At 59.6% G+C, this 53,852-nt stretch carries 49 protein-coding genes; 34 read left to right on the forward strand and 15 right to left on the reverse strand.

Annotation, left to right across the window (positions count from 1 at the left end):
* Nucleotides 1-120 precede the first annotated feature (120 nt).
* Complete coding sequence (locus ACTJKL_RS23955) at nt 121-723, forward strand: hypothetical protein (protein WP_440853985.1); 603 nt, start codon at nt 121-123, stop codon at nt 721-723.
* 147 nt (nt 724-870) lie between these two features.
* Here ACTJKL_RS23955 and ACTJKL_RS23960 read toward each other — a convergent pair whose 3' ends face one another.
* A complete protein-coding gene (locus ACTJKL_RS23960; RefSeq protein ID WP_437412512.1) occupies nt 871-1,722 on the reverse strand; it encodes a sugar phosphate isomerase/epimerase family protein in 852 nt (283 codons plus the stop codon).
* Nucleotides 1,723-2,034: 312 nt separating this feature from the next.
* On the opposite strand from ACTJKL_RS23960, the gene ACTJKL_RS23965 reads away from it, so the two are divergent.
* The 4 genes from ACTJKL_RS23965 to ACTJKL_RS23980 are packed head-to-tail and all read left to right on the forward strand — an operon-like array spanning nt 2,035 to nt 5,842.
* A complete protein-coding gene (locus ACTJKL_RS23965; protein WP_440853986.1) occupies nt 2,035-2,922 on the forward strand; it encodes a sugar phosphate isomerase/epimerase family protein in 888 nt (295 codons plus the stop codon).
* 55 nt (nt 2,923-2,977) lie between these two features.
* The gene (locus ACTJKL_RS23970; RefSeq protein ID WP_440853987.1) at nt 2,978-4,147 is read left to right on the forward strand and encodes a mandelate racemase/muconate lactonizing enzyme family protein; all 1,170 of its coding nucleotides are present in this window, start codon (nt 2,978-2,980) and stop codon (nt 4,145-4,147) included.
* 2 nt (nt 4,148-4,149) lie between these two features.
* Complete coding sequence (locus ACTJKL_RS23975) at nt 4,150-4,842, forward strand: FadR/GntR family transcriptional regulator (RefSeq protein WP_440853988.1); 693 nt, start codon at nt 4,150-4,152, stop codon at nt 4,840-4,842.
* A 25-nt stretch (nt 4,843-4,867) separates the two neighbouring features.
* The gene (locus ACTJKL_RS23980; protein WP_440853989.1) at nt 4,868-5,842 is read left to right on the forward strand and encodes an NAD(P)-dependent oxidoreductase; all 975 of its coding nucleotides are present in this window, start codon (nt 4,868-4,870) and stop codon (nt 5,840-5,842) included.
* 65 nt (nt 5,843-5,907) lie between these two features.
* Here ACTJKL_RS23980 and ACTJKL_RS23985 read toward each other — a convergent pair whose 3' ends face one another.
* The 7 genes from ACTJKL_RS23985 to ACTJKL_RS24015 form a co-directional block, all read right to left on the reverse strand.
* Nucleotides 5,908-7,026: an ABC transporter ATP-binding protein gene (locus tag ACTJKL_RS23985; protein WP_440853990.1), complete on the reverse strand. Its 1,119-nt coding sequence runs from the start codon at nt 7,024-7,026 to the stop codon at nt 5,908-5,910.
* On the reverse strand, nt 7,026-8,135 hold the full coding sequence (locus ACTJKL_RS23990) for an ABC transporter ATP-binding protein (RefSeq protein ID WP_440853991.1): 1,110 nt from the start codon (nt 8,133-8,135) through the stop codon (nt 7,026-7,028). Before ACTJKL_RS23990 ends, ACTJKL_RS23985 begins: the two co-directional genes overlap by 1 nt.
* Complete coding sequence (locus tag ACTJKL_RS23995; RefSeq protein ID WP_018098160.1) at nt 8,132-8,332, reverse strand: hypothetical protein; 201 nt, start codon at nt 8,330-8,332, stop codon at nt 8,132-8,134. Before ACTJKL_RS23995 ends, ACTJKL_RS23990 begins: the two co-directional genes overlap by 4 nt.
* Nucleotides 8,329-9,288, reverse strand: coding sequence for a carbohydrate ABC transporter permease (locus ACTJKL_RS24000; protein WP_440853992.1), 960 nt, complete (start codon nt 9,286-9,288; stop codon nt 8,329-8,331). Before ACTJKL_RS24000 ends, ACTJKL_RS23995 begins: the two co-directional genes overlap by 4 nt.
* A 1-nt stretch (nt 9,289) precedes the next feature.
* A complete protein-coding gene (locus ACTJKL_RS24005) occupies nt 9,290-10,195 on the reverse strand; it encodes a carbohydrate ABC transporter permease (RefSeq protein WP_440853993.1) in 906 nt (301 codons plus the stop codon).
* 145 nt (nt 10,196-10,340) lie between these two features.
* Entirely contained in the window at nt 10,341-11,648 is a 1,308-nt protein-coding gene (locus ACTJKL_RS24010) for an ABC transporter substrate-binding protein (protein ID WP_440853994.1), read from the reverse strand.
* Nucleotides 11,649-12,001: 353 nt separating this feature from the next.
* Nucleotides 12,002-12,643, reverse strand: a complete 642-nt coding sequence (locus ACTJKL_RS24015; protein WP_440853995.1) for a TetR/AcrR family transcriptional regulator — start codon at nt 12,641-12,643, stop codon at nt 12,002-12,004.
* Between the two features lie 104 nt (nt 12,644-12,747).
* Here ACTJKL_RS24015 and ACTJKL_RS24020 point away from each other — a divergent pair, with 104 nt between their 5' ends.
* From ACTJKL_RS24020 to ACTJKL_RS24035, 4 genes are read left to right on the forward strand one after another with little or no spacing between them, the layout of a single operon-like run.
* Nucleotides 12,748-13,986 carry a Tm-1-like ATP-binding domain-containing protein gene (locus ACTJKL_RS24020; protein ID WP_411934248.1) on the forward strand — a complete coding sequence of 413 codons (1,239 nt, stop codon included), beginning with the start codon at nt 12,748-12,750 and terminating at the stop codon, nt 13,984-13,986.
* Entirely contained in the window at nt 13,955-14,797 is an 843-nt protein-coding gene (locus tag ACTJKL_RS24025; RefSeq protein ID WP_440853996.1) for a phosphoenolpyruvate hydrolase family protein, read from the forward strand. Before ACTJKL_RS24020 ends, ACTJKL_RS24025 begins: the two co-directional genes overlap by 32 nt.
* Nucleotides 14,798-14,826: 29 nt before the next feature.
* Nucleotides 14,827-15,240, forward strand: coding sequence for a cupin domain-containing protein (locus tag ACTJKL_RS24030; RefSeq protein WP_440853997.1), 414 nt, complete (start codon nt 14,827-14,829; stop codon nt 15,238-15,240).
* Between the two features lie 34 nt (nt 15,241-15,274).
* Nucleotides 15,275-16,462 carry a M24 family metallopeptidase gene (locus ACTJKL_RS24035; RefSeq protein WP_324765078.1) on the forward strand — a complete coding sequence of 396 codons (1,188 nt, stop codon included), beginning with the start codon at nt 15,275-15,277 and terminating at the stop codon, nt 16,460-16,462.
* A gap of 576 nt (nt 16,463-17,038) precedes the next feature.
* Here the strand turns inward: ACTJKL_RS24035 and ACTJKL_RS24040 are convergent.
* From ACTJKL_RS24040 to ACTJKL_RS24055, 4 genes are all read right to left on the reverse strand, one after another.
* Nucleotides 17,039-18,247 (reverse strand): aspartate aminotransferase family protein, encoded by a 1,209-nt coding sequence (locus ACTJKL_RS24040; RefSeq protein ID WP_440853998.1) that lies wholly within the window; start codon nt 18,245-18,247, stop codon nt 17,039-17,041.
* 173 nt (nt 18,248-18,420) lie between these two features.
* Nucleotides 18,421-19,551 (reverse strand): phosphotransferase enzyme family protein, encoded by a 1,131-nt coding sequence (locus tag ACTJKL_RS24045; protein ID WP_440853999.1) that lies wholly within the window; start codon nt 19,549-19,551, stop codon nt 18,421-18,423.
* Nucleotides 19,552-19,699: 148 nt separating this feature from the next.
* Complete coding sequence (locus tag ACTJKL_RS24050; protein WP_324765410.1) at nt 19,700-20,368, reverse strand: haloacid dehalogenase type II; 669 nt, start codon at nt 20,366-20,368, stop codon at nt 19,700-19,702.
* A 444-nt stretch (nt 20,369-20,812) separates the two neighbouring features.
* Nucleotides 20,813-21,688: a GNAT family N-acetyltransferase gene (locus ACTJKL_RS24055; RefSeq protein ID WP_440854000.1), complete on the reverse strand. Its 876-nt coding sequence runs from the start codon at nt 21,686-21,688 to the stop codon at nt 20,813-20,815.
* Nucleotides 21,689-22,477: 789 nt separating this feature from the next.
* On the opposite strand from ACTJKL_RS24055, the gene ACTJKL_RS24060 reads away from it, so the two are divergent.
* The 13 genes from ACTJKL_RS24060 to ACTJKL_RS24120 all read left to right on the forward strand — a co-directional run bounded on the left by ACTJKL_RS24060 (nt 22,478) and on the right by ACTJKL_RS24120 (nt 38,367).
* A complete protein-coding gene (locus tag ACTJKL_RS24060; protein ID WP_440854001.1) occupies nt 22,478-24,142 on the forward strand; it encodes an ABC transporter ATP-binding protein in 1,665 nt (554 codons plus the stop codon).
* Nucleotides 24,143-24,179: 37 nt separating this feature from the next.
* Nucleotides 24,180-25,850, forward strand: coding sequence for a peptide ABC transporter substrate-binding protein (locus ACTJKL_RS24065; protein WP_338280522.1), 1,671 nt, complete (start codon nt 24,180-24,182; stop codon nt 25,848-25,850).
* A 67-nt stretch (nt 25,851-25,917) separates the two neighbouring features.
* Complete coding sequence (locus tag ACTJKL_RS24070) at nt 25,918-26,868, forward strand: ABC transporter permease (RefSeq protein WP_102762988.1); 951 nt, start codon at nt 25,918-25,920, stop codon at nt 26,866-26,868.
* 30 nt (nt 26,869-26,898) lie between these two features.
* Entirely contained in the window at nt 26,899-27,777 is an 879-nt protein-coding gene (locus ACTJKL_RS24075; protein ID WP_275598427.1) for an ABC transporter permease, read from the forward strand.
* Nucleotides 27,778-27,826: 49 nt separating this feature from the next.
* The gene (locus ACTJKL_RS24080) at nt 27,827-29,137 is read left to right on the forward strand and encodes an NAD(P)/FAD-dependent oxidoreductase (protein ID WP_102763057.1); all 1,311 of its coding nucleotides are present in this window, start codon (nt 27,827-27,829) and stop codon (nt 29,135-29,137) included.
* 294 nt (nt 29,138-29,431) lie between these two features.
* A complete protein-coding gene (locus ACTJKL_RS24085; RefSeq protein WP_440854002.1) occupies nt 29,432-30,889 on the forward strand; it encodes an NAD-dependent succinate-semialdehyde dehydrogenase in 1,458 nt (485 codons plus the stop codon).
* 54 nt (nt 30,890-30,943) lie between these two features.
* Nucleotides 30,944-31,939, forward strand: a complete 996-nt coding sequence (locus tag ACTJKL_RS24090) for an ornithine cyclodeaminase family protein (RefSeq protein ID WP_324765087.1) — start codon at nt 30,944-30,946, stop codon at nt 31,937-31,939.
* Nucleotides 31,940-32,086: 147 nt separating this feature from the next.
* Entirely contained in the window at nt 32,087-33,061 is a 975-nt protein-coding gene (locus ACTJKL_RS24095) for a threonine/serine dehydratase family protein (RefSeq protein WP_324765088.1), read from the forward strand.
* Nucleotides 33,062-33,315: 254 nt separating this feature from the next.
* A complete protein-coding gene (gene argE / locus ACTJKL_RS24100; protein WP_324765089.1) occupies nt 33,316-34,440 on the forward strand; it encodes an acetylornithine deacetylase in 1,125 nt (374 codons plus the stop codon).
* A 9-nt stretch (nt 34,441-34,449) separates the two neighbouring features.
* A complete protein-coding gene (locus tag ACTJKL_RS24105; protein ID WP_338280532.1) occupies nt 34,450-35,373 on the forward strand; it encodes a 2-hydroxyacid dehydrogenase in 924 nt (307 codons plus the stop codon).
* Between the two features lie 27 nt (nt 35,374-35,400).
* Entirely contained in the window at nt 35,401-35,754 is a 354-nt protein-coding gene (locus ACTJKL_RS24110) for a cupin domain-containing protein (protein ID WP_102764728.1), read from the forward strand.
* Between the two features lie 97 nt (nt 35,755-35,851).
* On the forward strand, nt 35,852-37,327 hold the full coding sequence (locus ACTJKL_RS24115; RefSeq protein ID WP_338280534.1) for an aldehyde dehydrogenase family protein: 1,476 nt from the start codon (nt 35,852-35,854) through the stop codon (nt 37,325-37,327).
* Complete coding sequence (locus ACTJKL_RS24120) at nt 37,324-38,367, forward strand: tartrate dehydrogenase (RefSeq protein WP_338280536.1); 1,044 nt, start codon at nt 37,324-37,326, stop codon at nt 38,365-38,367. Before ACTJKL_RS24115 ends, ACTJKL_RS24120 begins: the two co-directional genes overlap by 4 nt.
* Before the next feature lie 144 nt (nt 38,368-38,511).
* Here the strand turns inward: ACTJKL_RS24120 and ACTJKL_RS24125 are convergent, their stop codons facing one another.
* Entirely contained in the window at nt 38,512-39,789 is a 1,278-nt protein-coding gene (locus tag ACTJKL_RS24125) for an NAD(P)/FAD-dependent oxidoreductase (protein ID WP_338280538.1), read from the reverse strand.
* A 482-nt stretch (nt 39,790-40,271) separates the two neighbouring features.
* On the opposite strand from ACTJKL_RS24125, the gene ACTJKL_RS24130 reads away from it, so the two are divergent.
* Together ACTJKL_RS24130 and ACTJKL_RS24135 are read left to right on the forward strand one after the other, a co-directional pair.
* On the forward strand, nt 40,272-41,102 hold the full coding sequence (locus ACTJKL_RS24130) for a GNAT family N-acetyltransferase (RefSeq protein WP_440854003.1): 831 nt from the start codon (nt 40,272-40,274) through the stop codon (nt 41,100-41,102).
* 13 nt (nt 41,103-41,115) lie between these two features.
* A complete protein-coding gene (locus tag ACTJKL_RS24135; protein ID WP_440854004.1) occupies nt 41,116-42,489 on the forward strand; it encodes an aspartate aminotransferase family protein in 1,374 nt (457 codons plus the stop codon).
* 84 nt (nt 42,490-42,573) lie between these two features.
* On the opposite strand, the gene ACTJKL_RS24140 is transcribed toward ACTJKL_RS24135, so the two are convergent.
* The gene (locus tag ACTJKL_RS24140; RefSeq protein ID WP_102762975.1) at nt 42,574-43,050 is read right to left on the reverse strand and encodes an Lrp/AsnC family transcriptional regulator; all 477 of its coding nucleotides are present in this window, start codon (nt 43,048-43,050) and stop codon (nt 42,574-42,576) included.
* 220 nt (nt 43,051-43,270) lie between these two features.
* On the opposite strand from ACTJKL_RS24140, the gene ACTJKL_RS24145 reads away from it, so the two are divergent.
* Entirely contained in the window at nt 43,271-44,593 is a 1,323-nt protein-coding gene (locus tag ACTJKL_RS24145; protein WP_324765097.1) for an NAD(P)/FAD-dependent oxidoreductase, read from the forward strand.
* 218 nt (nt 44,594-44,811) lie between these two features.
* On the opposite strand, the gene ACTJKL_RS24150 is transcribed toward ACTJKL_RS24145, so the two are convergent.
* On the reverse strand, nt 44,812-45,450 hold the full coding sequence (locus ACTJKL_RS24150; RefSeq protein WP_324765098.1) for a GDSL-type esterase/lipase family protein: 639 nt from the start codon (nt 45,448-45,450) through the stop codon (nt 44,812-44,814).
* A gap of 489 nt (nt 45,451-45,939) precedes the next feature.
* Between ACTJKL_RS24150 and ACTJKL_RS24155 the strand changes: the two genes are divergently transcribed.
* From ACTJKL_RS24155 to trbL, 9 genes are all read left to right on the forward strand, one after another.
* Complete coding sequence (locus ACTJKL_RS24155) at nt 45,940-47,268, forward strand: MFS transporter (RefSeq protein ID WP_379939715.1); 1,329 nt, start codon at nt 45,940-45,942, stop codon at nt 47,266-47,268.
* Nucleotides 47,269-47,475: 207 nt separating this feature from the next.
* Nucleotides 47,476-48,099 (forward strand): acyl-homoserine-lactone synthase, encoded by a 624-nt coding sequence (traI, locus tag ACTJKL_RS24160; RefSeq protein ID WP_440854005.1) that lies wholly within the window; start codon nt 47,476-47,478, stop codon nt 48,097-48,099.
* 10 nt (nt 48,100-48,109) lie between these two features.
* Nucleotides 48,110-49,087 carry a P-type conjugative transfer ATPase TrbB gene (gene trbB / locus ACTJKL_RS24165; RefSeq protein WP_440854006.1) on the forward strand — a complete coding sequence of 326 codons (978 nt, stop codon included), beginning with the start codon at nt 48,110-48,112 and terminating at the stop codon, nt 49,085-49,087.
* On the forward strand, nt 49,077-49,460 hold the full coding sequence (locus ACTJKL_RS24170; protein WP_324765102.1) for a TrbC/VirB2 family protein: 384 nt from the start codon (nt 49,077-49,079) through the stop codon (nt 49,458-49,460). The genes trbB and ACTJKL_RS24170 overlap by 11 nt, the downstream gene beginning before the upstream one ends.
* On the forward strand, nt 49,453-49,752 hold the full coding sequence (locus ACTJKL_RS24175) for a conjugal transfer protein TrbD (protein WP_324765103.1): 300 nt from the start codon (nt 49,453-49,455) through the stop codon (nt 49,750-49,752). Before ACTJKL_RS24170 ends, ACTJKL_RS24175 begins: the two co-directional genes overlap by 8 nt.
* Nucleotides 49,753-49,762: 10 nt before the next feature.
* Nucleotides 49,763-52,219: a conjugal transfer protein TrbE gene (locus tag ACTJKL_RS24180; RefSeq protein WP_440854007.1), complete on the forward strand. Its 2,457-nt coding sequence runs from the start codon at nt 49,763-49,765 to the stop codon at nt 52,217-52,219.
* Entirely contained in the window at nt 52,191-52,994 is an 804-nt protein-coding gene (trbJ, locus tag ACTJKL_RS24185; RefSeq protein WP_440854008.1) for a P-type conjugative transfer protein TrbJ, read from the forward strand. The genes ACTJKL_RS24180 and trbJ overlap by 29 nt, the downstream gene beginning before the upstream one ends.
* Nucleotides 52,991-53,191, forward strand: a complete 201-nt coding sequence (gene trbK / locus ACTJKL_RS24190; RefSeq protein ID WP_440854009.1) for an entry exclusion protein TrbK — start codon at nt 52,991-52,993, stop codon at nt 53,189-53,191. Before trbJ ends, trbK begins: the two co-directional genes overlap by 4 nt.
* The coding region (gene trbL / locus ACTJKL_RS24195) for a P-type conjugative transfer protein TrbL (protein ID WP_440854010.1) at nt 53,185-53,852 on the forward strand (668 nt) is incomplete at its 3' end. The genes trbK and trbL, both read left to right, overlap by 7 nt.

Below are 53,852 nucleotides of genomic sequence, written 5' to 3' on the forward strand. Positions count from 1 at the left end.
CGCGGCGCCCGCTTCGGGTGCCGGGCAGTTGAAGTGTGCCGGGAGGAGCTGTATTTGTCCGCCAACAGTAGCGCCGATCGGCGTTGTTCTTTTTAAGGCACTCAGGGATCGAGAGAGTATATGAAAACGCCACAGCGGAGTTTCGTTGTCGAATTCAAATCGGGGCGGCGACAGTCAAAAACTCGGACGAATTCCATCTGGGGGGACACTGACCTTAAGGCAGTGGCCCGCGAAGTAGAAGACAAGGTGCCGCATCTTTTCAAGTCAGATGAAGCACCGGAAACTCCTGAAGCAGATGACGCGGCTCCAACTGCTCCCGTGACTGGAAATTTCGCGAACGAACCCGCAGGCGATGACATTTCTGACCAAGCAGCGCCAGGGTCGGCCGACGGTACGGAAATTGAATTCGCGAAGCAGCATGAGTCCGATTGCCCGGCTACCGAAGCTGTTGCGCAAGTGCAGGACAGCCAGCAGACATCGCAGCCGACAACAACATCAAAACGCACACCTCGAAAGCGCGTCGGCCGGCGCCCTACCCACGCGACTACGCATAGCTCAATGGCGGCACTCGAGGATTCCAAGACTGCCGCGGATCCGATCTCGTTCGACGAAGTGGCCGCCCTTGATGCTGAAAACAAGCGGCTTAAGCGGCTGTTGGCCGAACAACTTCAGAGACAGAACCTGCAGCTCAAGAAAATGCTTGAGCGGTTCGAGGTCACCTGAAGACACCATGGCATGGTTGCGAAGGGGTTGGGGGCTTAGATGCCGGTAGCTCCGGCTCAAGCTTAGCAAAACCAGGCGTTGGTGAGCGGCGCCACACAGGCTATTTCAACTGGAGCTTCTAGGATGTAGTCCGGAAGGCCGGGTCTGTCAGGCCGCTGCCTCCCATCCGTCCCGGATGTGACGGTATCCATCCCGGTAGACCTCTTCGGGGGTCTCGGAGAAATCGCGCCAGACCTTGGTTGCGGCCGCGAGGTCTTTCAATGCGCGGCCGAAGGCCTCGATTGTCAGCCAGCCGTCATAGCCGCTCGCACGGATTTCCTTGAAGGTCTCCGGCCATGGAATGTTGCCACGGCCCGGCACCCCGCGGTCGTTCTCCGAGATGTGGACATGAACAATGCGGTCCGCATTGCGGGTGAAGGCCCCTACGGGGTCGGCTTCTTCGATATTGCTGTGGAAGGTGTCGTACATGGCCCGAATATTCGGATGCCCGATCGCATCAATATGGGCAGCAAGGTCGTCCATTGTGTTGACGAGATAACACTCGAAGCGGTTCAGCGCCTCAAGCGCAACGGTGACACCGCGCTGAGCGGCATGATCGCCGATCGTGCGCTGCGAGGAGATGGACCGCCTCAGTTCTGCGGCGGTGGGCCCGGTACCGGAGAACTGGCCGAGCGTAGAATGCAGTGGACCGCTTAACGTGTGCGCGCCGAGGGCGGCCGCGCAGTCGATAGCCCATTGCATGTAAGCGATGCCGCGCTTGCGTGTCGCATTGTCAGGCGAAATCAGGTTCATGGAAGGGTCGCTCATGGCAGACACTGCGGTGCGCTCCAGACCTATGCGATCGAGCAATGCGCCGAGGCGGCGGTACTCGTCCGGAGCGCCCTCGAAGATCGGTATCTCTACCCCGTCGAAGCCGGTCGCCCTGATGTCCCGGAGTAGCCTTTCATGTTTCCGGCCGACGCTCGTCGTCCACAGAAACATGCACATACCGATCTTCATGGTTCCATCCTCCCGTTTCTCACTGCCGCGGTAACGCCGCCCACGCCGATCGCAATCTGGTAATACCAAAAGCGGCGATCCGGTCAAGTTAGCAACGTCAATGATTTCGGACAGAAGCGCTACGATACGCCGCGCACTTGTATGAAAGCCCAGAAATGTGAGGTTACGCAAGCGGCTTGCCGGCAGAGGTAATTTGGGATAGATCTTCTACGAAGCATAATTGGCCAAACCAGAATAGGCTCGGTCGGGGTGGAGGAGATGCCCCGGCACCCTCGAGTGCCGCGGCAGTAACGATGGTTTTGGGAGGAGTTTATGCACCTTTCGACGCACAACTGGATGCGGGCGGAGCCTCTCGCCGTCACGCTGAAACGCATCAAGAAGTACGGCTACGAGAGCATCGAGATTTCAGGCGAGCCGGCCCAGTATGACATCAAGGACACGCGCGCACTGCTCAAAGAACACGGCATTCGCTGCTGGGGCGCGGTGACGCTAACGCTCGGCGAGCGCAACCTCGCAGCCAAGGATGAGGGCCAGCGAGCAAAGTCGGTGGATTACGTGAAGAGTGTTATAACGATGGTGAGTGAGCTCGAAGGCGAGATCGTCACCCTTGTACCTGCGACCGTGGGCAAGGTTGTTCCGGATGGCACCGAGGAGGAAGAATGGCAGTGGGTCGTGGATGCGACGAAGGAGTGCTTCGCCCACGCCCGGGGAAAGGGCATCCGGCTGGCGATTGAACCGCTCAACCGGTTCGAGACTTATCTCTTCAACCGCGCTGCCCAAGCGCTCGCGCTAGCCGACGCAGTTGATCCCGATTGCGGCGTTTGCCTCGATGCTTTTCACCTCAACATCGAGGAGGAGGACATATACGACGCGATCAGGCTTGCCGGAAACCGGCTTTTCGATTTCCATGTGGCGGACAACAACCGCTTTGCGGCGGGCCTCGGTCATCTCGACTGGCCGAAGATCGTCGCCACTTTGAAAGAGATCGGATACGACGGCGCGCTCACCAATGAGTTCGTGGCTCCGGTAGACCGCACGCCAGCGGCGAAATACCGCGATATGGTCGAGCGCAATCCGGTCGATATCCCCCCGGAGCAGCTCAAATTCATTCAGGACCACGGATCGAGCTTGCTGACCGAGAAGTTCTACGATGACCAGATGCGGATCACCGCAGAGACCATCCTGCCGCTGATCAAGTGAGGGAGGGGTCCCGAGTATGCCCTGCGGCCGGCGTGCTGCGGGGTTGGGAGGCGAAATGCGTATCAAGACCGTCCAAGCCTGGTGGGTTCGCATACCTATCGAAGCCAATCGGCAGCATCGCAGCGATTTTGGTCGCCTGACAACCTTCGACGCGGCGATCCTGCGCATAGAAACAGATGACGGAATCGTGGGGTGGGGCGAGGGCAAGAATGCTGCGGGCAGCGCGGGTACTTACGGCACCCTCGTGCACATGCTCAACTATGAGGTGGGTCCGAGGCTCGTCGGTCGCGACGCCGCCGATATCTCCGCCATCTGGGAGATGCTCTACAATGGCGTGCGCCACGAGACGGCGGCCGTGTCAGGTCATGCTATGCCGGAGCTCTCACGCCGGGGCCTCTCGGTTGCCGCGATCAGTGCCGTCGACATCGCATTGTGGGACATCCTTGGCAAATCGCTGGGCGTGCCGGTATGGAAGCTGCTCGGCGGACGTAAAGCGGATCGGCTGCCTGCATATGCTTCCGGCGGGTGGGAAAGTGCCGAAAAGATCGGCGCCCAACTGGAGTCCTACCTTGCCAGTGGCGGTTTCAAGGCGGTCAAGATGAGGGTCGGCGCGATGGACCGCGCACCGCATGTCTCGGCGGCCCGCGTGCGTGCTGCCCGCAAGACGCTTGGCTTCTCGGTGGATATCATGGTCGATGCGCATGGCACCTATACGGTTGCCGACGCGAAACGTTTCATCCAGCTTGTCCGGGATTGCGATCTTGCCTGGTTCGAGGAGCCGGTGATCGCAGACGATAAGGCCGGCATGGCGGAAGTGCGCGCCGCTGGAAACGTGCCGATCGCAGCCGGCGAGAGCGAGGCCACTCGCTTCGCTTTCCGCGACCTTGCGGTGCTGCGATCAGCCGATATTTTCCAGCCCGATCCGGCGTTCTGCGGTGGCATTACGGAGGCCATGCGCATCGGCGCGATCGCCAGTGCCTTCAACCTCCGTCTTGCCCCGCACTTGTGGGCCGGTGCTCCGTGCTTCTTCGCTGGTCTGCACATCTGCGCGGCCTCCCCGGCAAGCTTCGTCATCGAATACTCGGTCGGCGCAAATCCGATGATCCACGACCTCGTCGAGGAGACTGTCGCCGTGAGAGACGGGATGCTAGAGATTCCCGATAAACCCGGCTTGGGGTTTACGATAAAGGAGCGCGTCCTGGAGACTTATGCGCAAAGACTGTGATCATGAAAGAAAACAATCTGCTTTCGGACTTGGCGGCCCATCTATTTTCAACTTCGAGCGGCAGTGGGCGAACACCCTCGGAGCGGGAGCTCGCCGAGCACTTCGCCGTCAGCCGGGGGCAGCTTCGGGAGGCTCTGGCAATCCTGGAAGCCATGCGCATTGTGGAGCGTCGGCCAAAGTCGGGTATCTATCTGACGACGACGGAGGCGAGTGTCGAGGCCATAGCACTCTTCGCGCGCGCTGGCGTGCCACTGGACCCGATCGTGATCTACGAGACGGTGGAACTCCGCAAGATCCACGAAATCAAGGCTGCGGAGCTCGCCTGCGCGCGGGCGACGGAGGAGAACTACGAACGGCTGCGCGAAATTCTCGCCGCTTCCGAGGCGAAGATCGCTGCAGGCGAGGGCCTCGCGCGCGAAGACAGGGACTTTCATCTGGAGATCGTGCGGGCGACGAAGAACAGCGTGTTCCACCGGATCTGCAGCGTCTATTACACGATGGGCGAACAGCGATTGCCTATCTACTTCGCTGATATCGCTCGCAGCCGCCGCTCGCATGAAGAACATATCCGTATCTACGAGGCGCTGCTCGAGCGCGATGGCAATCTCGCCCAAGCTTTGATGAACGCGCATCTTCAGGGCGCGGAAAGTTATTGGAAGGGCCTCATCGGCGGGCCTGCGACAGCCGCGGAGTAGTCCCCGGTCGGCAATGAGGAGGACGATGAGTTTCATTTTCTCGACCCATCGCCTGCACCCCGACGCCGAAGCTATGCTGAAGGCGGCGGGTGATCTCCGCGTCGCGTCCGCCCCCGATCCAGAGACGTTGCTTCGTGAAGGTGAGGGCGCGGAGATTGTCATCGTGCGCGCGCCGATACCGCCGGCCTTCTTCGGAAATGTACCGGCCCTGCGCGCCGTAGTCCGGCACGGTGCGGGGCTCGACATGATTCCCTATGACGCGGCCACGGCCGCCGGTGTGCTTATCGCCAACGTGCCGGCCGTCAACGCACCGACCGTTGCGGAGCACGTCTTCATGGTGACGCTTGCGTTGCTGCGCCAGTTCCGTCCTATGGACCGCGATTTAAGAAACATGGGTTGGAGTGCTGGGCGAGCCCACTGCGACCGAGCACTTGATCTCGCTGGCCGCATCATGGGCGTCATCGGTATGGGCAATGTGGGAAAGGCGGTCTTCCGGATCGCGAAGTACGGGTTCCAGCTGGAGGTCGTTGCGAACAGCCGCTCGCCGGAAAGCCTGCCGAACGGTGTCAGGTTTCTCTCAGTCGACGATCTGGTTTCGACGGTTGATATTGTCGTTCTCTGTTGCCCGCTCACGCCCGAGACGACCGGGCTTCTAAGCCGCGAGCGAATTGCGCGCATGAAGCCGGGCGCGATCCTCGTCAACGTGTCGCGCGGTCCGGTCGTGGATGATGGTGCGTTGATCGAGGCGCTCGAGATGGGGCGTATCGGCGGCGCTGCCCTTGACGTGTTCTCTACACAGCCTCTCCCGTCCGAGCATCCCTACTTCCGGCTGGACAATGTGATCGTGACGCCTCATCTCGCCGGCATCACCGACCAAAGCATGATGCGCATGGGAATAGGAGCTGCGGCCGAAGCTATCCGCGTCATGGAAGGGGGATTGCCCGTTAATCTCCGCAACCCTGAGGTCGTGGAACAATACAGGCGGCGGTTCCCTGCGTAGGGCTTCGCCCATTCCGATGGACGCGTCCTGGTGGTTATGTGAATGACGGGCAGACGGGCGGGAAGTCACGTCCAGGATGGACTCGGTTTTTTGTCGTCAATGACGCCTCGGCCAGGATGGCGCAGGCTCATCCCGCTTCCGCCGTCGAAGAGCACGACCTTTTCCGCATTCCAGGAGAAGCGAACAGACTCCTCGATCTCGAGGTCGGTCTGAGCTGGCACCGTCGCTTGCAAGAAGTGGTTGCCTGTACGAAGCGTGATGATCTTTTCGACGCCATGGTTCTCGACGTCGTGCACGCGGGCCTCGCCGGGTGCGCCGCTTTCGAGAAAAAGATCCTCAGGGCGGATGCCGAAGGTCAGGGGCCGTCCGTCGAGCGCAGCGCCTAGCGCGGCGTCAAAAGGCAAGCGGTAGCCTTCGTCCGCGATAGCCTCGCTGGCCGCGAGCTTGCCGGAGATCAGGTTCATCGGCGGCGATCCGACTGCACGTGCAACGAACGTGTTGACTGGATTGCGATAGATTTCCTGTGGGGTGCCTGTCTGAACGAGCTGGCCGTTGTTGAGTACGCCGATCTTGTCGCCCATCGACATGGCTTCGATCTGATCGTGGGTGACGAAGAGAAAGGTCGCGCCGAGATTCATCTGAAGATTCTTGAGTTCAGTGCGCAGCGCCTCGCGCAGTTTGGCGTCGAGGGCGGAAAGGGGCTCGTCCATCAGAAAGACGCGCGGTTTGCGCACGATGGCTCGGCCGATCGATACGCGCTGCATCTCGCCACCCGATAGGCGGTCCGTCTTTCGGTCGAGCAGATCCTCAATTCGGAGCGTCCTCGCGACACGGGCGACACGCTCCTTGATTTCGACCGGTTCGACACGCCGGATGCGAGATTTCAGCGGAAATTCGAGATTCTCGCGGACGGTATAGCGCGGATAGAGCGAATACTGCTGCAGCACAAGCGCCACGTCGCGCTCGGCGGCGCCCCAGTCGGCGACGTCCTCACCGTCGATGAAGATCTGTCCGCCCGTCGGCTTTTCGAGCCCGGCAATCAGCCTGAGGGTCGTCGTCTTGCCGGCGCCCGTCTCGCCGAGCAGCACGAAAAACTCTCCGTCGGCAATTTCGAAACTGAGATCCCTCAGGGCGGTGTGGGTACCGAAGGTCTTGGTGATGCCTTTGAGTTCGATATGCGCCATCAGAGCCTGATCCCGAAAGATGTGCCAGTCGAGCTGTCGAAGAAATGCGCCTGAGCCGGATCTATTCGAGCCCAGATGGCCTCGCCGGGTCGGGGTACGAAACCACTTTTGGTCCGCGCGCGCAGCATCTGATCGCCAACCCGCAGGTCTATGATGTCATGCGAGCCGAGCGGTTCGATGATATGTGCCTCGACGGGCACGAAGCCCTCACGTGCTTCCCTCGACACGAGAACCCCTTCAGGTCGTACGCCGAGGGTGAGATTTCCGTTTCGAGCCCCAGCGACGGCGAGCTGGGCCGTGAGACTCGACGGAAAATCGAAGTACGTTGGAGTACCTTCCACCACGAGGCGCGCATGCCCCGCGTCCTCGGAAACCGTCACGTCAGACATGTTCATTACCGGACTCCCGACAAACTGCGCGACGAACATGTTGGCAGGACGAGCGTAGACCTCATGAGGGCTGCCGACTTGCTGCAGCACACCTTCGTGCATAACGACAATGCGGTCGGCGAGGGACATCGCCTCGACCTGGTCGTGGGTGACGTAGATGGTTGTCGAGCCCTGTTTGATGTGAAGTCGCTTGATTTCAGCGCGCATCTCTTCGCGGAGCTTCGCGTCAAGCGCGCCGATCGGCTCATCCATAAGCATTGCCTTGGGACGCCGGACGAGTGCCCGACCGATCGCCACGCGCTGCATGTCGCCGCCGGAAAGAGCGGAGGGCTTTTTGGTGAGCAGATGGGTGATCTGGAGCGTTTTTGCAACCGCCTGAACCTCGCGCTCGATATCCGTAGGGTTGCTGCGCGTGGCGCGGAGCGGGAAGGCGATGTTCTCGAAGACCGTCATGTGCGGGTAGAGCGAGAAGGACTGGAACACAAAGGCGATGTCTCGGTGCGACGCCTTTATGTGCTGCACCGGCTGACCGTCTATGAGGATGTCGCCTTCATCGATCGTTTCGAGCCCGGCAATCGCGCGTAGAGTGGTCGTCTTGCCGCAGCCGGACTGGCCAAGCAGAACAATGAACTCGTTGTCGGCGATGGTGAGATTGAGGTCCTTGATGACCTGAACGGCACCAAAGTGCTTCTCAATCCCACGTAATTCAATCTGCGTCATGGCCTGCTCTCGTCAGCTTTCTGTTCCGGCGGGACCTTCGACGTGATCATGAAGGCGATCAGCCCAACTAACGTCATTGTCAGTCCATAGCGATGAAGGAACAGGTTCCACGGCTGGCACAGCGCGATGATCCCGAATATCATCAGGAGCTGCGCGCCTGGCGCCAGATACTTCTGATTTATGGCACGAAACGTCATTTGCGGATCGCTCCGAAGCTCATGCCGCGCAGGAGATGGTTCCTGAGCAGGAAGGTGAAGATTGCGACCGGTAGCAGGAACAGGAAGGTACCTGCGGCGATGACGGTCCAATCCGGAAGGCCAGAGCCGACCTGGCTTGGGATGAAGGGCGGTGCCGTTTGCGCGCGCCGGTTCGTCATGATCAGCGCCAAAGCATATTCATTCCACGCTGTGATGAAGCAAAAGACGGCGGTCGCGGCAATCCCTGTGGCGGCCTCTGGCAGCACAATCTTGAAGAAGGCTTCCAAGCGCGTGTAGCCGTCGACGAGCGCCGCTTCCTCGTATTCCTTCGGAATCTCGTCGATGAAGCCCTTCATCAGCCAGACCGAGAAGGACAGATTGAAGGCGGTGTAGAGGATGATAAGACCCCAGTGAGTGTCGTTCAGCCCGACAGCCCGGTACATCAGGAACATGGGGATCGCCACGACCACGGGCGGCAGCATGCGTGTCGATAAAATGAAGAACAACAGGTCCGCTTCGCCCTTCACTTTGAAACGCGAGAAGCCGTAGGCCGTGAAGGTGCCCATTCCGACGGCGAGCACCGTAGAGGTGATCGCCACGATGAGCGAATTCATGAAGCGGTTGGGGTAGCCGGATAACTGCACCTCACCGCGTCCCGAACGCACGACCTTTTCCCCCCCGTCGAAGACCAGCCGTTCCCACCAGGGAGCGGCAGCATAGTCTTCGGGCTCCGGTGCTGACCGCAATTGAGAGCGCTTGGTGAAGAGCTTGACGAACGGCGAGATCTCTGGCTCGAAGATGACCGTCGGAGGGATGGTAGTCGCGAGGTTGCGCGGTTTGAAGGCCGTAGACGTAATCCAATAGATCGGTGCGAGGAACAGCAGCGTGATTACGAGCACGGCGGCGATCGCTACCCGGTTCAGCGCGCGCTCGGAGCGAGTTTGGACAGCCGCCATCTCAGCGCTCCTTCACCCTGTTGAGATATTTGACGTAAATGTTGGTGATCGCGAGCACCATGATCAGCACGATGTAGGCGAGTGCGCAGGACCGCCCGGTCTGCCATTCCTGAAACGCCATCTTGTAGAGGCGGATCGAGATCACCTCCGTGGTCGGTTGGCTGGTGAGAATATAGGCGAGATCGAAAGTCTTGAAAGCCTCCATCGTGCGAAAGATGATTGCGATCATGAGTATCGGCGCAACGAGCGGCAGAGTGATACGGAAGAACGTGTAGAACGGTCCCGCTCGGTCAATGGCAGCCGCCTCGTAAAGGTGCCCCGGTACGGCCGAGAGACCTGCGAGCGAGAGCAACATCACGAAGGGTGACCACATCCAGATGTCGGTGATTGCGACGGCGTAGAGTGCCATTTCGGGATTCGCCAGCCACTCAAAAGAGCCGAGGCCGAGCGCGTAGTTGATGATGCCGAAGGAAGGATCGTAGAGTAGTTTCCAGAAGAGCCCGACCACCGCCATCGACAACATCATCGGCAGCAGAAGCAGTGTCGTGATGAGACCCTTGAAGGGGATTTCACGGTTGAGCAGCATCGCCGTGCCGAAACCGACGACAACCTGACCGGTAACCGACACGATCACGTATTTCGCCGTAATGGCGAAGTTCGCCCAGATGAAGGGGTCGTTTAACAGTTCCCGGTAGTTCTGCAGGCCGACGAAGGTGGCCGGCGCGTTCGTCGAAGCACGAAAGTCGGTGAAAGAATAGCCGAGCGAATAGATCAACGGGAAGATGTTGAAGACGATCAGGAACAGGATCGTCGGAATAATGAAAAGATTGCGAATTTTGATGTCGCTCAGGCCGCGCGAAGCCGCGCGCGACTTCGAATCCAGCGATGTCATAACCACGGTGGCCAATGTGCTCCTCCTCCCAGAGCCCGACGCCGGGCGCACTTGTTCCATCTGTCGCGTATTGCCTGAGCGCGTCGCCGCGTCCGGTGCGAGCCCTGTCCGGTGCCAAGTTGAACGGGAGGGAGCCGGGCACCCTCCCGCAGTGTCTTACTTATTGGCGGCCGTACTTCTTGAAGGTCGCGTTCCAGTCCTTGGCGAGAGCGTCGAGCGCCTCCTTTGCTGTACCCTGGCCCGCCGTCACATAGGGATAAATGCGTTGGTTCATCTGGATCAGCAGCTCGGCATATTCCGGCGTTGCCCAGAAGTCCTTCACTCTGAACATGGTCTCGTAGAAGGCCTTGTTGTAGGGCGTCGCGTTTTGGAACTCTTCGGACTCCAATACCTTAGCGCTTGCCGTGTAACCGCCGAGCTCGGCCCAGCGCTTCTGTGTCTCGTCCTTGACGAACCACTCAAGGAACTTCACCGCCTCTTCCTTGTTTTCCGAATAGGAGACGATGGAGATGCCCTGGCCGCCGAGCGCGGCGTACTGGTCGCCCTCCGGGCCGGCCGGGTTGGCAAAGAAGCCGGTGACCTTCGCGTTCGGGTTTGATGCTTCATTGACCAGGGCCGGGAAGAAGGCGAAATAGTTCATGCTCATCGCCGCCAGATTTTCGGTGATCGCCTGGTTGTTCTCGACGAAGAAGGACTTTGCCCAGCCCGGGGGCGTAAAACCGTAAAGCTCGCGGTAGGCTTCCAGAGCCTTGACGTTCTTCTCCGAATTGATGATCCCGTCGACCTTGTAGGTGCTGTAGTCTCCGAGTTCTCCTCCGAAAGAGAAGATGGCGTTCTCCACGCCCATAACGAGGCCGTCATAGGAGTTGTCGGTGTAGATCGCGATGCCGTAGCGCTTCTGGTCCGGACGATGGAAGAACTCGGCGATGTCGCGCAACTGCTTCCAGTCCTTGGGCGGAGCGAGGTCATAGCCATACTTCGCCTTGAAGGCTTCCATCTCCTTCGGGTCCTCGAACCAATCCTTGCGGTATGACCACCCGACAGCGTCACCCTCGGCGGGGATCGACCAGTACTTGCCGGAGTTCGCAGGATACTCCGAGTAGTACTTCACCGTGGCGGGAGCCATCACCTCGTTTAGCTTGTGCTGGTTGAAGAACTCGGTGAGATCGACGTAGTGGCCGGCCTCGGATGCGGCGCCGATCCACTGTGAGTCGCCGACGACCATGTCATAGGCCGAGCCCTTGGCGTTGAATTCGGTAAAGGCCTTCGTTTGAAAGTCCGCCCATGGGGTCGTTTCGACCGTGACCTTCACGCCGGTCTCGGCCTCGTATTCGTTAACAAGCTCCTGGAGATAGTTTGCCGGGTCCCATTCGGCCCAGAAAATCGTCAGTTCTTGTGATTGCGCGGAAGTCCCGCAGGCGAACATAAAGCTGATACCAGCCACCAGACCGGCCACTGTCTTGCGCATAATATTCCTCCCCTTTTGTGTATCCCGCCCCGCCTTTTCCACGGCGGTTCGTCTGTCAAATCCTCCTGATTGGCGTTTCTGCGGCGGGTCCTCCTCCGACCCTTGCGGCCTGGGACAGATCAAGCCCAAGCGAATGCAGCGCCAATCTGGTAGTACCAAAGCTAACGAGCGTCAAGGTTACTGTTTCTTCGTCATTGCCGCAGGCCACCGCTCCCACTGCCGGACTTGTTATGGAATTTAACCTGCATGCCTTACCCCAGTTCAACCAGGAATGAGTTGTCCATAAGTCGTCATGCACGCGCATTATCTAAATTGGTCAAACCAGTTTCTCGAGTCAACGAGAATGCGCGAGATCATGTCGCGGATTGCGCATCCCGGACCGCCGCCTCGACCAAGGCTGCCGCCGCCCATTCTGCAACCGCTTGCGCACGTTCGGACGAGAGGCCCCAAATATCCTTAAGCACGACCAGCACCTCGACACCGAAAACAAGCGAGAGCGCCTGAGCCAACTGCTCGCGGGCCTCAGCCGGCACCTTGCCCTCGAGTGGCACGGTGACTTGTCGAAGGAGCTCGACGCGGTGCCCTCGCGTGAGCTGTGGTTCGTTACCAAGCGTGCCTGCCTGCCGCTGCGCCCACTGATCGAGCGAGAGCTTCAGTGCAGCCTTGAACGTCGCTTCGAACTCGTCGATGCGCGGCATGGCAGTTGCGAGCAGATCGCCAACGCGGGTGAGCGTATCGGGCGCCTCGGATCTCCAGTCGAGGATCGGGCCGAGCGCCTCGTGCACCACCGCATGAACCAGCGCCGCCTGGCTCGGAAAGTATCGGTAGGCAGTGGCGCGCGAAACTCCGGCGGCTTCCGCCACCTCACTCACCGAGGGAGTTATACCGGACTGCATCAACCGTGTGGCGGTATCCAACATGAGTTTGCGTGTGCGGGCTCGGGGACCGCGTTCAGCGCGTGCGGCGAATTCGCTGTGTTGACGTGAGACATCCATATCTTTACGATACGCGCATCTCATAATTTTGCAAGTGCCGACAAACCGGTCGGAATAAGGCGGCCTTCAAGGCAGAGGAGGGCCAGGGTCGCCGGGGAGGAGAGATGAAGCGCATCTACGTCGTCGGCACGGCCGACACGAAGGGGGAGGAACTCGTTTATCTTGCGTCCTGCGTCGAGGCCGCGGGCGGCCAGCCTGTTTTGGTCGATGTCGGCACGCGTCGGCCCAAGGTTATGGTGGACATTTCCGCCGAAACCGTGGCCGCGGCCCATCCGGGCGGTGTCGCCGCGGTGCTTTCCGGCCACGACCGGGGAACAGCGATCGCTGCGATGGGCGAGGCCTTTGCGAGGTTCCTTCCCGCCAGGGACGACGTCGCCGGCGTGGTGGGCATGGGTGGCGGCGGCGGGACGTCGATCATCACCGCCGGCATGCGCAGGCTGCCGCTCGGGCTACCGAAGGTCATGGTCTCGACGCTCGCGTCCGGCGACGTGGCACCTTATGTTGACGTCTCAGACATCATCATGATGCCGTCGGTTACCGACATGGCCGGGCTCAACCGCGTGAGCCGCGTGATCTTAAAAAATGCGGCAGAGGCGATTACCGCCATGGCGAACAGGCCGGCAGACGAAACGGCCGCGAAGCCCGCTCTCGGCCTGACCATGTTCGGCGTGACGACGCCCTGTGTGACTGCCATCGTTGAACGACTGAAGGCCGACCAGGACTGTTTGGTTTTCCACGCTACAGGCACCGGTGGACGAGCAATGGAGAAGCTTGCGGACAGCGGGCTTCTATCGGGTGTGCTCGACATCACGACGACGGAGGTGTGCGATCTTCTCTTCGGCGGCGTGTTGCCGGCGACCGAGGATCGTTTCGGCGCAATTGCGCGCACCGAATTGCCCTATGTTGGCTCCGTCGGGGCTTTGGATATGGTCAATTTCTGGGCGCCAGAGACGGTGCCGGAGCGATATTCCGGCCGGCTCTTGTACCGCCACAATCCAAACGTCACGCTCATGCGCACGACTCCGGAGGAATGCGCAGCGATCGGAAGGTGGATTGGCGCAAAGCTGAACCTCTGCAGCGGACCTCTCCGGTTCCTCATCCCGGAGCGAGGCGTGTCGGCACTGGATATCGAGGGCGGCGCCTTCTTCGATCCTGGGGCGGATGCGGCGCTCTTCGAGGCATTGGAAGCCACCGTCGATACAAATGACCGGCGCCGCATCGAACGCCTTCCGCTCCACATCAACGATCCGCAGTTCGCCGAGGCCGCAGTCGCCGCGTACCGAGACATTGCCAACTCTGAAAGAGACACCGATGCCACTAATCCCCCGCAAGACCATTCTTGAAAAGTTCCACGGCATGATCGCCGCCGGCAAGCCGATCATCGGAGGTGGGGCCGGAACGGGGATTTCGGCCAAGGCCGAGGAGGCCGGGGGCATCGACCTCATCATCATCTATAACTCCGGCCGTTACCGAATGGCGGGCCGCGGCTCGGCGGCCGGTCTGCTCGCCTATGGAAATGCCAATGAGATCGTGAAGGAAATGGCCTTGGAGGTGCTGCCGGTCGTCAGGGCGACACCGGTACTCGCCGGCGTCAATGGTACCGACCCATTCGTTTTCATGCCCCAGTTTCTCGCGGAACTGAAGGCCATGGGCTTTTCCGGCGTACAGAATTTCCCCACCATCGGCCTCTTCGATGGACGGATGCGGCGGAGCTTTGAGGAGACGGGGATGGGCTATGGTCTCGAGGTGGACATGATCGCCGAGGCCCACCGGCTCGACCTGCTGACGACACCCTATGTCTTCAACGAGGAAGAAGCGATCGCGATGACGAAGGCGGGTGCAGACGTCGTTGTCGCTCATATGGGCGTTACCACGGGAGGTGCGATCGGCGCCACTTCCGCGATCTCGCTCGACGACTGCGCGAGCGAAATCGACGCGATAGCGGCGGCCGCGCGCTCGGTACGCAAGGACGTCATTGTGCTCTGCCACGGGGGGCCGATTTCGATGCCGGAGGACGCAGGGTACATCCTGGATCGTTGCCCAGGCTGCAATGGCTTTTATGGCGCAAGTTCCATGGAACGCCTGCCTGCCGAGGCGGCGATCCGCAAGCAGACGGAAGAGTTCAAGGCGCTTGCCATCAGTACGGTGGTTTGAAGCGAGCAGGATGCGGAGGAGGCCGCGGCATGGCAAAGGACAAATATTTTCTCTACCCGATTGATGTTGACAGTTTCGGCTTCGACTGGGGCCGGCTTGCGCTGACGGTCGCGCCGGAGGTGAACGGGGCCGAGCGCTTCTCGGGCGGTGTGGTGGATTTGCCGAGCGGCGAAGGGCATGCGCGTCACAATCATCCGGGAGCGGAAGAGATCATTTTCGTCATCTCGGGAGAGGGCGAGCAGATGGTGGAGGACGAGAACGGCGATCCGGTGACGCAGAGGGTTGGACCCGGTTGCACTATCTATGTACCGGAAAGCCGGTTCCACTCGACAAGGAACACGGGTCCCGGCCCGATGCAGCTTTTCGTGGTCTATTCACCGGCAGGCCCTGAGCGTGCGCTTCGGGAGCTGCCGGATTTCCGTCTAATCCCGCCCGGTACTTAAGGGCGCACGACAACGGCTTTGTGGGAGAAATTCCGTGGACATCAGCCCAAGACAAACGCTAGCGGCGGGGCCCCCCTTCGATGCGGCGAAACTCGACAAGCTCATGGAGGAGGCGGGCATCGACGTTCTGCTCGCCACATCCAAGCACAACACGCAGTACCTGCTGGGCGGTTACAAGTTCATCTTCTTCGCCGCAATGGATGCGATTGGCCACAGCCGCTATCTGCCGATCGTCGTTTATGAGAAGGGCTCCCCCGATCACTCGGCGTATATTGGCAACCGCATGGAAGGGGGAGAACACCAGAACAACCCTTTCTGGACACCCGCCGTTCATACGGCGACATGGGGTACACTCGACGCAGCAGCGCTTGCGGTCGAGCATCTGAGAAAGATCGGTAAGTCGGGTGCTCGCATCGGCATCGAACCGCCCTTCCTGCCGGCCGATGCGCGGGATCTGTTGGCTTCTCGCCTTGAAGGTGCGCGTTTCGTGGAGGCGACGCATACGCTCGAGCGACTGCGCTCGATCAAGACACCGCAAGAGCTGGAGAAGCTCAAGGTTGCCTCCGAACTGATCACTGATTCAATGCTCGCCACCATCGCGGCTGCACGAGAGGGATCCACCAAGGGCGAGATCATTGAACGGCTCAGGCGAGAAGAGACCAATCGCGGACTGTATTTCGAGTATTGCCTGCTGACCCTGGGTGCTAGTCACAACCGTGCGGCCTCTCCGCAGGCATGGGCGAAGGGTGAGGTGCTTTCGATTGATTCCGGCGGCAACTACCAGGGCTATATCGGTGACCTTTGCCGGATGGGCGTGCTCGGCGAGCCCGATGCGGAGCTCGAGGACTTGCTAGCTGAAGTCGATGCGATCCAGCAGGCAGCCTTTGCCAGGATCAAGGCCGGGGCGAGAGGCAGTGAGATGATTGCTTCGGCGGAAGAGGCTTTGAGAAGCTCGCCTTCGGCCGACTTTACCGACTTCTTCTGCCACGGCATGGGGCTCATCAGCCACGAAGCACCGTTCCTGATGACCAACCACCCCGTCGCTTACGAAGGCGTAGATGCGGATCGGCCCCTGGAGGCAGGCATGGTCATTTCCGTCGAGACGACGATGCTCCATCCGCAGCGCGGTTTCATCAAGCTCGAGGATACGCTCGCCGTCACGAAGGACGGATACGAAATGTTTGGCAACAGAGGGCGCGGTTGGAACCCTGGGGCGGTTTAGCGAGCGGCGAAACTGCTGCGAAAGAAGGGCACACGAAGGTGTGCCGGACTGGTATCAGATGTGGTAGATCTCGGTGCCTAGAACCTCAAGCCATTTCCGCATGAAGGCATGGGCCGTTCAGTCCTTTGCCGACACCATCGTGCCGTCGGCAGCGACCCGGTTGGGGGCAGGTCGATACGGGTGCCGCCAACCATTGTGAGGTCCGGCTCGCAGGCGCTGAGAGCGCTGTGCCGCCCACGACATCGACGACGATCAGAATTCGTTCGCCGTGGCAGATCGTGAATAATCGTACGCAGGCGACGCTGGTGACGCGAAGCTCGATCTGTAGTCCAATCGCCATTGCAGCAGCGGTCCGGCGCCGCTGCGGGCTCAAGAGAAGTTGCGCACGCCCCGCGCGATTTGGATGACGGAAGCGGCAGAGGCGCGATCTTGGCGCCTCTGCCTTCCGTTCTGCGTGTCTTTATTCAGCCGCTCCGATCTTGGCGGACTTGAGCTGCAGTTCACGACGCGAGCATGCCCAGGTTTCGCCGCCTGGATTGGCCTCGACTTGCGGCTTACGATTTTGGTGTGACGCTGTCAGGTGGCTCCGCACAAGCCGTCGGGCTTCGTGTACCAGGCGACCTTGATGAGTGCGCGTTTCATAGCTGCTAGGAAGAGGTCTACGTGCTCGGTTTTGCAAACGAGTGGAGGGCGCACCTTGAGCGCATCCTCATTGGCTCCTGTCGTGCTGATAAGCACGCCATCATCCCGCATTGCATTCACCACGTCCAAAGCCATTGCACGCCGACGCGGGGCCGGTATGCTTTCGGACCCGATGTCTACGCCAAAGAAGAGACCGGCATTGCGGATTGCACGAACGCTCGTATGCTGCTTTGCCAATTCCGTCAGCCCGGCTCGTAGCCGCTGGCTCATGGCAAGCGCATTTTCAGGGATTTGGTCACGTTGCAGGATCGTCAGCACGGCGTCCGCCGTCGCTATTCCAACAGTGTTTCCGGCAAAGGTGTTCGAGTAGCGAGCGGTTGCACCAAAGCGCTCCATTGGGGCTTTGCGACCAACGACCGCGCCAATTGGAAACCCGTTACCCATTGGCTTGCCGAGGGTTACAAGATCCGGAACGATCCCGTGCCGCTCGAAGCCCCACATATGAGCGCCAGTTCGCCCGAAGCCCGGCTGAACTTCGTCGGCGATGACGAGGCCGCCTGCGTCCCGTGCCGCTGCAGCTCCGCCGGCAACGAAGCCGGGAGGATCCACCCATACGCCGTCGCTGGAAAAAATACTGTCGATAAGCAGGGCCGCAACGCCTATGCCACGACGGTTCAGATCCGAAATGGCGGAACGGATCTGTGCCTCGAAAAAGTCCGCAGCCTGGGATTCTGGCACGCCCGCTGGACCGGGAAGCGGTACCATGCGCACGAATGGGCTGAGCTTGACGGCATCGCCCAAGTTTGGCGAAACCGCGGCGACGGCCGCGCTTGTGCCGTGATAGGCATAAGAGGAAACGATCACGCCTTCGCCGCCGCTCACAAGTCGTGCGATACGCAGGGCCAGATCGTTGGATTCACTCCCCGTGCAAGTAAAGACCACCCGGTCTAGCTCCTCGGGGAAGGTATCAACCAACCGCTCGGCATAGTTGACAAGTCTTGGTTCTAGATAACGCGTATTAGCGCTTATTCGGGCCGCTTGCTCGGCCATTGCCGCGTTTACTTCCGGGTGGCAATGGCCGAGGGAAGGAACGTTATTGTAGAAGTCAAGATAGGCTCGCCCGTCGGGATCGTAGAGCCACATGCCTTCGCCGCGAACGAAGTGCACGGGCCGTCGGTACTGCAGTCGATAAGATGCTCCCAGAACTGCATCACGACGGGCAATCAGCTCGGCCTCGCGCGCTGGGAGATCAGACTCGCCGGGTCTGTAGCATTGGGCATAAGGTCTGTGGACATGTGTTCCTGCCTGTCTAAGAGTTACGGCGATGGCTGTGACGCTGCCGCGAGGACTGCGGCCTCACCTGATGCAGTGGAAAGAGGCGCCAGAATAGTTAGCCCGCGCTCGGCACGAGCCACATTCTTTTTGATGTATTGCGCGTCTGCCGGAAAGAGGTGGGAGCGCCAGTAATTGACCAGTATCAGTGCGCTTTGTCGTGCGCGCATGAGTCCGATCAGCAGTCTTGCTTCCAAGGCGGAAAGTGGGACGACCGAGGCATAGCCCGAAATGAGATGTTCGGCTCCGCCCAAAGGAAGCGCCGGATCTGTCACGAGGTGACTCGCCGCGATAGCCAGGTCCTGTATCCTGGGGCTCCAGCAGCCATCGCCGAAATCGATGAAACCCAAGCCGTGGCGGGTAACAATTGTGTTGAACGGGCTGGGATCGTTGTGCGCGACCTGCCACTCCAGGTTCGAGATCTGCGGCTCGACGAACCTCATGTACTCCGCCATTGCGGTCCGAACGCTTTCGGCAACGCTTCCAGAAGGTAGGTGTTCCTCCAGTTCCATCAATCGCGGCCAGCACCCTATATGCCAGAGAATGGGGCGGTGGGCTGCGGGTATATTGACTTGCGCAAGGGCTAGGTCCATCTGGCCGAGGGCGTTTCCAGTTCGAAAGAGGAGATCAGGAGTCGGCGTCTCCTGGTGCAGAGACACGCCCTCGATTCGGGTCTGCAGGTAACCACTTAGACCCTCTTCCTCAAACATCAACGCGCCGCTACTGGTAGGGATCACTGTGGGTGCAGCAAATCCCCCGCTTCCTTGCAGTGCAGCCAAAGCGGCACTTTGGAAACGGAAGCTGTCGACCGCCTCTTGTCGTGCCGACGTCTTCAGGATCAATTGGCGGCCGTCGGACAGGGAGACCTGTACAGTGCGCTCGACCTCGGAGGATAAGACCGCGGTCGATCCTTCCAGTCCGTAGTGCCGCTTGCGCAATGTCGCCGAAATGTCGGCTTCTGACTCGTCTGGCGGCGAGGACAGAATGGCGGTTGCGGCACGAAAATAGGCTTCTGTCGACGCTGCAGCATGCGGTAGGTGACGGGAGGCCGGAGCCGCAGAGCTGTTGCGCCGGCCTAGTTCCTGATCAGCAGCAAGTCCACTAAGATCGCCCAATTTGAAGATCCTCGTCCGTTCATGGTGCTTTTCGGGCTGCGTAGTTGGATACCCTGATCTAATCTGACTAGCTCAGAGCAGGCACTCCAGCATAGCTCAGTGGCCCGCGCGCGTTTTCGTCCCTGAACCGCTGTTGCCTTATCTCAAGTCAGAGCCCGAAAACGCCGGGCAGCTGCGAAATATCGCGGATCTCGGTGTATTCATAATAGGGGTTGGCCGGCTCATGGCCGCGGTTGACCCACACCTTGCTTTTGATACCCAGGTCATAGGCGGACATGAGGTCGTGACGGAAAGACGACGAAACGTGCGTGATGTCTTCCGGTCCGCATCCCAACATGTCGAACATATATTCGAACGCCTTGAGGTGGGGTTTGTAAGCTCCCGCTTCTTCTGCGGTGTAGACGGCATGAAACGGCGCGCCTAGCTTTGCCACATTCGACGGGATCTGGGCCACCATGGAGTTTGTGAGAATGACCAGCGGGATTTCCTTGGCTAATTTGGCTAGGCCCTCGGGCACATCCGGATGCGGTCCCCAGGTCGGTACGCGGTTGTAGATGATTTCGGCGTCTTCGGGCCTGAATGCAACCTTGTTGCGGCGGCACGTGCGCTCCAACGCGTTGTGAACAACGTCGGCATAGGGCTTCCAGTCCTGCAATACCTCATCGATGCGGTACGCTTGGAAGTTCCTGATGAATTCGTCCATGCTCGGCCCATCCAGAAGATGACCGAACAGATCACGAGCGGCTTCCGCCATTTGAAAGTTGATTAGCGTACCATGGCAGTCGAATGTTACGTATTTTGGCCTGAAGCGATCCATATCCTTGGCTCCTGTGAACTCTACGGCATGGACGAAGCATAGTTGCAGTTGTTTGGAAGAATGTTCCGGAATGCTTCGTCTTTCAGCAGAAGTCTCTTCGGTTGCAGCAAATCCCGCACAACCTTTTGCTGGCGCCGCGTCTCGCACTTGGTCGTGTCCTGAGTTCAGCTGTTGCTCCACCGAAGGCAGCCGTTCGCGTGCGCTGGTTTTGGCAGCGTTGTGTTGGAAGCCGAATAGAGCATTGCGGTCTGCCTCTCATGGCAGTTGGCGAGACGGGGTTGGCGGGAATACCTAAGTGGCTTCGAAAGCCGCCATTTCGAGCGTCGGCAGGCCGAGGCGGGGGGCGACGCAAGAGCTGACAAGCCGAGGCTGCTCTGAAAAGGCTTCCTGTGTGTATGAGCCGACCAAAGCTATCGAGCCCGTCATCAGGGGACGGGCTGCGGTTCACCCGAGTGCGTGACCAGCTAAGCCATAAACCCAAGGCTCGCCGGCCTTGCGGTTCAAAAGGAGTCGGCCCCGCGACATAGTCGTTACTCGTTCGGCCACTCGAAAGTCACTCGCGCGAAGAAAGTTGACCAATGGTCCTGTTTCCCGCGTGTCGACACGCGCGAACTGCCCTTTCAGGTTCCGTAGATGGACGGCAATAAGCTGAAGCGCGTCATCGTCATTGCTTGCTACCACGGGGCCGATCACATGGCCGCGGCCGAACTCCCGGCATATAGAATAGCCAACGATCTTCCCATCCCGGCAGAGGGATTGGATGGTGGAAATCGGGGCTAGTGCCGAGATCAGCTCCTCTCGCTTCCAACCGAAGGCCTGGGTATCAAGTTCGATGATCTGCGGGAGTGCATCAATCCCCGCCTCGATCAAATCACCGTTCGGGGCGGGCAAGTTGGGTAGGGAGGAAGCAACCGTTCCTTGGTGCATCCATACCGTCGCCTCGTTTGCAAAACCCAGCGAGACATACAGGTTGTGTGCCGCGCGAGTTGAATTGAGATACAGATTTCTGCCGCGGCATTCTTCGAATACCTGCTCCATGAGCCAACGCGCATTACCCTGAGCCTGCGAGCGCGGGGTGGTGATCACCAGGCCGATCATCGCAACGTCTTGGCCATAGGGGAACCACATGGCGCTTCCGAAAACCCGGCCGATGCTGTCGACTACCGCGATGCCCCGGCCGAACTGGCGAAGCCAATCCCAGTCTTTGGGACGGTGTGGCCAACCCACGGCCACGGTTAAGGCGTGGAGCGAGCCGACATCGATCTCATTGATGTCCCGTGCCACCAATTCGAATGACTTAAGTCGAACTGAATTCGGCATTTGACTTTGAGCTCCTTCGCCGGTTCAACAAGTGCAACGACCTTGGCAACTCTGCAGCCGCCGAGGGTCGATCAGCTCATGATTGCACACTAGGCTCGGCATCTTTCACTGATTTGCCCTTGGCGTTCGAAATCTTCTCCCGAAATACGGGTGCCGGGCAGGAGGAACCCTGTGCCCCGATTTGCTTCACGTAGCATCGCACCGATGACAACGCAACTTTGCGAAACTTAGGTACAGAGAAGTTCGACTGACTGCCGGTTGGCCGGCACAGATCAGAGTAGTCCGACAGGGGTCGGGCCGGGCTGTCGGGAAAAGCAACTGTTCAAACTCAACATTGAGGTCCGTCTTGGCACGACCTGCTCTCTAACAACGGGCGCTGGTTTCTGATGACTTTGAAATAGTTCATAAATCAGCTCTGCTTGGTCTCCGAAGAGCGTCAAGAAATTCTGAAGGCGCCAACCATTTTGGAATTTCGTGCTGTTGCGGAAGCGTAATTCGGTGACTCCTTCGGCAGGAGAAGTCGATACTAGCCTCATTCGGTCATGGCATGACGTGCGATGGCAAAGGGTCTGCCAGGCGGGATCTCCTTTGCAAGACACGGCGACACCGCGAAGAAAGTAGTGACGATCAAACGGCGTCACGCCTGGAGGAGACGCAGAGCTGCCGCTGGTGCATGTTTCGGTAAGAGCTCGGCAGTCTGGGTCAGTGCGTGGATAACTACAGCATACGCCGTTCCCCGCAGGGGCGTTGCAACTGCCGCATCGTTGCGGTGAATAGGAGGATAACTCGATGATCGCCAGCATCCAGACTTTGGGCGCGGACGAGGTGGCGCTCTCTGTGCGCGGCCTGAGTATCAGCCTCCCGAAAGGGATGGAGCGGGCTTTCGCCGTAGAGAATATCTCATTCAATCTAAAGCGCGGAGAGATCTTGTGCATCATCGGCGAGTCCGGTTCGGGCAAATCGGTGACAGCCAACACGATCATGGGCCTACTACCCAAGGTGATACCGGTGGCGGCAGGCGCGATTCATCTCGAAGGCACGGCTATCGTGGGGGCTTCTCCCGAACAGCTCAGGGATCTGCGCGGTCGTGTCGTTTCCATGATCTTCCAGGACCCGCTTTCGGCCTTGAATCCGCTGATGACAGTCGGCGAGCAGGTCACCGAAGTCATGGCAGCGCACAATGTCGGAACGCCCGCGTCGCGCCGGATCCGTGCTATTGAACTGCTGACAGAGGTGGGATTGCCGGACCCGGAATTGATGTACCACCAGTACCCGTTCCGACTGTCTGGTGGGCAGCGCCAGCGGGTTATGATCGCGATGGCTCTGGCACTCGAGCCTAAGATCCTGATTGCGGACGAGCCAACGACCGCTCTGGATGTAACCACCCAAGCCCAGATCCTGAAACTGATCCGCGACATCCAGCGGCGCAAGGGCATGAGTGTGATGTTCATCACCCACGATTTTGGGGTTGTCGCAGAGATCGCCGACAGCGTGGTGGTAATGGAAAAGGGCCATATCGTAGAGCAAGGAAGTGCGGAACAGGTGCTGAAGGCACCCCGCCATCCCTATACGCAGCGCTTGGTTGCAGCTGTCCCCCGCCTCAGCGGCAGGGATCGTGCACACGAGGACGCGGCTCCCGCCAAGCCAATCATGAAGGTCGAAGGTCTGGTCAAGACCTATCGAAGCAGCGGTGTGTTTTTCGGCAAGAAGCGGATCGTTACCGCCGTGAACGATGTATCGTTCGACCTGGCGCCTGGCCGCACATTGGGAATCGTCGGAGAGAGCGGCTCGGGCAAGTCCTCGCTCGGGAGGTTGCTCATCAAGCTGATGGACAGTGACGGTGGACGGATACTGTTTGACGGCCACGATATCGCCAAGCTGTCCGAAGTGGTTTTCCGCCCTTTGCGGCCGCGGATCCAGATGATCTTCCAGGATCCGTTTGCATCCTTGAATCCGCGTTCGACGATCGGGCAGATTCTGACGGTCGGCCCCGTCGCCCACGGGACGCCCTATGCCCAGGCCCGGGAGGAGGCGAGGGCGCTGCTGTCCCATGTGGGACTCGATGCAGGTGCCTTCGGTCGCTATCCGCACGAATTTTCCGGTGGGCAGCGCCAGCGCATCGGTATAGCGCGGGCATTGATGTTCAAGCCGAGCCTTCTCATCGCCGACGAGGCCGTATCTGCCCTCGATGTGTCGATCCAGGCCCAGATCCTGAAACTTCTGGACCAAATTCAGCGAGAAACCGGCGTGGCCATGATCTTCATCACCCACGATCTGCGGGTGGCAAGCCAGATTTCTGACGAGATCGCAGTAATGCAGAAGGGCCGGATCGTCGAGCGCGGTCCGCCCTCGCAGATATTCCTCAATCCGCAATCCGCCTACACGCGCGAGTTGGTCGCAGCCATTCCCGGAGAGCGTCTGAAGACCGCCCCGGCTACCGCCGCTAATTCCTGAATGCCAATCCAAACATGTCCACTAGGGAGGAGACATCATGACCAAGGTTGAAACGACTAAACAGACCTATTCGCGACGCGAGACCCTGCGCATGATGGCAGCTGGAGGGCTGGCAGGGCTTGTCGCGCCAAACCTCCTGGTGTCGCCGGCCTTTGGCCAGACCGCCCCTGCAAAACCGACCGGTCGGGTCGTCGTCGGGCTTTCACAGGAACCCACTGTCTTCAATCCGCTGATGGCGCATACCGAAGTCGACGACGCCGTGCATTTCTCGGTGTTTGATGCGCTCTTTCGAATGGACCCCGAGGGCGTTCTCCAGCCCAATCTCGCGGCCGAAGTACCAAGCCAAAAGAATGGCGGTATCTCGCAGGACGGCCTGCAGTGGCGCATTCGTCTGCGCGACGACGTCCGCTGGCATGATGGTGAGCCCTTTACAGCGGAAGATGTGAAGTTCACTCTCGAACTCATCACCAACCCCAAGTTCCGAGCATGGCGTACGAGCGGCCATTCATTAGTGCGTGATATCAAGGTGGTCTCACCCACGGAGATCACCTGGCGGATGGAGTCCGTTTTCGCGCCCTACTTGTCGTTTCTCGCCGAGACCTTCATTGTTCCGAGGCACCTTCTCGAGAAGGAGGCAGATCCGAACGCCGCCGGCTTCAATCAGGCGCCTATTGGCACTGGAGCATTCAAGTGGGCGCAACGCATCGCCGGCGATCATATCGAACTCGTCGCGAACGCTGACTATTTCGGGGAAGGTCCTTATCTCGAGCGGCTCGTTTTCAAATATATTCCGGACATGACGGTGCTCTACACCCAATTCAAGAGCGGCGACGTCGACCTTGTCGACCAAGCTTACATTACCGCCGATCATTACGCGGAAGCCAGTAACTTGCCGGATCGCGTGGTTACTCTGGAATCGGGGGCGTCAGTCGAGTCGATTTACCTCAACCTTGAAAAGCCGCAATTCAAGGATCCGGCAGTGCGACAGGCGCTCTACGCCGCTATGGACAGAAAAGCGATCATAGACGCGATCTATTATGGCGTAGGTAACCTCACCGAAACCTTCATGCCGCAGCAATCCTACTACTACAATCCGAACCTGCCGGCGCAGGAGTACAACCTGGACCGGGCGCGTCAAATCCTCGACGAAGCAGGCTGGGTGCCGGGATCGGATGGAGTGCGCGCCAAGGACGGCGTTCGCTTGTCGTTTTCCAATGCAACAACGGCAGGTAACAATCTGCGTGAACAAGTGCAGCAATTTCTGCAGCAGACATTTGCTGAAATCGGGGTCGAGATGACCATATCGAATCTGCCAGGAGCAGTGATGTGGGGCGATTTCTGGCTCAAATCGCAGTTCGACTCCGCAATTTCCGGTGTGACCTATGTCATCGCGGCGGACCCCGACGTGACGAACCGCCTGCACACGCGCGCGATTGTCGCGAAAGGCGGAAAAGGATCAAATACCGGCCAGTACTCCAACCCGGAGGTCGACGCGCTGCTCGAAAAGGGTGTCCGTACGTTTGATCCCGAAGAGCGAAGGGCAATTTACTTCCGCGTGCAGGAAATCGTCCGGCAAGACCTGCCGTTCCTGCCGTTGTTTGCGTACACCAACGTGTTCGGCCGTAAGGGAGGACTCGAGGGCTTCAAGCCGAATGCCAACACGCGCGTCGCATCCTGGCATGCCGCCGGATGGCATTGGAAGAGCTGATCTCCGGAGCCGCCGTCACGAGTAGCGGCGGCGGCCCATCCATTGGCGATGTCATGAGGAGAGTTGAATGCGCGGCTTCCTACTTAACCGGCTTTACCAGAGTCTCATCCTACTGGTGATAGTTTCAATCATCGGATTCACCATCCTGAATCTGATACCGGGAGGCCCGTTGGCGCAGTACGGCCTCGACCCCGGAATGACCCAAGAAGATCTCGACCGCCTCAAGGAACAGCTTGGGCTGAACCGCCCTCTTTGGATGCAGTACCTGGACTGGGCCTGGCGCCTGCTGCAGGGCGATTGGGGGCACTCGTTCCGGGATGGGGCAACGGTGTTGAGCGTCATCGGCCGTCACCTTTTTGCGACCCTGTTGTTGATGGGTTCGTCCACAGTGATAGCGATCGCAATCGGCACCTGGATTGGTATCCGTGGCGCCACGCACCGCTATTCGGCGTTTGACTATCTGGCCACCGTGGGCGCCATGGTGGCACTATCAATTCCGACCTTCTGGTTCGGATTGCTGGGTATCTATGTTTTTTCGCTGCAACTGGGTTGGCTGCCTGCCGGCAACATGTACACGGTCGGCGATGGCTCCCTTCTGAACTATCTGCACCATCTGATCCTCCCGAGTATCGTACTTGCTCTGGTCCATGTGGCGATTTGGAGCCGCTATATGCGGACCGCGACGCTTGATGCTATCAGCCAGGAATTTGTGAAGACCGCCCGTGCCAAGGGGTTGAGTGAACGCAGGATCCTTATGAAGCACGTCGTCGGCAATGCCCTGCTGCCCATGATAACGCTTGCGGGCATGCAGCTTCCCAGCATCCTTACGGGGGCGCTCGTTACCGAGACCGTATTTACCTGGCCGGGAATGGGCCGGTTGTTTCTCGATAGTCTCGGATATAGCGATTATCCGGTGGTGATGGGACTACTGATGTTCTCCGCCATACTTGTCATCCTGGGCAATCTGATCGCGGACATCGCCGTGGCGATCATCGATCCCCGCATTCGGATGAGTTAAGCGCATCACGCCCAACAGGAGACACTCGTTATGACCGCTATTGCTGCAAATCCCGGGTCGGACCGTTGGTGGAACAGCCGCGCTGCACGCCGCTTCATGAGCCATCATCTCGCACTGCTGGGGATGGCGATGATCGTGGCTCTGACGCTCGCATGCGTGCTTGGACCGTACATTCTCCCCTATGACTCCCTTTATATCGACCTGCGTGCGCGCTTCGCTGGTCCGTTCACTGGTCATCATTACCTCGGAACCGACCCTCTTGGCCGGGATATCGCGGCGCGACTGTTCATGGCCGGCCGTATCTCGCTGCTCGTCGGCTTTTCCGCAATGCTCCTGTCCACTCTGGTCGGGACCATCGTTGGCGTGATCGCGGGATATCGCGGCGGCTGGATCGGGGCGGCGCTGATGCGCACAGTGGACGGTTTCCTCGCCTTCCCTTCGATCTTCCTCGTGCTTGCGCTTGCCGCGGCACTCAAACCAAGCGCGATCATGATCACCGTTGTTATCGCCGCCAGCAGCTGGATGGAAGTGGCGCGCATCGTCGAGGCCGAGGTTCGCTCGCTCCGCGAACGGGAATTCGTTCAGGCCGGACGGATGCTGGGATTGAGCGCTAAGCATATCATGTTTCGAGAAATCCTCCCGAATGCGATTGGTCCGATCATTGTTGCATCGACCCTGACCATCGCCCGGGCCATCCTGATGGAGGCGTATATCAGCTTCCTGGGTTACGGCATCCAGCCGCCGCTTCCGAGCTGGGGCAACATGTTGAATGGGGCACAGCAGTATCTCGGGACCGCGCCTTGGCTGGCGATCATTCCGGGCGCGGCAATCACCATCGCCGTCACCAGTTTCAATTTTATCGGAGATGGTCTGCGTGACGCGCTTGATGTGCGGGGCGACCACAGCTGACAACTTTGTCCTTCCCGGCTCGGGTCAAAACAGCGAAAGAGCAGAGCTCATGAAAGAATATAAGATTGCCGAAAAGGATACTCCATATTGGTGGGAGGCGGCGCCTGTAAGACCCTTGCCGAAGCAGTCGCTGGCCAAGAACCTGGATGTCTTGATCGTCGGCGCAGGTTATACCGGGCTGTCCGCGGGCCTGACTCTCGCGCGCGCAGGCAGGTCGGTAGCTGCGTTTGACGCAATGAATCCCGGCGAGGGTGCGTCTTCCCGCAATGGGGGGATCACAAGCGGAAGCATTCGTCCGGATTACGCGACAATCACTCGGCGATTTGGCGAAGAGAAGGCGATCGCGATCGAGACCGAGGGCAAGATCGCACGTGAATTCGTCTACAACCTGATCAAAACTGAAGGGCTAGACTGCGATTTCCGGCTTGTGGGTCAATTCAAAGGCGTCGTCGGATTCGAAGATTATGAGAAGACGGCCCGGAGCGCTGACGTCCTGGCGAAAAAGCTCGGCATTGAAGCATATGGTGTACCCTACCGCGAACAAGGCAAATATATCGGCACCGACTTCTATCGCGGCGGCATGGTGCGAATGGATATCGGTGGACTGCACCCGGCTAAATTCCATGCCGAATTGTTGCGCGTGGCGCTTGCTTCCGGGTTGACCGTCCATTCTGGAACTCGTGTGAGCTCTATCGAACGGGATGGTTCGGCCTTCCTGGTTTCGACCTCCGCAGGCACGGTGCGGGCTCGCCAAGTTCTCGTCTGCACGGACGGGTACACAGACGGCGCAGTGCCCTATCTGCGTCGCCGGCTGGTGCCGGTCCGAAGCCGCATCATCGTAACGGAAGAGCTTGCACCAGATGTCATGGCGCGCTTGATGCCGAAGCAGATGACGATGACGGAAGGCCGTAAGCTTGGATTCTATTACCGGCCCACGCCGGACGGAAAGCGCATTCTACTCGGCGGCCGCGACAGCTCACGAAGGGGCGATCCGATTGAGCCCAAGCTCTATCTGCGTAACGGCCTCGTCAACCTGTTTCCGGAGCTGGAAAACGTCAAATTGTCCCACACTTGGTTTGGCAACGTTGCCATGCATCGCGACATGCTTCCCAGGATATTCGAGCGGGAAGGGGTCGTTTACGCGACTGGCTTCTGCGGTTCAGGCGTGGTCTGGGCGCCGTGGGTGGGAACGCGCGCTGCTCACAAACTTCTGGGTCACACAGAGCAGGCCCGTTCGGCTTTCGATTTTCGGCCGCCCGCGTCAATTCCTCTCTACAGTGGCAATCCTTGGTTCATGCCTGCCATCATCCAAGGTTACCGGATCCAGGATCGAATAGCATTCTATCGAGCACGCCGTTGACGCCGGCGGTGCTCTTCAGATTGTGAGTCTGCTCCCGTTAGAATGCGCTCCGAATAAACGACTGCTGAGCAGCCAACCACATCATTTTGTTTCGTCCAGGCAGCCCAGGCCGACGCATTCTGCTTTCCGTTCCTCGCTAGGATTATGTCGAACAGGACGACGGCTTCATCAAATCGTCCTCCGACCGCTGCAGCTGCCGTCCGTCCATCTCGGCGTTCGGCCGGGCTGACGGCCCTCGGGATGGAACGAAGAAGCATGGCATTAAAGTAATGACTGATCGAAGGGAGAAACAGCATGCATCAGTTGAACGATAAGGACCTATTTCGGCAAGCCGGTCTCATCGACGGCTCTTGGGTGGGAGCCACCTCTTCAAAGACGATTGATGTCATCGACCCGGCCACTCAGGCGTCCGTAGGTACCGTCCCAGATATGGGGCAGGCTGAGACACGTGCTGCGATCGACGCGGCAGCCAAGGCATTCGCGACATGGAAGAAGAAGACCCACGCCGAGCGCGCCGCCCTGCTTGAGCGCTGGCATGCGCTGATGATCGAGAACCTCGAGGATCTTGCTACGCTCCTCACGCTCGAGCAGGGCAAGCCGCTCGATGAAGCACGCGTCGAGATTCGCTATGGTGCTTCCTTCGTTAAATGGTTTGCCGAGGAAGCCCGTCGCATCGGTGGCCACACTATTCCGTCGCCTACGGCAGATCGCCGGATCGTCGTACTGAAGGAGGCGGTCGGCGTCTGCGCGATCGTCACACCTTGGAACTTCCCCAATGCCATGATCACCCGCAAGGTCGCGCCCGCCCTGGCGGCCGGATGCACCGTTGTCATCAAGCCTTCGGAATTCACGCCGCTTTCGGCACTCGCCCTCGGTGTCCTTGCCGAGCGTGCGGGCATTCCCGCCGGCGTAATCAACATCGTCACCGGCATGCCGACCGAGATCGGCAATGAAATGATGGCGAACGAAACGGTGCGGAAGATCTCCTTCACCGGCTCCACGCGGGTCGGTTCGCTCCTGATGCGCGGCGCCGCGGACAGCGTGAAGCGGTTGAGCCTCGAGCTCGGCGGAAACGCGCCCTTCATCGTCTTCAATGATGCCGATCTTGACCTCGCCGTGGAGGGCGCCATCGCCTCGAAGTTCCGCAATGGCGGCCAGACCTGCGTTTGCGCCAACCGCATCCTGGTGCAGACCGGCGTCTATGACGTCTTTGCCGAGAAGCTCGGCGCCAGGGTCAAAGCCATGAAAGTCGGCCCTGGAATCGAGGCCGGCATCGACATAGGTCCGATGATCAACACTGCGGCCATAGAGAAAATTGATCGTCACGTTGAAGATGCGCTTGCAAAGGGTGCTCAGATTGCGGCTCGCGGCCGCTCGTTGGTGGACGGTAAGCAATATGCAACGCCGATAGTCCTCACCGGCGCAACGACCGACATGCTACTGGCCACCGAAGAGACCTTCGGCCCTGTTGCCCCGTTGTTCCGTTTCGAGACGGAAGAGGAGGCGATTGCGATTGCCAACGGGACACCGTTTGGCCTCGCGGCCTATTTCTACACAGAGAGCCTGAAGCGCTCCTGGCGCGTGGGCGAGGCGCTGGAATTCGGTATGATCGGCCTCAACACTGGTGCGATCTCGACCGAAGTGGCTCCCTTCGGCGGCGTTAAGCAATCTGGTCTCGGACGCGAAGGCGCTCAGGCAGGCATTGAGGAATACCTGGAGATGAAGAGCTTCCATATCGGCGGGCTGGCTTAAGTTCGCGGGCCCAACCTAACGTTTTACCTTCGTGCCAATGACGGGAGAAAGTTCGTGAAAACCCTGCTTCTCAAGAAAGAAGAAGTCAGCAGATTGATCAGCATGAAGGACGTCATCGGTGCCGTCGAGGAGGCATACAAAGCCTTCAACAGTGATCAGGTGGAGCAACCCGATTATATAGGAATGCATCTCCCGTCGCCCGGTAGCGAAATCGATTTCAAGCTCGGCTACTACAAAGGCAATGAACTTATTTCAATGAAGACGTCTTCGGGAGGGTTCGTCGACAATCCGACTGTATTTGGCGTACCTAACGGGATGGGGACCATTCTGCTGTTCGACGCCAGAAATGGCGCGTTGATCTGCGTTATGGACGGCAGCCTGATCACGGGCTTGAGAACCGGCGCTGCGGGGGCTGTTTCCGTACAGGTGCTGGCGAGGAAAGATGCTCGCAGAATCACGTCGATCGGGACTGGAAATCAGGCCAGAATGCAGATCCGAGCGATCCGGGAGGTCATGAGTATCGAAGAGATCCATGCTTGGGACAATAGCGCGGATACGCTCTCCCGCTTCAAAATCGATATCGAAAACGAATTCGGCATTCCGGTCGTCATCGCGCGTTCCAAGAAGGATGCGGTCGAGCAGGCCGACATCCTCGTTACGACGACACGCGGGAAGGGCTCGCTCGTGGAAGCCGATTGGATAAGACCCGGAACGCATATCGTCGCCATCGGTACGGATCAACGTGGCAAACAGGAACTGGATCCAGAGATATTCAGGAGTGCCAAAGTCGTCGTGGACTCGATCGCGCAGTGCAGCGACAAGGGCGAAACATGGCATCCGCTCGACAAGCATATCATCACCAAGGACGGGATCCATGGCGAAATTGGAGAGATATTGCTCGGCAAAAAGCCAGGAAGGGAAAACGATCAAGAAGTGACGATTTTCGACTCCACAGGAATGGCCATCCAAGACAATACGACCGCGTCGAAGATCTATAGCAACGCGATAGAAAGAAGCGTCGGGACCTTCTTCGAATTCTTCGAATCCTGACCTCGGTCACGGCTTATTCTTAAAGAGCTGGAAGGTCCCAGCGGGACGATTACGTTATCTTGCGATCTGACCCGGAAGATTAATCAATCTTCGACCTAGACCATCCTGTGCCTCGAGGGAACGCAACCTACTAAGGCGAGCAGCATCATGTTAAACCATCCCACTATTCAGGACATTCAAGAAGCCCGCCAACGATTGGCGCCCCACATCAGACACACTCCGTTGCTGCGTGCAGAGAAGATCGAGCAAGCTGTTGGCTGCGAGCTTTATCTCAAACCCGAAACGCTTCAGATTACCGGAGCCTTCAAAATTCGTGGCGCTCTAAACAAGACACTTTCCCTGCCAAGGGAGGCGATGGCAAACGGCGTCATAGCCAGTTCCTCTGGCAACCATGCTCAGGGGCTCTCCTATGCGGCCCGGATGCTGGGCGTGAAAGTCATCCTGGTGCTCCCGACAACAACCCCCAAGATTAAGATTGCCAATACGGAAGCACTCGGCGCGGAGGTGGTCCTCTTTGACGGCGACACCGCCGCCAGGTGGAAAAAGGTCTACGAGATCGCGCAAGAAAACAACTATGCGACCATCCACGGTTTTGAGGATCCCATTGTTATGGCCGGCCAGGGAACGATCGGGTGTGAAATTTTGGACGATCTGGAGGACGTGGACACGGTCATTGTTCCCTTGGGCGGTGGAGGGCTAATCTCGGGAATTGCGACCGCCATCAAAGAAACCAAACCGTCGGTTCGGGTCATCGGTGCTGAGCCTGCTCTGACGCCGAAATATTATCATAGTCGGATCAACAGGCAGCGCACCTCGTTGCCTCTGAAGAACACGATTGCCGATGGCCTGAGAATTAGCGTTCCAGGTCAGAACCCGTATCCAATAATTGAGAAATACGTCGATGAAATCATTCTCGTCGAAGACGAGCACATCATCGCAGGCATGCGCGCACTTGCTAAGGACGCCAAGCTGATCGCCGAACCCGCGGCTTCGATCGGCATCGGAGCACTGCTCGCGGGCTCCATAAAAATCAGGTCGGATGAAAAGGTTTGTGCGGTTCTGACCGGTGGCAATTGGGACCTGCCGGATCTTGCCGATATATACAAGACCGGCTCGGAATAACCCCTCCATGATCCCAGTTGTATCCGCACGGAATTCGCACCGCAATGGTCGCGATTGCAGGCAGCGGAGTCGCTAGTCAAGCAGATCGCCCGCCGTTGGCGCGGGGGTGCGCCCGCACGAAACATCCTGCTTCGGAATACGGCGATTCGATAGATTTTGCTAATCCGGACGGAGCGTTCGGCAGGATATGGCCCCAGTTGGCGATATTGTGGAGATCAGAGCGCGGCTGGAAGCTTACGTCAAGGAGACCTGCGATGAACGCCAAGGAAATACTCGACCGGCTGGTCGGTTTTCCCTCCGTCGTCGGCACGCCGAATGACGGAATCGTTGCATGGATCAGGGATTTTGCCGAAGGCTGCGGTGCCAGGGTGACGGTACTGCGGGGACCGGAAGGCGATCGCGCCAACCTCTTCGCAACGGTCGGCCCCAATCATGTGCCCGGCTACATTCTCTCTGGACATATGGATGTCGTTCCCGCCCTGGAGTCGAACTGGACATCCGATCCGTTCACGCTGAGGTCCGATGGCGATTTGCTCTTCGGCCGGGGGACGAGCGACATGAAGGGCTTTCTCGCTGCAGCATTGGCCGCACTCCCCGCGGTCGTGGAAATGCCGCTCGCACGCCCCCTACACTTTGCATTTTCCTATGACGAGGAAGCCGGCTGTCGGGGTGTGCCCCATCTGATCCGCCAGTTGCCTGACCTTTGCGCTAAGCCGATCGGAGCGATCATCGGCGAGCCCAGTGGCATGCGTGCGATCCGCGCCCATAAGGGAAAGGCCGCTGCAAGAGTTGAGATTCGCGGACGATCCGGTCATTCGTCGCGGCCCGATCAGGGTCTAAATGCGATCCATGCCTTCGCCTGCGTCCTGCTTGCCGCCGTTCGTACGGGAGAGGCACTCCGGAGCAGCCGATTGGACCCAAGCTTTGAGCCACCCTATTCCTCGCTCCAGGTCGGAACTGTGTCTGGCGGGCAAGCAGTGAACATCATTCCGGATTTCCTCACGGCGGAAATCGAGGCCCGGGCGATCACGGGAGCGACACCCGCCGATCTCCTCGAGCCGGTAAGGCTTGCCGCAGTCGCGCTTGCGCAGCGAGGCTTTGAAACAAAGTGGGATCTTCTGAGCTGCTACCCCGCGTTGTCGCTCGCCGCCGATGCGCCACTTGCTAGGCTGATGGAACAACTGACCGGTATCGAAACGCTTGCCGCCGTAAGCTACGGCACCGAAGCCGGGCTTTATCAGGCGGCCGGCATCGACGCGATCATCTGCGGCCCGGGCGATATCGCCCGGGCCCATCGCGCCGACGAATTCATTCGCACCGACGAACTCGTTGCGTGTCAGACAATGATCGAGCGACTCGCTGAAACACTCCGAAGCTGAGGCATACAAATGGCGTTCTGGTTCAATTCCGATCGAGAGAGAGGGCGCATCTTCGCCGAAGCCTTCGCCCGCGACCTTCCCGATCTCCCCTTCATTATGGATTTGACGCAGGTTGATCCTGATGATGTCCGTTACGTCCTGACATGGACCTTACCGCCGGATCTCGACCGCTTCAAAAATCTCGAAATCGTCTTTTCGATCGGTGCCGGCGTCGATCAATTCCGGATCGAGACCCTTCCGACTGAGGTCAAGCTCGTCCGGATGGTCGAAGACGGCATCGTGCGCATGATGCAGGAATATGTGACGCTTGCCGTATTATCGCTTCACCGCAATCTCAAGGCATATCTTGCGCAGCAGTCCGAAAGCAGATGGCAAGCCCTGCCCGCCCGGCAGGCGGCAGACCGCCGGATCGGCGTGCTCGGTCTCGGGATGCTCGGGCAAGCGGTCATCGAGCGGCTGACGCCATTCGGCTTTCCGCTGTCCGGGTGGAGCCGTTCCCCACGCCGGATCGACGGAGTGCGCTGTCATTATGGCGCCGAGTCGCTGCCGTCCTTTCTTGGGGAGACTGACATTCTGGTCTGCCTTCTCCCGCTCACGGGGGAGACCCGCGGCATTCTCGATGCGCAGCTCTTTGCGGCCCTTTCGCCCGGCGCATCGCTCGTTCATGTCGGTCGTGGCGCACAGCTAGATCATGATGCCCTCATAGATGCGCTCGATAGGCATCAATTGTCCGGGGCGGTGATCGACGTCACCGAGCCGGAACCTCTGCCGCCCGAACATCCGTTCTGGCGGCACCCCAAGATCATGCTCACGCCGCACATCGCCAGCGTGACACAGCCGGACACCGCGGCCCGTGCGGTCATCGAGAACGTCAAGCGCCATCGCGCCGGCCTCGTCCCGATCGGACTGGTCGATCGCAGCCGCGGGTACTGAACCACAGCAGGACAGCAAGGAGAAATCATGTCCCTTCTCAAGACCATCGACCCGAACAGCACAGAGGCCCCGCGCGAATCCAAACCGCTCCCCGAGCGGCTGATCTCTGGCGATCCCTCGTTCAAGACGTGGGCCCAGGATGTGGCGCGCGATGGGCTCGTCCATACCGGGGTCTGGGAAGCAACGCCGGGTCTCACCCGCTCGATCAAGGGCGAGACCTTCGAGTTCTGCCATATCCTTCAAGGCGTCGTTGAGCTCACACCGGATGAAGGCGAGCCGGTTAGATACAAAGCGGGCGACAGTTTTGTCATGAAGCCGGGCTTCACCGGCACTTGGCGCACCATCGAAACGGTCAGGAAGATCTATGTGACGGTGATGTAACCGCACCGTCGACCACTTTTTATGAGGACCGCACGAGCCTGTTGAGTGGAATAGTAGGCCTCGTGTGGCCTCGCCAATATCATCCAAGGACACGGCCATGGCTCTGAGCTTTGATCCAGACACAATTCAGTTGCCGAAAGGCCATTTCATCGGCGGGCGCTACATCGATGCCGGGGGTGGGTTGCCCATGCGCCGCCCCTCCGATGCCGTCGTCTATGCCGAGTGCCCCGTAGCCGATGACGGCCTTGTCGACGAAGCCGTATCCGCTGCCAAGACGGCGCTCCGCGAAAGCAGCTGGTCCACCCGCCGCCCGCGCGAACGCACCAATGCCATGCATCGCTGGGCGGACCTGATCGAGTCCGAAGGCGAAACCCTTGCCCGGCTGGAAGCCGTCTCCTCCACGCGCCCGATCGGCCAGCTCATTGGGGGCGATGTCGCGGTCACCGCCGAGCAGATACGCTTCTTCGCCGAATTCGCTGACAAGGAAGGCAGCGATCTCGTCCCGACCGATGACTCGTGCCTCGGCATGATCCTGACCGAGCCCTATGGCGTCGTCGGCGCTATCACGCCGTGGAATTTTCCGCTCTCCATGGCGGGCTGGAAACTGGGGCCCGCACTTGCCGCTGGCAATGCCATTGTATTGAAGCCCTCGGAGATGACGCCGTTCTCGACGCTTTACCTCGCCGAACTAGCCGTTCGGGCCGGCATTCCGGCGGGCCTCATCAATATCGTGCTCGGCGACGGGCAGACCACCGGCCAGGCGATGACCGGTCATCCGGATATCGCGAAAATCAGCTTCACCGGATCGACTGCGGCCGGGTCAGCCATCATGGCGAATATCGCGAGGACGGGCGTAAAGCCAATGACGCTCGAGCTCGGCGGCAAAAGCCCGCAGATCGTCTTTGCCGATGCCGACCTGACGCTTGCCGCCAATGCCATCGCCAACAGCATCCTCGTCAATGCCGGCCAGGCCTGCGTCGCGGGTTCGCGCATCATCGTCGAGCAATCCGTAATGGAGCCGCTGATTGAGGCGATCTTGTCACAAATGGCGACAATCCGACCCGGCCCGACCTGGGACGAGACGAGCGACTATTCGCCGATCATTTCCGAGCGCCAGATCACCCGTATCGATGCCATCGTGCAGGCGGCGCGTCAGGCTGGAGCCGAATGCCTGGCCGGTGGCAAACGCCTCGAAACTGACGGCTATTTCTACGGCCCAACCCTGCTGTCGAACGTCGACCAGACCTCCCCGGCCGTCACGGAGGAAATCTTCGGCCCAGTGCTGACTGTGCAGAGCTTCACGGATGAAGAGGAGGCCCTCGCACTCGCCGACCACCCGACATACGGGCTGGCGGCGGGACTTTTCACTTGCGATCTCTCGCGTTCCATCCGCATGACGCGACGGCTGCAGGCCGGCACTGTTTGGGTCAATCGCTACAGCCGCTCCCGAGACCATATCCTGCCGACCGGTGGCTACAAGCGTTCCGGCATCGGCAAGGACCTCGGCCGCGAAGCCTATCACGCCAACCGCAAGAGCAAGAGCGTGCTCATCAACCTCCAGGATCACACATGAAGACCTACTCGATCGCGCTACTGCCGGGCGACGGCATCGGCAAACCAGTCACTGAGGCCGCCTGGGACGTCCTCCAGGCGACCGCCAAGGCATCGGGCTTTACACTTGAGGGGACGACCTTCCCGTGGTCCTGCGACTTCTACAAGCAAACAGGGGCCATGATGCCGGCAAACGGCATAGAAACGCTCAGACGCTTCGATGCCATCCTGCTTGGTGCCGTCGGCTGGCCGGCGGAGGTGCCGGATTCCGTGTCGCTGCACGGGCTGCTGTTGCCGATCCGCAAGGCCTTCACCCAATATGCCAATATCCGCCCGCACCGGCTCTTGCCCGGCGCCTCCGGCCCGCTGAAGAGCGACAACTTCGACATACTCTGCATCCGCGAGAATACCGAAGGCGAATATTCCGGCGCGGGCGGGCGCATTCATCAAGGAACGGCCGACGAGGTGGCTATAGAGACCGCCATCTTCACCCGCAAAGGCGTCGAACGCATCCTGCGCTTCGGTTTCGAGCAAGCGCGCGCGCGACGCGGCAAGCTGGCCTCGGTCACCAAATCCAATGCCCAAAGATATACCATGGTGTTCTGGGACGAGATGACCCGGAGCCTAGCCGCTGAATATCGCGACGTCGAGGTGACGAGCTATCATATCGACGCGATGGCGGCGCGCATAGTCATGGCACCGGACACGCTCGACGTCGTCGTCGCCTCCAACCTGTTCGGCGATATCCTCACCGATCTCGGCGCCGCCATCCAGGGCGGGCTCGGCTTTGCGGCCTCGGCCAATATCAATCCCGATCGCACCGCGCCTTCCATGTTCGAGCCGGTCCATGGCTCAGCACCCGACATCGCGTATCTCGGTATCGCCAACCCGATCGCCGCCATCTGGTCGGGCGCGATGATGCTCGACCATCTCGGCGAGCGTGCCGCCGCGGCGCGCGTCATGGCGGCGATCGAAGCGACGACGAAGGCCGGGATTGGCACCATTCCCGGAAGGCATATGACTGAGACGATTGCGAAGGCAGTGCTCGAACGCCTTCTCTGAGGAGCCACTCAAGTGCTCAAGCGCCCCCAACTTGGCTTTGAGCTGCATCCTTGCTTGCAGTGCTTCCATCCATTCCAGCGGTGAAAAAGAAGGCGCGGATCGAGAGATCCGCGCCCCAATTGGCGGCAGGGGAGGAGGGCCGCCTTACTGAAATCGGTCGAGGGTCTTGTAGTAGAGCCCGACCAGCGGCAGGAACCAGGGCTTGCCGAAATGACCGGGCACAGCAGGCCATTCAAGGCCCTTGAGCGGGTTCCGGTCAGCCTTGCCCAGCATGGCGTCGGCCATGATTATCCCGAGATGCGTCGAGAGCTGTGCCCCATGGCCCGAATAGCCCATCGCATACCACACGCCGTCGACATAGCCCGCGCGGGGATAGCGGTCCTTGGTCATATCCACCAGGCCGCCCCAGCAATAGTCGATCTCCACATGGGCAAGATGCGGGAAGATCTGGGCGAGGCTGGCGCGCAATATGGCGCCGCTCTTTGCGTCGGAGCGCTGGTCCGACGTCGCGGCAAAGCGGGCGCGCCCGCCGAAGATCAGCCGGTTGTCGGGCGACAGGCGGAAATAGTTGCCGATGTTCATCGAGGTGGTGCAGGTGCGGTTGCCCGGCATCGTGGCTGCCACTTCCGCCGAGGTCAAAGGCCGGGTCGCGATGAGGAAACTGCCGACCGGGATGATGCGGCGCCGGAAATAGTTGAAGGAGGCCCCGGACGTATAGGCGCCGGTTGCGACTAGGACATGGTCGGCGGTCACCTCACCTCGGGCCGTCTCCAGTCGGTGCTTCGGGCCCGATATGGTGTGGCGCGTCACATGGGCGTCTTCCAATATCGTCGCGCCATGCCGTGCTGCCGCCTTGGCCAATCCAACGACATATCGGCCCATATGCATCATCGCGCTCTTCTTTGAGAGCATTGCGCCATGGAAGGGAGAGCCGACCTCGGTCCTGAGATCATCCGGCGTCAGCAGGGCGGTATCCGGATCGACCTCACGATGCACCGCTTCGAAATTGCGGGCGATCGCCTCGAAATGCTGAGGCTTTGAAGCGAGCTTCAGCTTCCCCGCGCGCCGGAAGTCGCAATCGATGGCTTCCTCAGCAACGATTTTCTCGATCGTATCGATGGAGTCGTCGAGAGCTCGATAAAGCGCCACCGCGCGTTCTTTTCCAAGCTCTGCCTTGGCGGCGATGAAGCTGTGGGCAAGCCCGTTGTTGAGATGCCCGCCGTTGCGGCCGGATGCACCCCATCCGATATGGTTCGCCTCCAGCACGGCCACGCGCGCGCCGGACTTCGCGAGCTGCCGTGCTGCGGCCAAGCCGGTGAAGCCGCCGCCGATCACGGCAACATCATAATGGCCTTCGACGGGGCCACTGCAGGCGCCTGCGAATTTCGGGGCGGTGTCGTGCCAGTAGGATTCGAACTTCATCGCCTTGCTCCGCTAGAGGCCGACAACGCCGGAATGGTCTGCCATGCTCTTGATCTCGACATAGCCGTTGATCGGCTCGCGTCTACGATCAAGTTTGTTCTGGAAAAGGAGTGCCGACATGAACATGAGAGGAGAACACTCCAGTAATTTAAGGTAGTGCATTCGGTCGGTATCGTATCATCGAGTGGTCCTTGGTTATGCCGAGGCGCCTTCGATATAGGTCATTCTACCGGGGGCTATGCAGAGCAACTGGCCGCAGATGCCACGATGCGAAGCAGAATCTTTCGTATTTCCTCGATATTTGGCAGAGAGTTGCGCCCGCCAGCCGTTGTGGCACCGAGCCATTCGAAGATTTGCTATCAGCATAAGATGCGGTGAGCGCTCGCCAACACGGTCAAAGATGTCGCCCGTCTCCGGTTGTCGGGACGATCTTCTTTTCAGGCGACGTTATTCTTCCCTGTGAAGAAGCAGGGATCCAGGCAATGCATATGACCCAACTCGACATCGTTCCGTTTGGTACCGAACATCTCGAAGGCGCGTTGGCGCTTTCGCGACAGGCCGGTTGGCCACACAGGCTGGAGGATTGGGAAACGGCACTTGCAATGAGCACAGGCGTCGTCGTGCTGGAGAATGAAAAGGTCGTCGGCACTACACTCACGACAGTCTTCGGAGGCTGCGCCACGATAAATATGGTCATCGTTGCTGAAGCCATACGCGGACGTGGCCTCGGCCGCCGACTGATGGAAGCGGGTCTTGATGGTGCTCACGGAGTGCCATGCAGACTGGTTGCGACCCAGGAAGGCCTGCCGCTTTATGAGAAGATGGGCTTTCGCCAAGTTGGAGATATTCTGCAATGTCAGGGCATCTGTGCGGCCGTTGAAGCGCCGATCGATGTCGAATGGATGCAATCCGGCGATCTCCCGCAAATAGCTGCCCTGGACAGGGCAGCCTTCGGCGATGATCGCAGCAAGCTGATTTTCTATATGAAGGATGTCGGGCGGTTTGCGGTGATCCGGCGCGACGGACACGTCGCAGGTTTCTCGGCGACGCGCCCATTCGGCCGCGGTGAGGTCATCGGTCCCGTGGTGGCGGAGAATGCCGATGATGCCAAAAAGCTCATTTTGTTCCAAATAGCGGCTCGAGGCGACAGATTTCTTCGCATCGACACACCCAAGGACTTGGGCTTGTCGCAGTGGTTGGCCGAACGTGGACTTATCCATGTCGGCGGAGCGACGGCAATGCAGCGCGGCGGCCAAGTCAATCCTTCTCCCCGTGTAAAAACCTTTGCCCTGGCCAATCAGGCTTTCGGCTGAATCGGAGACAAAGATGCTCAGCAACTCCCTTATCGAACTCGACCGCGCCCATCTCGTACATCCGGTCGCCTCCTATCGTACCCACGAAAAGCTCGGCGTACGCGTCCTGTCCTCTGCTTCTGGTGCGACCGTGACCGACATGTCCGGGCGCCAGCTCATCGACGGTTTCGCGGGCCTCTGGTGCGTGAATGCCGGTTACGGTCATGACAGCATCGTCGAGGCTGCCGCGCGGCAGATGCGGGAACTGCCGTACGCTACCGCTTATTTTGGCCTCGGCGCCGAGCCGGGGATCCGTCTTGCCGCGGCGCTTGCCGAGCGGGCCCCTGGCGATCTCAATCATGTCTATTTCACCCTCGGCGGATCCGACGCGATCGACAGCACTGTCCGGTTCATCCGCTATTACTATCACGCCAAGGGTACCCCGCAGAAAGACCAGTTCATATCGCTCGAACAGGGCTATCATGGCTCTTCGACGGTCGGCGCCGGGCTGACGGCTCTTCCGGCCTTCCATGCCGGCTTCGGCATCCCCTTCGACTGGCAGCACAAGATCCCCTCGCATTACACTTACCGCAATCCCGTGGGCCCCGATCCGCAAGCGATCATCGCTGCCTCGAAACAGGCGTTGCGGCAGAAAGTGGAGGAGATCGGCGCGGAGCGGGTGGCGGCATTTTATGCTGAACCGATCCAGGGCTCGGGCGGCGTACTGGTGCCGCCCAGGGGCTGGATGAAGGCGATGCGCGACCTCTGCCACGAACTGGATATCCTGTTCATCGCCGACGAAGTGATCACCGGTTTCGGCCGCACCGGCCCGCTCTTCGCCTGCAGCGAAGACGAAGTCGTTCCCGATTTCCTGACAGTCGCCAAGGGCCTGACCTCGGGCTATGTGCCGATGGGCGCGGTCTTCATGACCGAGCGCGTGTATAGCACGATCGCAGACGGCGCTGGCACTTCCCTGGTGGGGCATGGCTATACCTATTCAGCCCACCCAGTGAGTGCCGCGGTGGCGCTCGAGGTTTTGCGCCTCTACGAGGGCGGGCTTCTGGAAAATGGCCGCAAGGCCGGCAAGCGCCTAATGGAGGGGCTGCAGGGCCTTGCCGACCATCCGCTCGTAGGCGACATCAGGGGCCGCGGCATGCTGGCGGCGATCGAGCTCGTCACCGACAAGACGAAGAAGACGCCGCTTCCGGCCACGGCCGATCCTTCCCGTCGGATTTTCGACCGGGCGTGGGACAACGGCCTCATCATCCGCGCCTTCGGCAATGGCGTGCTGGGCTATGCGCCGCCGCTTTGTTGCACAGATGGCGATATCGATGCGATTGTCGCCCGCACCCGGAAGACACTCGACCAGACGATGGAAGACAGTGACGTCAGGTTGGTCATGGCTTGATGCGGGAGCGAGTTGTTTACTTCCGGCAGCTCGGAAAAGCCTTGCTCGGGAGGCGCCACTCGAACTTTGCTGGCTTTTGCCGGCTCACAGGGGAAATAGGCTGGTCAGCGGCAGGTGCGATTTGACGATCGGCGATTTCAACACGACGTAACTGAAATATCGGTCGATGCCGATATCCATGTCGATGAGACGCTCCATGATCTCCTGATATTCGGCGATGCCGCTGGTGACGAACTTGATCAGATAGTCGTACCCACCTGAAACCAGGTGGCATTCGATGACCGAATCAATCTTTTCGGCAGTCGACAGGAAGCGTGCGAAATCAACCTGCCGGTGGTTCTTCAAGGTGATTTCGGTGAATACCGTTATAGTCTGACCGAGTTTGGCGGTGTTAATATGGGCGGAATAGCCGTCGATATAGCCCTCCGACTGCAGTTTTTTCACCCGCATCAGACAAGGGCTCGGCGATAGATGAACTAATTCGGCGAGCTCGACATTGGTGATCCGGCCGTTCTTCTGCAATTCATAGAGAATCTTGATGTCGATGCGGTCGAGCTTCACGCGGTCTCCCCGGGGCCGTTTCGGGCCCGCCTTTCAGCAGATTATGCCAGAGAGCATAACACAGCTTCCCACCTTGTCCATTTTCGCTTGGAAACATCCAGCCAGCATAAATGGTTATACTTGCCATCGATTGCAGAACATTATTCCGTTGAACGCTGGATTCAGCGCGCCACTTTGGCGGAGCCCGCAATAGTATGGATTTGCCTCAACGGAGATGACCATGCCTGCCCCGCTCGTTCTCGTAGAAACCACGGACTCCCAGCCCCAAGCCGCAGATGTGGTCGTGATCGGGGGCGGCATCGTCGGCGTCTTTACGGCCTACTATCTCGTTTGCCGCGGTCTCAAGGTAGTTCTCGTTGAAAAGGGGCTTATTGGCGCCGAGCAATCGAGCCGCAATTGGGGGTGGTGCCGGCAACAGAACCGCGATGCCCGCGAACTTCCACTCTCCACCAAGAGCCTTAATCTCTGGGATCGGTTCGCCGCCGAGACCGGAGAGGACACCGGCTTCCGACGCTGCGGGCTTCTCTATCTCTCCAACAACGAGAGGGAGTTGGAGGGCTGGGCTCGCTGGCGGGACTTCGCCCGCACGGCGGGTGTGACCACCTTCATGCTATCTTCCACGGAGGCGACCGAGCGTGGCAAAGCCACGGGGAAGCCGTGGAAAGGCGGTGTCTTTTCTTCGTCTGACGGCACCGCGGATCCGTCCAAGGCAGCGCCTGCGGTGGCGCGCGCGATCATCAGCGCGGGCGGCGTTGTACTCCAGAATTGCGCAGCTCGCGGCATTGAGACGAGTGGCGGCCGACTCTCCGCCGTTATCACCGAGAAAGGGACAATCCGGACAAAGGTCGCCGTCCTTGCCGGTGGCGCTTGGGCCTCGTCATTCTGCAACAACCTGGGTGTGCGCTTCCCCCAGGCTTCGGTCCGGTCGTCGATTCTGTCCGTCGAACCTGTCGAGGGCCTGCCGGATGCTCTCCACACGACGGAGGTCTCCACGACACGGCGTGCCGATGGCGGTTACACCCTGGCGATCAGCGGCCGCGCCAGGGTCGACGTTACGGCACAGCAACTCCGGTTCGCGAGATATTTCGTACCGATGTTTGCCCGCCGCTGGCGGAATCTGGCACCGGGCGGGGTCGAGGGCTGGCGCTCGGGACATGAAACGCTCAGACGCTGGCGGCTCGATGAGCGCACACCGATGGAACACATGCGTATTCTCGATCCGGCTGTCGACGAGGGCACGATTTCCGAAGTTCTCCGCCGGGCCCGGAACTTACTGCCAGGTCTCGCAAAGGCGAAAATCGCCTCAAGATGGGCCGGCTATATCGACAGCACGCCCGACGGTGTGCCGGCCATCGGCGAGGTCCCCAACATTCCCGGCTTCATTCTCGCGGCCGGTTTCAGCGGACATGGCTTCGGAATCGGCCCGGGTGCCGGTCATCTGATCGCAGATGTCATCACCGGACAAACGCCCCTTGTCGACCCTATTCCCTACAAACCGGAGCGTCTTACAGGCTCCGCCTGGGGCAAAGTGGCTGAGTTTTAGCGCTTTCGGGTCGGTCGCGCGCGCAACTCAAGTTCATTCAGGGGGCTTGTCACAAGGTTGGCGGTAGGACGCGTTGAGCCAAAGTACACCCCGCTACCTCGTCCGGTCACGAGCGTGCCGGCGCTGCGAAGTTGCGAGCAGAGTGAGCGCAAGGACCCGCGGCGTCTAAGCCGAGCCAAGCCGCAGCCCAATTCGCCGAATTGGGCTCGATGTCGAAATCAGCGTACAATTAGTTCGCCGCGTCCACCTGGTGATGGATTCGGGGCAACAAACGAGACGATGGCGGAAGCGATTTTGCCGCCGCCCTTCTCGGACGGTTCGATGGCATTGGCGAAATCGCTATCCTCGTCGCAGATAACGCGGAGGTCGATTAGCGCAACCCCTCGCTCGGCGGCTGCACGAGTAATGCAGTCATTAAGGATCGAGAGGGCCGTGACCGCAACACGCCTTTGGTCGGGGTCGGCGTAGCGTACGTCGTAAATCGTGCAGATGGCCGTCGGAAGTTTGGCGGCTAGTACGGTATCTAGGATATCGAAATAGCTTGAGCAGAACTGCTCTCTTACGGCCGCGAGCCTGAGCAGTGCGTCGCCGACCGACCGCGAGGGAGCGTTTAAGACCTCGGAAACGCGGAGTGCATCGTTGCCGCCCACGCTTGCTACCAGGTGGGTGGCATCGGTCGGTAGGCGCTGCAGTTGCAGACGCACATCCTCCATCAGACTGCCGTCAGCGGCAAGTAAAGAGGCAGACCACCCCGCCGGCAGCCGACGCACAAGATGCTGCAGGACGTCTGCCCCGCCGGCGACGTAAGCCCCGTTGTCGAACACCGAATCGCCCAGAAGCACGACCTTTTTCGCCACAGCCGTTTCCCCTGCCAACGTGAATGACATGCGCGCAGTAGCGGCCGAGATAGCAGCCGCCAGCAAGAGGCCTCTACGCGACAACGCCATCATCACCGCACTCATCTCCTGGTCAAGCGAATAACTAGCGGTAAGAGCGTATGAGGCAAGCTTGCCGAAGCATTCGAAGTCTTCGGTTGGGCTCCATTCAAGGCACAGGATTCAGAGCCGGCTTTCGAAGGGCGGACGCTTCCTCGGTCCGCCACCAGTGGAGAGCGGAAATTGGTGAGCAAAGCGCTTAGAATGACGCCCGCACCCTGGAACTCTAAAAGAGCGGCTCGGCATCGCCAAGCGGGAGTGTTGTTTCACGGGGCCCTCCTTCGTCTTCAATGCTAATCCTGGTGGCTCGATGCCGCGTTTCGCGAGCACTGCTCGATTTTGGCCAAGCGATTTTCGTGGTAAACTATAGGAAATTACTGAGAGCCATGTCTTGAAACGGGAGGAAGCAACATGGCTGTTCAAGTCCCGACGGATTTCCGCCGCGTGATCGTTGCCGCATCGGTTGGAAACATCATCGAATGGTATGACTTCTATATCTTCGGGAGCTTGGCTGCGGTTCTGTCCGTCAAGTTCTTCGAGCAATCACACCCGGTTGCGGCGCTGCTGAGTACGATTGCGCTCTTCACGGCAGGATTCCTGATCCGCCCACTTGGCGCTTTCCTCTTCGGCTGGATGGGCGATAGGGTCGGCCGCAAATACACATTCCTCATCACGCTGACGGGAATGGGGTTAGGCACCGGTGCGATCGGTCTAATCCCCACCTATGAGTCGATCGGTCTGACCGCTGCCTTCCTTCTTTTCAGCTTGCGGATGATCCAGGGCTTGTGCTTGGGCGGCGAGTATGGCGGCGCCATCACCTACGTCGCCGAGCACGTCCCCGACGAACGCCGCGGCTACTATACAGGCTGGCTTCAGACTTCCCCGACTCTCGGGATCGTGGTGTCGCTGGCGGTGATCATCGCGGCGCGAACCTATTTTGGCAGTGAAGCTTTCGACGCATGGGCGTGGCGCGTTCCATTCCTGGTGTCGTTCCTGCTTGTAGGCATCGCGATCTACATTCGGCTCCAGCTCCAGGAGACACCAATCTTCCAGGAGATCAAGGCCAAGGGGCAAATGACCCAAAATCCCTGGAGGGAAGCGTTTCTCAGCTCCAACATTAAATATGTGGGGATCGCCACCATCGTGCTTATTGGACAGGGCGTGGTCTGGTACAGCGGACAGTTCTGGGCGTTGTACTTTCTGCAGCAGGTCTCCAAAGTGGATCCGCTGAACTCCGCCTACATCGTCGGAGCGGCATTGCTTCTTGCAACGCCGAGCCTAATCCTCTTTGGCTGGCTTTCCGACATAATCGGCCGCAAGCCAGTGATCCTGGGAGGAATGCTGCTCGCCGCGCTCACCTATTACCCGCTGTATTTGTGGCTCGGTGCGGTCACGCAGCCTGGGAGCATCAACTATCCGATCGCAATCTTCATCATCTTCATCCTCGTTTGCTATGTCGGCATGGTCTACGGACCGGTTGGGGCGTTTCTGGCGGAATATTTTCCCGGTAGGATTCGGTACACGTCGGTATCAGTGCCGTATCACATCGGAAACGGCTGGGGTGGCGGACTGGTGCCGTTCATAACCTCGGCGGCCTTCGCAGCGACAGGTAGTATCGGGTACGCGCTGATCTACCCAATTGCCGTTCCTGCCGTGTGTTTCGTGCTCGCCATCTTCTTAATGCCAGAGACCCGCAGAATAAGCATTTGGCAGCCAACCGAGCCTCGAACCGAGTTGTAACAGGGTCGCCCATGCTGACACTCGGCCGTCACCCCCATTGAGGCGGCTCGGCGCGGTGCGAGCGAAGGCAGCGATATCCCCATCCGAATGACCAAGCCCTTTCCGCATTGCCCGCTTATCTCGGCTTGGCTTTGTAGGATTCTACAACTGCCAACCGATTCCGATCCGTGCTGATTTCACCGCCGACCAACAACGACGGAGAAATTCATGCAGATTCTCGCGATCTCGAAGCCACGGAATGACGAAGAAGCCCGGCTCCTCCACATGCATCACCAATTGCGCGCCCGGATCTTTTCCGCCCGGTTGGGCTGGGACGTTGACGTTATTGACGGTCGGGAGTCAGACGCTTTTGACGCGCTGATGCCAACCTACATCCTCGCAATTTCGAACAACGGTGACGTGGCAGGGTGCGCGAGGCTGCTTCCGGCGCTTGGCCCGACCATGGTGACGGACGTCTTTTCCTCGCTACTTCCGAATGGCCAGCTCAACGCGCACTCCGCGATGATCGAAAGCTCCCGCTTCTGCGTCGACACTAGTCTCGGGGAGGGCAAGGGAGCCGGCTCGGTACATGAGGCAACGCTGACGATGTTCGCAGGCATCATTGAATGGTGCATGGCGAATGGCTTCACCGAAATCGTCACGGTGACCGATCTCCGCTTCGAGCGGATCCTCGCTCGTGTTGGCTGGCCGCTGCAGCGGTTGGGGGAGCCGAAGAAGATCGGCGTAACGATGGCCGTGGCGGGCATCCTACCCGCCGACGCCGGCACATTTCAAAAACTCCGCCCATCTAACTACCGATCTGAATGCACCCCCCTCTGCAAGGCAGCGTAAGGAGAAATCGGTGAACCAGCTTCGCTCTCACCCTCGGCTTGTCCGCAAACTTCAGGAGGCGCTCGGCGATCATCTCTGCGTGGCGCTGGACGATGCAACGGTCGTCGAGATCATGCTCAATCCGGACGGAAAGCTCTTCATCGAGCGGCTCGGCCACGGCGTCGCGCCGGCCGGTGAGATGTCGTCGGCCGCGGCGGAAATGGTGATCGGTACCGTTGCCCATGCGCTTCAGTCAGAGGTGGACACGGAACAGCCGATCATCTCCGGAGAGCTGCCGATCGGTGGCCACCGCTTTGAAGGTCTTTTGCCGCCGGTGGTCGCCAAGCCTGCCTTCACTATTCGTCGTCGTGCGTCGCGTCTTATCCCGCTCGACGAGTATGTGCGCTCCGGCGTGATGACAGAGTACCAGGCATCGACGATCCGCAGCGCGATTTCCTCCAGGCTCAACATCATCATATCCGGGGGAACTGGCTCCGGCAAAACGACGCTCGCGAATGCTGTCATCGACGAGATTGTGAAGAGCGCACCAGAAGACCGGCTCGTCATTCTTGAGGACACCGCAGAGATTCAATGCGGGGCCCAGAACGCCGTCCTTCTCCACACCAGCGATACCGTTGACATGGCGCGGCTGCTGAAGAGCACCATGCGGCTGCGGCCCGACAGAATCGTGGTCGGTGAAGTCCGCGACGGCGCTGCGCTCACACTACTCAAGGCGTGGAACACCGGCCATCCGGGTGGCGTGGCGACTATCCATTCAAATACAGCGATGTCGGCGCTCCGCCGTCTCGAGCAGCTGACCGCCGAAGCCAGCCAGCAGCCGATGCATGAGGTGATCGGAGAAGCGGTCGATCTCGTCGTCTCCATAGAACGGACCCCGCGCGGGCGGCGCGTCCGCGACGTCATTCAGGTCGAGCGCTTCGCGGGCGGCCAGTACGAAATCGAATCCGACCAGCTTACAGAAGAGAAGGAGGCGCGCAATGTCGCGTAGAAATGCCGTCATCGCCGTCGCACTCCTTGCGGCGCACATCGTTCTCGCCTGCGTCGCGCCGGCGCTCGCCAGTTCGGGCGGCAGTCTTCCCTGGGAAGGGCCGCTGCAGCAAATCCAGGAGTCGATCACCGGGCCGGTCGCGGGAGCTATTGCACTTGCAGCGGTCGCAATTGCTGGCGGCATGCTCATCTTTGGGGGAGAACTGAACGACTTCGCGCGACGGCTGGTGTATATCGTGCTGGTGGCGGGCATCCTGCTCGGTGCCACCAACATCATCGGCCTGTTCGGCGCGACGGGCGCCTCGATTGGAGCATCGGACGAGCGAACCACATTCTTCAGCCGAAGCAGAGTAGGGGAGGGGGCTCATGGTTGAGTCCCTGTCCCGTCTAAAACACAACCGCATCCACCGTGCACTTTCGCGTCCGAATCTGCTGATGGGCGCGGACCGGGAACTGGTCCTGCTCACAGGTCTCGCCGCGGTCATCCTGATCTTTGTGGTCTTGACAATATATTCCGCGCTCTTCGGGGTTGCCGTCTGGATCGTCATCGTCGGGCTCTTGAGAATGATGGCAAAGGCGGACCCGCTGATGCGTCAGGTCTACTTCCGGCACATTTCTTACAAGCCCTACTACAAGGCGACCACCTCGCCGTGGCGGCGGTATTGAGGAGGTTTGCATGGTCGCTCTCAAAGGGTTCCGGGCAACCGGACCATCCTTCGCGGATCTCGTCCCCTATGCCGGTCTGGTTGACGATGGCGTCCTGCTATTGAAGGACGGCAGCCTCATGGCTGGCTGGTACTTTGCTGGGCCCGACACCGAAAGTGCCACCGATCTGGAACGCAATGAGCTATCGCGACAGATCAACGCCATTCTGTCGCGTCTTGGAAACGGGTGGATGATCCAGGTCGAAGCGATCCGTATTCCGACGGTTGACTATCCGTCTGAGGACGGGTGCCACTTCCCGGACCCGGTCACCCGGGCGATTGATGCCGAGCGCCGGGCGCATTTTGCGCGAGATCAGCGGCATTTCGAGAGCAAGCACGCTCTTATCCTCACCTATCGGCCCCTGGAGCCCAAAAAGACGGCCCTCAGCAGATACATCTACTCGGACGAGGAGAGCCGCAAGAAGACCTATGCCGACACGGTGCTGTTCATCTTCAAGAACGCTGTCCGGGAGATTGAGCAGTATTTTGCCAACACCCTTTCGATCCGGCGAATGGGAACGCGCGAGGTCGTCGAGAGGGGCGGGGAGAGGGTCGCTCGCTATGACGAACTGCTGCAATTCGTTCGCTTCTGTGTTACGGGCGAAAACCATCCAATCCGGCTGCCGGATGCTCCCATGTATCTCGACTGGATCGCGACAGCCGAGCTCAAGCATGGGCTAACGCCAAAGGTGGAAAGCCGCTACCTGGGTGTGGTGGCGATCGACGGACTGCCGGCAGAGAGCTGGCCGGGGATTCTCCACAGCCTTGATCTGATGCCGCTAAGCTATCGCTGGTCATCGCGTTTCATCTTCCTCGATGCGGAGGAGGCGCGGCAAAAGCTCGAGCGCACCCGCAAGAAATGGCAGCAAAAGGTCCGGCCGTTCTTTGACCAGCTATTCCAGACGCAAAGTCGTTCGATCGATCAGGACGCCATGAGCATGGTGGCCGAGACCGAGGACGCTATCGCGCAAGCCTCCTCGCAGTTGGTCGCCTATGGGTATTACACCCCGGTTATCGTTCTATTCGACGGTGATCGCGAAGCCTTGCAGGAGGAGGCGGAGGCGGTACGCAGGCTAATACAGGCCGAAGGCTTCGGAGCGAGGATCGAAACACTCAACGCAACCGACGCCTATCTCGGAAGCCTTCCAGGCAATTGGTACGCAAATGTGCGCGAGCCGCTGATCAATACCAGCAATCTCGCCGACCTCATCCCACTGAACTCTGTTTGGTCGGGCAACCCCGTTGCACCGTGCCCTTTTTACCCGCCGGACTCGCCACCGCTCATGCAGGTCGCGAGTGGGTCGACACCGTTTCGGCTGAATCTTCATGTCGACGACGTTGGTCACACTCTCATTTTCGGACCGACCGGATCGGGCAAGTCGACGCTTCTGGCACTAATCGCGGCGCAGTTTCGACGCTACGAACGCGCCCAGATCTTTGCCTTTGACAAGGGAAACTCGCTCCTGCCCCTGACGCTCGCCACTGGCGGCGATCACTATGAGATTGGTGGCGGCTCTGAAGAAAAAGGAAAGGCGCTGGCCTTTTGCCCGCTTTCGGACCTCTCCAGCGAAACCGATCGGGCCTGGGCCACGGAATGGATCGAGATGCTGGTGGACCTGCAAGGCGTAACCATCACCCCCGATCATCGCAATGCAATTTCCCGCCAGATCGGGTTGATGGTCAGCGCGCCCGGAAGATCGTTGTCCGACTTCGCAAGTGGGGTGCAGATGCGTGAAATCAAAGACGCGCTGCATCACTATACCGTTGATGGTCCAATGGGACAGCTTCTCGACGCCGAGGAAGACGGTCTGACGCTCGGTGCCTTCCAGACCTTTGAGATAGAACAACTGATGAACATGGGCGAACGCAATCTCGTGCCCGTACTGACTTATCTGTTCCGGCGGATCGAGAAGCGCCTCGATGGCGCTCCCAGCCTGATCGTGCTGGATGAGGCCTGGCTGATGCTCGGCCATCCAGTGTTCCGCAGCAAGATACGCGAATGGCTGAAAGTGCTGCGTAAGGCCAACTGCGCCGTCGTGCTCGCCACACAGTCGATCTCCGACGCCGAACGCTCCGGGATCATCGACGTGCTGAAGGAATCCTGCCCAACAAAGATCTGCCTTCCGAATGGTGCCGCCAGAGAGCCTGGAACTCGCGAGTTCTACGACCGGATCGGATTCAACGAGCGGCAGATCGAGATCGTCTCGAACGCGATTCCCAAGCGCGAATACTACGTCGTCACTCCTGAAGGCCGACGGCTGTTCGATATGGCGCTCGGGCCGCTGGCGCTTAGCTTCGTCGGCGCATCCGGCAAGGAAGACCTCAAGCGCATCCGCGCCCTCTATTCCGAACACGGCCGCGACTGGCCGATCCACTGGCTTCAAATGAAAGGAGTCCACGATGCCGCATCGTTGCTTAACTTCGAATAGATTGCTCGCTGGTCTGGCGGCGTTCGTGGTGGCTACCGGCGAAGCAAAGCCCGCCGAGGCCGGAACCGCCACCGGCGCTGCGACCGAGTGGACGCAGGTCCTCAACAATGGCGAGCTCGTTTCCCTTGTTGGCCAATCCGGCGAGCAAATCCAGAACCAGCTCACCCAGATCAGCCAGTTGGCACAGCAGATCGAAACGCAGCTCAACATCTACCAAAACTTGCTGCAAAACACCGCGACCCTCCCGTCGCATATGTGGGGACAGGTAGAAAGCGACCTCAATCATCTCCGCAGCATCGTCGACCAGGGCCAGAGCATTTCGTTTTCCATGGGCAACGCCGATGACGTGCTGCAGCAGCGCTTCCAAAGCTATTCGAGCCTTAGGACCAATCTGCCCAACACCGAGAAATTCTCGTCGAGTTACCAGACCTGGTCCGACACTAACCGCGAAACCATCGCCAGCACGCTGAAGGCAGCGAACCTGACGGCCGACCAGTTCGACAGCGAGGAAAGTACGATGTCCTCACTACGGTCGATGTCCGAGACATCAGATGGCCAGATGAAGGCCCTGCAAGTGGGTCACCAAATCGCCGCGCAACAGGTGGCGCAGATGCAGAAGCTGCGCGGTCTCGTCTCCCAGCAGATGACGATGATGGGGACGTGGCTTCAGACCGAACAAACCGACAAGGACCTGGCCCAGGCCCGGCGGGAGAAATTCTTCAACGCCGAAGTCAAGACCATCCCGGCAGGTCAGAAGATGGAGCCCCGCTGGTGAACCGCGCCGTCGCCATCGCCTTCCTTGTGGTTGTTGCCGCTGTTTCATCTGCGGCGACGGTGCTGATTGTCAAATCCAGAGACACCACGAAGCCCCCGCTCACTGAAGAACGACGCGCCGTCAGGGAGAAATTCTTCGGCTCGAACAAAGAACTGCCGCCGATCAAGGATGGCCAGGAGATGCGTCCAAGATGGTGAGATCTAATCTTGAACGGTCACTCCTGATCGCAGGCTTCCTTTGCCTCGTCTTTGCAGCGCCAGCCTTCGCCCAACAGGGACAAGTCCTGACCGAACTGGAAAATCAGGTCTCGACCGCCGCGAAGGGGTGGGAAACCACCATCATGGATGCTGCAAAATCTCTTTTCTGGATCCTGGCGACCATTGAGGTGGGCATTGCCGCCGTCTGGCTGGCGCTTCAGGCTGCATCGCTCGATAGCTGGTTCGCGGAGCTTGTTCGGCGGATCATGTTCATTGGCTTCTTCGCCTTCGTTCTCACTCAAGGGCCGACCTTTGCGCGAGCGGTCGTCGACAGCCTCTTCCAGATTGGCGCCGGCGGCGGATCGGCGTCGCCTGCTGAAGTCTTCGACGCCGGAATTCGGGTTGCCTCGCAAATGTCGCAGCAAGCACAATTCGGCGTATTTGAGGACAATGCATTGGCGATTGCTGCCGTGTTGGCGATGGGTGTCGTCGTCATCTGCTTCTCGCTGGTCGCAGCAATTTTCGTCTCGGTCATGGTCGAGATGTATGTCGGCCTGCTTGCCGGCATGATCATGCTCGGGCTTGGCGGATCCTCCTTCACCAAGGACTTTGCTGTCCGTTATCTCGTCTACGCCTTCGGCGTCGGCATGAAACTGATGGC

It is taken from the genome of Sinorhizobium sp. 22678 (assembly GCF_052044265.1).
GTDB classification, from domain to species: domain Bacteria; phylum Pseudomonadota; class Alphaproteobacteria; order Rhizobiales; family Rhizobiaceae; genus Sinorhizobium; species Sinorhizobium meliloti_A.

Bases quoted from the DNA above. Each gene is read 5' to 3' on its own strand.
- ACTJKL_RS23980 (WP_440853989.1), top strand. From the start codon at position 4,868: ATGAGTTTCATTTTCTCGACCCATCGCCTGCACCCCGACGCCGAAGCT.
- ACTJKL_RS24115 (WP_338280534.1), top strand. From the start codon at position 35,852: ATGGCTCTGAGCTTTGATCCAGACACAATTCAGTTGCCGAAAGGCCAT.
- ACTJKL_RS24130 (WP_440854003.1), top strand. From the start codon at position 40,272: ATGCATATGACCCAACTCGACATCGTTCCGTTTGGTACCGAACATCTC.
- ACTJKL_RS24020 (WP_411934248.1), top strand. From the start codon at position 12,748: ATGAAGCGCATCTACGTCGTCGGCACGGCCGACACGAAGGGGGAGGAA.
- ACTJKL_RS24015 (WP_440853995.1), bottom strand. From the start codon at position 12,643: ATGGATGTCTCACGTCAACACAGCGAATTCGCCGCACGCGCTGAACGC.
- ACTJKL_RS24135 (WP_440854004.1), top strand. From the start codon at position 41,116: ATGCTCAGCAACTCCCTTATCGAACTCGACCGCGCCCATCTCGTACAT.
- ACTJKL_RS24000 (WP_440853992.1), bottom strand. From the start codon at position 9,288: ATGGCGGCTGTCCAAACTCGCTCCGAGCGCGCGCTGAACCGGGTAGCG.
- argE (WP_324765089.1), top strand. From the start codon at position 33,316: ATGAACGCCAAGGAAATACTCGACCGGCTGGTCGGTTTTCCCTCCGTC.
- ACTJKL_RS24065 (WP_338280522.1), top strand. From the start codon at position 24,180: ATGACCAAGGTTGAAACGACTAAACAGACCTATTCGCGACGCGAGACC.
- ACTJKL_RS24175 (WP_324765103.1), top strand. From the start codon at position 49,453: ATGGTTGAGTCCCTGTCCCGTCTAAAACACAACCGCATCCACCGTGCA.
- ACTJKL_RS24055 (WP_440854000.1), bottom strand. From the start codon at position 21,688: ATGCCGAATTCAGTTCGACTTAAGTCATTCGAATTGGTGGCACGGGAC.
- ACTJKL_RS24170 (WP_324765102.1), top strand. From the start codon at position 49,077: ATGTCGCGTAGAAATGCCGTCATCGCCGTCGCACTCCTTGCGGCGCAC.
- ACTJKL_RS23985 (WP_440853990.1), bottom strand. From the start codon at position 7,026: ATGGCGCATATCGAACTCAAAGGCATCACCAAGACCTTCGGTACCCAC.
- ACTJKL_RS24050 (WP_324765410.1), bottom strand. From the start codon at position 20,368: ATGGATCGCTTCAGGCCAAAATACGTAACATTCGACTGCCATGGTACG.
- ACTJKL_RS24010 (WP_440853994.1), bottom strand. From the start codon at position 11,648: ATGCGCAAGACAGTGGCCGGTCTGGTGGCTGGTATCAGCTTTATGTTC.
- ACTJKL_RS24125 (WP_338280538.1), bottom strand. From the start codon at position 39,789: ATGAAGTTCGAATCCTACTGGCACGACACCGCCCCGAAATTCGCAGGC.
- ACTJKL_RS24155 (WP_379939715.1), top strand. From the start codon at position 45,940: ATGGCTGTTCAAGTCCCGACGGATTTCCGCCGCGTGATCGTTGCCGCA.
- ACTJKL_RS24025 (WP_440853996.1), top strand. From the start codon at position 13,955: ATGCCACTAATCCCCCGCAAGACCATTCTTGAAAAGTTCCACGGCATG.
- ACTJKL_RS23960 (WP_437412512.1), bottom strand. From the start codon at position 1,722: ATGAAGATCGGTATGTGCATGTTTCTGTGGACGACGAGCGTCGGCCGG.
- ACTJKL_RS24060 (WP_440854001.1), top strand. From the start codon at position 22,478: ATGATCGCCAGCATCCAGACTTTGGGCGCGGACGAGGTGGCGCTCTCT.
- traI (WP_440854005.1), top strand. From the start codon at position 47,476: ATGCAGATTCTCGCGATCTCGAAGCCACGGAATGACGAAGAAGCCCGG.
- ACTJKL_RS24105 (WP_338280532.1), top strand. From the start codon at position 34,450: ATGGCGTTCTGGTTCAATTCCGATCGAGAGAGAGGGCGCATCTTCGCC.
- ACTJKL_RS23970 (WP_440853987.1), top strand. From the start codon at position 2,978: ATGCGTATCAAGACCGTCCAAGCCTGGTGGGTTCGCATACCTATCGAA.
- ACTJKL_RS24070 (WP_102762988.1), top strand. From the start codon at position 25,918: ATGCGCGGCTTCCTACTTAACCGGCTTTACCAGAGTCTCATCCTACTG.
- ACTJKL_RS24085 (WP_440854002.1), top strand. From the start codon at position 29,432: ATGCATCAGTTGAACGATAAGGACCTATTTCGGCAAGCCGGTCTCATC.
- ACTJKL_RS23955 (WP_440853985.1), top strand. From the start codon at position 121: ATGAAAACGCCACAGCGGAGTTTCGTTGTCGAATTCAAATCGGGGCGG.
- ACTJKL_RS24030 (WP_440853997.1), top strand. From the start codon at position 14,827: ATGGCAAAGGACAAATATTTTCTCTACCCGATTGATGTTGACAGTTTC.
- ACTJKL_RS24075 (WP_275598427.1), top strand. From the start codon at position 26,899: ATGACCGCTATTGCTGCAAATCCCGGGTCGGACCGTTGGTGGAACAGC.
- ACTJKL_RS24145 (WP_324765097.1), top strand. From the start codon at position 43,271: ATGCCTGCCCCGCTCGTTCTCGTAGAAACCACGGACTCCCAGCCCCAA.
- ACTJKL_RS23990 (WP_440853991.1), bottom strand. From the start codon at position 8,135: ATGACGCAGATTGAATTACGTGGGATTGAGAAGCACTTTGGTGCCGTT.
- ACTJKL_RS23995 (WP_018098160.1), bottom strand. From the start codon at position 8,332: ATGACGTTTCGTGCCATAAATCAGAAGTATCTGGCGCCAGGCGCGCAG.
- ACTJKL_RS23975 (WP_440853988.1), top strand. From the start codon at position 4,150: ATGAAAGAAAACAATCTGCTTTCGGACTTGGCGGCCCATCTATTTTCA.
- ACTJKL_RS24095 (WP_324765088.1), top strand. From the start codon at position 32,087: ATGTTAAACCATCCCACTATTCAGGACATTCAAGAAGCCCGCCAACGA.
- ACTJKL_RS24040 (WP_440853998.1), bottom strand. From the start codon at position 18,247: ATGTGGCTCTACGATCCCGACGGGCGAGCCTATCTTGACTTCTACAAT.
- ACTJKL_RS24120 (WP_338280536.1), top strand. From the start codon at position 37,324: ATGAAGACCTACTCGATCGCGCTACTGCCGGGCGACGGCATCGGCAAA.
- ACTJKL_RS24180 (WP_440854007.1), top strand. From the start codon at position 49,763: ATGGTCGCTCTCAAAGGGTTCCGGGCAACCGGACCATCCTTCGCGGAT.
- ACTJKL_RS23965 (WP_440853986.1), top strand. From the start codon at position 2,035: ATGCACCTTTCGACGCACAACTGGATGCGGGCGGAGCCTCTCGCCGTC.
- ACTJKL_RS24110 (WP_102764728.1), top strand. From the start codon at position 35,401: ATGTCCCTTCTCAAGACCATCGACCCGAACAGCACAGAGGCCCCGCGC.
- ACTJKL_RS24080 (WP_102763057.1), top strand. From the start codon at position 27,827: ATGAAAGAATATAAGATTGCCGAAAAGGATACTCCATATTGGTGGGAG.
- trbJ (WP_440854008.1), top strand. From the start codon at position 52,191: ATGCCGCATCGTTGCTTAACTTCGAATAGATTGCTCGCTGGTCTGGCG.